At 59.8% G+C, this 57,671-nt stretch carries 50 protein-coding genes (1 of these 50 running past the window's edge); 20 read left to right on the plus strand and 30 right to left on the minus strand.

Annotated features, from left to right (window positions below; genetic code table 11):
* Nucleotides 1-145 precede the first annotated feature (145 nt).
* Nucleotides 146-1,003 (plus strand): EF-hand domain-containing protein, encoded by an 858-nt coding sequence (locus P3G59_RS21300; protein ID WP_277758852.1) that lies wholly within the window; start codon nucleotides 146-148, stop codon nucleotides 1,001-1,003.
* A 911-nt stretch (nucleotides 1,004-1,914) separates the two neighbouring features.
* On the opposite strand, the gene P3G59_RS21305 is transcribed toward P3G59_RS21300, so the two are convergent.
* From P3G59_RS21305 to P3G59_RS21350, 10 genes are all read right to left on the minus strand, one after another.
* On the minus strand, nucleotides 1,915-3,093 hold the full coding sequence (locus tag P3G59_RS21305; RefSeq protein ID WP_277758418.1) for an IS481 family transposase: 1,179 nt from the start codon (nucleotides 3,091-3,093) through the stop codon (nucleotides 1,915-1,917).
* A 209-nt stretch (nucleotides 3,094-3,302) separates the two neighbouring features.
* Nucleotides 3,303-4,355, minus strand: a complete 1,053-nt coding sequence (locus P3G59_RS21310) for an AI-2E family transporter (RefSeq protein ID WP_277758853.1) — start codon at nucleotides 4,353-4,355, stop codon at nucleotides 3,303-3,305.
* A 69-nt stretch (nucleotides 4,356-4,424) separates the two neighbouring features.
* Entirely contained in the window at nucleotides 4,425-5,231 is an 807-nt protein-coding gene (locus tag P3G59_RS21315) for a DUF4892 domain-containing protein (RefSeq protein ID WP_277758854.1), read from the minus strand.
* Nucleotides 5,232-5,346: 115 nt separating this feature from the next.
* The gene (locus P3G59_RS21320; RefSeq protein ID WP_277758855.1) at nucleotides 5,347-6,201 is read right to left on the minus strand and encodes an alpha/beta hydrolase; all 855 of its coding nucleotides are present in this window, start codon (nucleotides 6,199-6,201) and stop codon (nucleotides 5,347-5,349) included.
* The gene (locus P3G59_RS21325; RefSeq protein WP_277758856.1) at nucleotides 6,198-7,004 is read right to left on the minus strand and encodes an alpha/beta hydrolase; all 807 of its coding nucleotides are present in this window, start codon (nucleotides 7,002-7,004) and stop codon (nucleotides 6,198-6,200) included. Before P3G59_RS21325 ends, P3G59_RS21320 begins: the two co-directional genes overlap by 4 nt.
* A 277-nt stretch (nucleotides 7,005-7,281) precedes the next feature.
* Nucleotides 7,282-7,725: a hotdog fold thioesterase gene (locus P3G59_RS21330; RefSeq protein ID WP_277758857.1), complete on the minus strand. Its 444-nt coding sequence runs from the start codon at nucleotides 7,723-7,725 to the stop codon at nucleotides 7,282-7,284.
* A gap of 31 nt (nucleotides 7,726-7,756) precedes the next feature.
* Nucleotides 7,757-9,412, minus strand: coding sequence for an AMP-binding protein (locus P3G59_RS21335; protein WP_277758858.1), 1,656 nt, complete (start codon nucleotides 9,410-9,412; stop codon nucleotides 7,757-7,759).
* Between the two features lie 204 nt (nucleotides 9,413-9,616).
* Nucleotides 9,617-10,069, minus strand: coding sequence for a phosphohistidine phosphatase SixA (gene sixA, locus P3G59_RS21340; protein WP_007917466.1), 453 nt, complete (start codon nucleotides 10,067-10,069; stop codon nucleotides 9,617-9,619).
* Nucleotides 10,066-10,413 (minus strand): DUF4389 domain-containing protein, encoded by a 348-nt coding sequence (locus P3G59_RS21345; RefSeq protein WP_008087808.1) that lies wholly within the window; start codon nucleotides 10,411-10,413, stop codon nucleotides 10,066-10,068. The genes sixA and P3G59_RS21345 overlap by 4 nt, the downstream gene beginning before the upstream one ends.
* A 17-nt stretch (nucleotides 10,414-10,430) precedes the next feature.
* Nucleotides 10,431-11,456 (minus strand): NAD(P)H-dependent glycerol-3-phosphate dehydrogenase, encoded by a 1,026-nt coding sequence (locus tag P3G59_RS21350; protein ID WP_077574109.1) that lies wholly within the window; start codon nucleotides 11,454-11,456, stop codon nucleotides 10,431-10,433.
* 196 nt (nucleotides 11,457-11,652) lie between these two features.
* On the opposite strand from P3G59_RS21350, the gene P3G59_RS21355 reads away from it, so the two are divergent.
* The 6 genes from P3G59_RS21355 (at nucleotide 11,653) to P3G59_RS21380 (ending at nucleotide 19,186) form a co-directional block, all read left to right on the plus strand.
* Nucleotides 11,653-13,776: a TonB-dependent receptor gene (locus P3G59_RS21355; protein ID WP_277758859.1), complete on the plus strand. Its 2,124-nt coding sequence runs from the start codon at nucleotides 11,653-11,655 to the stop codon at nucleotides 13,774-13,776.
* A 1-nt stretch (nucleotide 13,777) separates the two neighbouring features.
* Nucleotides 13,778-14,710, plus strand: coding sequence for an ABC transporter substrate-binding protein (locus tag P3G59_RS21360; RefSeq protein ID WP_277758860.1), 933 nt, complete (start codon nucleotides 13,778-13,780; stop codon nucleotides 14,708-14,710).
* Nucleotides 14,707-16,611 carry an ATP-binding protein gene (locus tag P3G59_RS21365; protein WP_277758861.1) on the plus strand — a complete coding sequence of 635 codons (1,905 nt, stop codon included), beginning with the start codon at nucleotides 14,707-14,709 and terminating at the stop codon, nucleotides 16,609-16,611. The genes P3G59_RS21360 and P3G59_RS21365 overlap by 4 nt, the downstream gene beginning before the upstream one ends.
* Before the next feature lie 247 nt (nucleotides 16,612-16,858).
* A complete protein-coding gene (gene fabA, locus P3G59_RS21370) occupies nucleotides 16,859-17,374 on the plus strand; it encodes a 3-hydroxyacyl-[acyl-carrier-protein] dehydratase FabA (RefSeq protein WP_003227150.1) in 516 nt (171 codons plus the stop codon).
* Between the two features lie 11 nt (nucleotides 17,375-17,385).
* A complete protein-coding gene (gene fabB, locus P3G59_RS21375; protein ID WP_008087472.1) occupies nucleotides 17,386-18,606 on the plus strand; it encodes a beta-ketoacyl-ACP synthase I in 1,221 nt (406 codons plus the stop codon).
* Between the two features lie 391 nt (nucleotides 18,607-18,997).
* Entirely contained in the window at nucleotides 18,998-19,186 is a 189-nt protein-coding gene (locus P3G59_RS21380; RefSeq protein WP_129395072.1) for a hypothetical protein, read from the plus strand.
* Between the two features lie 70 nt (nucleotides 19,187-19,256).
* Here the strand turns inward: P3G59_RS21380 and P3G59_RS21385 are convergent, their stop codons facing one another.
* From P3G59_RS21385 to P3G59_RS21420, 8 genes are all read right to left on the minus strand, one after another.
* Nucleotides 19,257-19,799 (minus strand): DUF2058 domain-containing protein, encoded by a 543-nt coding sequence (locus P3G59_RS21385; protein WP_016987455.1) that lies wholly within the window; start codon nucleotides 19,797-19,799, stop codon nucleotides 19,257-19,259.
* Between the two features lie 25 nt (nucleotides 19,800-19,824).
* Nucleotides 19,825-20,658, minus strand: coding sequence for a nucleoside triphosphate pyrophosphohydrolase (gene mazG, locus P3G59_RS21390; RefSeq protein WP_277762186.1), 834 nt, complete (start codon nucleotides 20,656-20,658; stop codon nucleotides 19,825-19,827).
* 132 nt (nucleotides 20,659-20,790) lie between these two features.
* The gene (relA, locus tag P3G59_RS21395) at nucleotides 20,791-23,034 is read right to left on the minus strand and encodes a GTP diphosphokinase (protein ID WP_007917476.1); all 2,244 of its coding nucleotides are present in this window, start codon (nucleotides 23,032-23,034) and stop codon (nucleotides 20,791-20,793) included.
* Nucleotides 23,035-23,135: 101 nt separating this feature from the next.
* Entirely contained in the window at nucleotides 23,136-24,512 is a 1,377-nt protein-coding gene (gene rlmD / locus P3G59_RS21400) for a 23S rRNA (uracil(1939)-C(5))-methyltransferase RlmD (RefSeq protein WP_277758862.1), read from the minus strand.
* Complete coding sequence (gene cysM, locus P3G59_RS21405) at nucleotides 24,512-25,414, minus strand: cysteine synthase CysM (protein ID WP_026000780.1); 903 nt, start codon at nucleotides 25,412-25,414, stop codon at nucleotides 24,512-24,514. Before cysM ends, rlmD begins: the two co-directional genes overlap by 1 nt.
* A gap of 107 nt (nucleotides 25,415-25,521) precedes the next feature.
* Nucleotides 25,522-26,547 carry a PDDEXK nuclease domain-containing protein gene (locus tag P3G59_RS21410; protein ID WP_277758863.1) on the minus strand — a complete coding sequence of 342 codons (1,026 nt, stop codon included), beginning with the start codon at nucleotides 26,545-26,547 and terminating at the stop codon, nucleotides 25,522-25,524.
* Between the two features lie 184 nt (nucleotides 26,548-26,731).
* Nucleotides 26,732-28,156, minus strand: coding sequence for a sensor histidine kinase (locus P3G59_RS21415; protein WP_277758864.1), 1,425 nt, complete (start codon nucleotides 28,154-28,156; stop codon nucleotides 26,732-26,734).
* Entirely contained in the window at nucleotides 28,143-28,862 is a 720-nt protein-coding gene (locus tag P3G59_RS21420) for a response regulator transcription factor (protein ID WP_277758865.1), read from the minus strand. The genes P3G59_RS21415 and P3G59_RS21420 overlap by 14 nt, the downstream gene beginning before the upstream one ends.
* Before the next feature lie 219 nt (nucleotides 28,863-29,081).
* Here P3G59_RS21420 and P3G59_RS21425 point away from each other — a divergent pair, with 219 nt between their 5' ends.
* A complete protein-coding gene (locus P3G59_RS21425; RefSeq protein WP_277762187.1) occupies nucleotides 29,082-31,826 on the plus strand; it encodes a response regulator in 2,745 nt (914 codons plus the stop codon).
* 82 nt (nucleotides 31,827-31,908) lie between these two features.
* Complete coding sequence (locus P3G59_RS21430) at nucleotides 31,909-32,898, plus strand: 2-hydroxyacid dehydrogenase (protein WP_277758866.1); 990 nt, start codon at nucleotides 31,909-31,911, stop codon at nucleotides 32,896-32,898.
* Nucleotides 32,899-32,910: 12 nt separating this feature from the next.
* Here the strand turns inward: P3G59_RS21430 and P3G59_RS21435 are convergent, their stop codons facing one another.
* Complete coding sequence (locus P3G59_RS21435; protein WP_277758867.1) at nucleotides 32,911-33,360, minus strand: hypothetical protein; 450 nt, start codon at nucleotides 33,358-33,360, stop codon at nucleotides 32,911-32,913.
* Between the two features lie 133 nt (nucleotides 33,361-33,493).
* Between P3G59_RS21435 and P3G59_RS21440 the strand changes: the two genes are divergently transcribed.
* Both P3G59_RS21440 and P3G59_RS21445 read left to right on the plus strand, forming a co-directional pair.
* Nucleotides 33,494-33,928, plus strand: coding sequence for a hypothetical protein (locus P3G59_RS21440; RefSeq protein WP_007917492.1), 435 nt, complete (start codon nucleotides 33,494-33,496; stop codon nucleotides 33,926-33,928).
* Complete coding sequence (locus tag P3G59_RS21445; RefSeq protein ID WP_277762188.1) at nucleotides 33,928-34,332, plus strand: META domain-containing protein; 405 nt, start codon at nucleotides 33,928-33,930, stop codon at nucleotides 34,330-34,332. Before P3G59_RS21440 ends, P3G59_RS21445 begins: the two co-directional genes overlap by 1 nt.
* 203 nt (nucleotides 34,333-34,535) lie before the next feature.
* Here the strand turns inward: P3G59_RS21445 and P3G59_RS21450 are convergent, their stop codons facing one another.
* Nucleotides 34,536-35,003, minus strand: coding sequence for a TlpA disulfide reductase family protein (locus P3G59_RS21450; protein WP_007917494.1), 468 nt, complete (start codon nucleotides 35,001-35,003; stop codon nucleotides 34,536-34,538).
* A 113-nt stretch (nucleotides 35,004-35,116) separates the two neighbouring features.
* Here P3G59_RS21450 and arsC point away from each other — a divergent pair, with 113 nt between their 5' ends.
* From arsC to P3G59_RS21465, 3 genes are read left to right on the plus strand one after another with little or no spacing between them, the layout of a single operon-like run.
* Nucleotides 35,117-35,470, plus strand: coding sequence for an arsenate reductase (glutaredoxin) (arsC, locus tag P3G59_RS21455; protein ID WP_007968707.1), 354 nt, complete (start codon nucleotides 35,117-35,119; stop codon nucleotides 35,468-35,470).
* The gene (wrbA, locus tag P3G59_RS21460; RefSeq protein ID WP_277758868.1) at nucleotides 35,467-36,063 is read left to right on the plus strand and encodes an NAD(P)H:quinone oxidoreductase; all 597 of its coding nucleotides are present in this window, start codon (nucleotides 35,467-35,469) and stop codon (nucleotides 36,061-36,063) included. The genes arsC and wrbA overlap by 4 nt, the downstream gene beginning before the upstream one ends.
* 1 nt (nucleotide 36,064) lies before the next feature.
* The gene (locus P3G59_RS21465) at nucleotides 36,065-36,490 is read left to right on the plus strand and encodes a DUF2069 domain-containing protein (RefSeq protein WP_277758869.1); all 426 of its coding nucleotides are present in this window, start codon (nucleotides 36,065-36,067) and stop codon (nucleotides 36,488-36,490) included.
* Nucleotides 36,491-36,639: 149 nt separating this feature from the next.
* On the opposite strand, the gene P3G59_RS21470 is transcribed toward P3G59_RS21465, so the two are convergent.
* Nucleotides 36,640-37,314 carry a DNA-3-methyladenine glycosylase I gene (locus P3G59_RS21470; RefSeq protein ID WP_277758870.1) on the minus strand — a complete coding sequence of 225 codons (675 nt, stop codon included), beginning with the start codon at nucleotides 37,312-37,314 and terminating at the stop codon, nucleotides 36,640-36,642.
* Between the two features lie 135 nt (nucleotides 37,315-37,449).
* The gene (gene ttcA / locus P3G59_RS21475; protein ID WP_123453360.1) at nucleotides 37,450-38,274 is read right to left on the minus strand and encodes a tRNA 2-thiocytidine(32) synthetase TtcA; all 825 of its coding nucleotides are present in this window, start codon (nucleotides 38,272-38,274) and stop codon (nucleotides 37,450-37,452) included.
* A 276-nt stretch (nucleotides 38,275-38,550) separates the two neighbouring features.
* Here ttcA and P3G59_RS21480 point away from each other — a divergent pair, with 276 nt between their 5' ends.
* Both P3G59_RS21480 and P3G59_RS21485 read left to right on the plus strand, forming a co-directional pair.
* Nucleotides 38,551-39,153, plus strand: coding sequence for a Yip1 family protein (locus P3G59_RS21480; RefSeq protein WP_007917515.1), 603 nt, complete (start codon nucleotides 38,551-38,553; stop codon nucleotides 39,151-39,153).
* A 127-nt stretch (nucleotides 39,154-39,280) separates the two neighbouring features.
* Complete coding sequence (locus P3G59_RS21485; RefSeq protein ID WP_277758871.1) at nucleotides 39,281-39,775, plus strand: SprT family zinc-dependent metalloprotease; 495 nt, start codon at nucleotides 39,281-39,283, stop codon at nucleotides 39,773-39,775.
* A 224-nt stretch (nucleotides 39,776-39,999) separates the two neighbouring features.
* On the opposite strand, the gene P3G59_RS21490 is transcribed toward P3G59_RS21485, so the two are convergent.
* Entirely contained in the window at nucleotides 40,000-41,181 is a 1,182-nt protein-coding gene (locus P3G59_RS21490; protein WP_277758872.1) for a CaiB/BaiF CoA-transferase family protein, read from the minus strand.
* Nucleotides 41,182-41,326: 145 nt separating this feature from the next.
* Entirely contained in the window at nucleotides 41,327-42,661 is a 1,335-nt protein-coding gene (locus P3G59_RS21495; RefSeq protein WP_277758873.1) for a dicarboxylate/amino acid:cation symporter, read from the minus strand.
* 351 nt (nucleotides 42,662-43,012) lie between these two features.
* Between P3G59_RS21495 and P3G59_RS21500 the strand changes: the two genes are divergently transcribed.
* Entirely contained in the window at nucleotides 43,013-44,011 is a 999-nt protein-coding gene (locus P3G59_RS21500) for an AraC family transcriptional regulator (protein WP_277758874.1), read from the plus strand.
* 218 nt (nucleotides 44,012-44,229) lie between these two features.
* Here P3G59_RS21500 and P3G59_RS21505 read toward each other — a convergent pair whose 3' ends face one another.
* From P3G59_RS21505 to P3G59_RS21515, 3 genes are all read right to left on the minus strand, one after another.
* Complete coding sequence (locus P3G59_RS21505) at nucleotides 44,230-45,576, minus strand: ATP-binding protein (protein WP_095123046.1); 1,347 nt, start codon at nucleotides 45,574-45,576, stop codon at nucleotides 44,230-44,232.
* Nucleotides 45,573-46,250, minus strand: coding sequence for a response regulator transcription factor (locus P3G59_RS21510; RefSeq protein ID WP_093442145.1), 678 nt, complete (start codon nucleotides 46,248-46,250; stop codon nucleotides 45,573-45,575). Before P3G59_RS21510 ends, P3G59_RS21505 begins: the two co-directional genes overlap by 4 nt.
* 149 nt (nucleotides 46,251-46,399) lie before the next feature.
* Nucleotides 46,400-47,005 (minus strand): hypothetical protein, encoded by a 606-nt coding sequence (locus tag P3G59_RS21515; RefSeq protein WP_123453372.1) that lies wholly within the window; start codon nucleotides 47,003-47,005, stop codon nucleotides 46,400-46,402.
* A gap of 144 nt (nucleotides 47,006-47,149) precedes the next feature.
* Here P3G59_RS21515 and P3G59_RS21520 point away from each other — a divergent pair, with 144 nt between their 5' ends.
* Together P3G59_RS21520 and P3G59_RS21525 are read left to right on the plus strand one after the other, a co-directional pair.
* Nucleotides 47,150-47,941: a dienelactone hydrolase family protein gene (locus P3G59_RS21520; RefSeq protein WP_277758875.1), complete on the plus strand. Its 792-nt coding sequence runs from the start codon at nucleotides 47,150-47,152 to the stop codon at nucleotides 47,939-47,941.
* 145 nt (nucleotides 47,942-48,086) lie between these two features.
* A complete protein-coding gene (locus P3G59_RS21525; protein ID WP_277758876.1) occupies nucleotides 48,087-48,812 on the plus strand; it encodes a 4'-phosphopantetheinyl transferase superfamily protein in 726 nt (241 codons plus the stop codon).
* 113 nt (nucleotides 48,813-48,925) lie between these two features.
* Here P3G59_RS21525 and P3G59_RS21530 read toward each other — a convergent pair whose 3' ends face one another.
* The gene (locus P3G59_RS21530) at nucleotides 48,926-50,536 is read right to left on the minus strand and encodes an ATP-binding protein (protein WP_277758877.1); all 1,611 of its coding nucleotides are present in this window, start codon (nucleotides 50,534-50,536) and stop codon (nucleotides 48,926-48,928) included.
* Entirely contained in the window at nucleotides 50,533-51,255 is a 723-nt protein-coding gene (locus tag P3G59_RS21535; protein ID WP_277758878.1) for a response regulator, read from the minus strand. The genes P3G59_RS21530 and P3G59_RS21535 overlap by 4 nt, the downstream gene beginning before the upstream one ends.
* 875 nt (nucleotides 51,256-52,130) lie before the next feature.
* Between P3G59_RS21535 and P3G59_RS21540 the strand changes: the two genes are divergently transcribed.
* Nucleotides 52,131-55,025, plus strand: coding sequence for a ribonucleoside-diphosphate reductase subunit alpha (locus tag P3G59_RS21540; RefSeq protein WP_277758879.1), 2,895 nt, complete (start codon nucleotides 52,131-52,133; stop codon nucleotides 55,023-55,025).
* A 173-nt stretch (nucleotides 55,026-55,198) separates the two neighbouring features.
* Here P3G59_RS21540 and P3G59_RS21545 read toward each other — a convergent pair whose 3' ends face one another.
* A protein-coding gene (locus P3G59_RS21545) for a hypothetical protein (protein ID WP_277758880.1) crosses the window boundary here: on the minus strand, nucleotides 55,199-57,671 show its final stretch. Its footprint extends 3,284 nt past the window's final position; 2,473 of the gene's 5,757 nt are visible here — the last part of the coding sequence; the start codon falls outside the window, past its right edge; the stop codon is at nucleotides 55,199-55,201.

Here is a 57,671-nt window from a genome sequence, read left to right on the forward strand (position 1 = left end):
GAGCAGGCTCACTCCTACAGGGGTTTGTGGTGTGTTTTGGTCTGTGTACCCACCGGTACAAATCCCACATACCCCCGACAACTTGCGCCCTGAGGCTGCATAAGCCGGTACACCCACCGGTTTTCCATTCCAGGGAGTGAGTCCGATGATCGGTAGCGTCAGCAACTACACGAGCTATACCAGCACCAGCAGCACCTCCACGCAAAACGCGCGCAGCCAGCAACTGCAAAAAGAATTGTTTGCCAAACTCGACAGCAACGGCGACGGCGCAGTGGATCAGGACGAGCTGAAAAGCGCCCTGTCGCAGAAGTCCGACGACGGCCTGCTGGTCAACCTGAGCAAACAGTTCGGCGACCTGGACAGCGACGACAGCGGCAGCCTCAGCGCCGAAGAAATGACCGCCATGGCGCCTCCCCCGCCACCGCCCCATGATCAAGCACCGGACACCGACCTCGCCGACGCCCTGATCAGCGCCCTCGACACCGATAGCGACGGGGCCATCAGCAGTGACGAACTGAGCAGCGGCCTGACCAGCGCCGGCAGCAGCGCCGACAGCAACGAAATCTTCTCCGCCCTCGACAAGAACAAGGACGGCACCGTCAGCCAGGACGAACTCACCGCCAGCCTGCCCCCTCCGCCCCCGCCACCAGCGCAAATCAACAGCGACGAACTGTTCAGCCAACTCGACGCCGATGGCGACGGCAGCGTGACCGCGACAGAACTCGGCAGCGCACTGCAAGCCAGCGACAGCAGCGCTGCAACGACCAGCACCGACACTAGTGCCGCACTGCTCAAGGTGCTCGATAGCGACAGCAGTGGCGGTGTCAGCAGCGATGAACTGAAAGCAGCTTTGCAGGCGGGGCGTGAACGGCCGGATGAAGAGCAGACCGCTTCAACGCAGAACACGACTGAAGCGCTGAATCGCATGATCGCCAATTTGAGCAAGCAGTATTCGCTGGAGAAAACGGCGTCGGTGGGCAAATACCTCAACGTCGCCACGTAAATTGCCCTTCTGTAGGAGCTGCCGAAGGCTGCGATCTTTTGTCGTTGATTTTTTTCAATCAAAAGACCGCAGTCTTCGGCAGCTCCTGCGTGGTGAGTTGGGGTTTGGGGGGCTGGGGATTTGGGGGCATATCCGTTGCTGCGGGTGTTGCCGCTGGCGGTTTCGCTCTTACAGCGACTCACTTTTCCAAACGCCGAAAAGTAAGCAAAAGGCTTTGCCCCTGGCGTACGGCACTTCGCTGAGGCTCAGTGTTCCCTCGCTACGGTGTCCATCCGGGGGCATCGCCTACGGTTTGCTTCGCTGCACCTCCTCTCGATGTATGCGGCTGCGCCGCACGGCGCTGCGCGCCTACCCCCGGATGAACACCTCCGCTCGGCCTGCCGATGGGGCAAAAAGTCAAAAGCCAAAGCCAAAGCAAGATCACAAGCCAGATCAAGAGCCCCTCACCCTAGCCCTCTCCCGGAGGGAGAGGGGACTTGACCGAGGTGTTTGGGGAAGGTACGCCGACGTGCAATACCGCGTTGAACTCAGATCTTGAAAAGCCCGCAAATCGGCTCCCTCTCCCTCGGGAGAGGGCTGGGGTGAGGGGCGAATCCACCACAAAACCAAAGCCGAACACCCGCTCTTCACCACTCAACAGGATGAGCGTTAGCTCGGCTGCAGCTTTTGATCTGTAAGGCGACATCGGAAGGCTGAGTGGAGGGATTGATCCGGGGGGTGGGAGCGCAGCGACCGTTTGGCGAAGCCAAACCCAGCGAGAGGAGGTGCAGCGAAGCAAACCGTAGGCGCTGCGCCCGGATCGATCCCGGAGCGAAGGGACCCCGAGCCTCAGCGAGCGGGCCGCACGTAGGAGCATGAACGGGACAACCACATAGGTAACAGTTAAGTTCAGGCACATGGGTAACACCTGATCACTTATTTTTGATTACTTTGAGCGTCAGATAACCATCCTTAGCGTCTCGTTCATCAACACGTCCCAGTAGAACAGGCCCAAAGATGATGTCCCAAACACCCTCGCTGATGCTCTCCAATCCGACTATCTGATGTTTCAGGACATAGCCCACATAGATTCTGAGCCTTCCTTTGTTCACTACGCCGTTGGAGTCCGTTCGGTATGCCTCAACATGGCTGGGGTATTTCATCTCCGGCAACTTTCTCGGAAATACCCGTGAAGAGCTGATGTAGCAAGAGGCCGGGGTTTTCTGCCCCAATGCCTCATGAAAACGCTCATGATTATAGTGCTGCATGAACAGATCAAAATGCTTCTGCTGAGCTCCCCACTCAATTTCCGGCGGTCTTGGCAATGTACTTTTAAGCGTGCGGTGCATGCGTTCATGCCGTCCGTTTTGCTCAGGTCGCCCAGGTTGAGTCCGCTCATGAATGATGCCTAGACGAGCCCACCAAATGGATAATTGTGATAACCCCGCACGCCCGCCGCTGGCAAAAGGGACACCGTTATCAGTGCGGATCCGCTCAGGCATCCCATACGTCTTAAATAACCGTTCGAAGGTGGCTTTGGCGTCCTTGAAAGTCGTGCTCGGCATACTTTCACAAGCCAGTAAAAATCGACTGGCGTGATCCATTACCGTCAACGGGTAACACCAGACACCGTCTCCTGTCAGGTATTGGCCTTTGTAATCAGCGCTCCAGAGCTGATTAGGAAGGTCGGCTTTCTGGAGTGGTTTTGGATAGACAGCGACACGCTGACGCAACCGTCGAGACACCACTAGCCCCGCTTTTTTAAGCACGTTGTAGATCGTGGTTTTGGAGGGCGGCGGCTGATCTGGAAACCGCTCTTGCAGGGCTGTCTGGATCTTTTTCGGGCCCGGCGTGGTTTGACCTTGGCGCCGCAGCTCAAGAATGGCTTCTTTGACCGCAAACGGCACAGCCTGTGCTTGAGAATGACGCTTGCGACTGCACTCCGCCAAGCCATTGATGCTGTCCGCGTTGTAGCGGGCCACCCACTTGTAGCCAGTCTTGCGACTGATGCTGTGAGCCGCACAGAGTTGACTGAAGTTGAGCCGACCGGACAGATAGTCGGCGATGAACATCACTTTAAGGTCCATAGGTTTCAGCTCTCGCCACGGCATGGTCAGATCCTCGGAATCGACCAGTGCCAGTTAAAAACTGTTACCTATGTGCTTGAACTGTTTTGTTACCTATGTGGGTGAGTCATACCAGCAAGCGTTTTTGGTTACTTTTGAGGCGTTTGTCAAAAGTGACCCGCCGTAAGGGCGGAACCCTAATCAGCAACACCCGAAGCAACGGATATACACCCAAAACCAAAAACCCAAAACCGCTACCGCCGCTCCTCAACCCGCGACTGACTCTTGCTCCAATCCGTCAACAAACTATAAGCCACCGCCAACAACGTAGGCCCGATAAACAACCCGATAAACCCAAACGCAATCAACCCGCCGAACACCCCAAGCAACACAATCACCAACGGCAAATTCCCCCCGCGACTGATCAGATACGGCTTGAGCACGTTGTCCACGCCACTGATGATGAACGTCCCCCAGATCCCGAGAAACACCGCCATCCCGTACTCACCCTTCCACGCCAGCCAGGCCGTCGCCGGCACCCACACCAACGGCGGCCCCATCGGAATCAGACTCAGCAGGAAGGTGACAATCCCCAGCACCAGCGCCCCCGGCACCCCGGCAATCAAAAACCCGATCAGCGCCAGAAGCGCCTGCGCCGCCGCCGTCCCGATCACCCCGTTGACCACCCGCTGCACCGTACCGGCCACCAACTCGATGTAATACCCGGCACGATCCCCGATCAATCGCTCCAGCAGACTGTGCACAAATGCCGCCAGTCGCGGCCCGTCACGGTAGAAAAAGAACACAAAGACAATGCTCAGCGTCAGCTCGAGAATCCCGCCGCCGATCTGCGCACTGCGCGCCAGCAGCCAGTTACCGACCTGCCCCAGATAAGGTTTGATCGACACCATCAATGCGGCGCCCTGCTGATCGATGCTGTTCCACAGCCCGACCAGGCGCTCGCCCACAAACGGCAAAGTCCCCAGCCACACCGGTGCCTCTGGCAGGCCGTCGACCTGCACATCCTTGATGAACGCAGTGGCATCACGCACATGATCGCCGACGTTGAACCCCAGCCAGACCAGCGGCGCGGCCACGAGCAACATCCAGCCCAGCGTCAGAATCGCTGCAGCCAGCGATTCACGGCCATTGAGCCAACGGGTCAACAGACGCATCAGCGGCCAACTGGCAAACGCCAGCACCGCGCCCCAGAACAGCGCCGACCAGAATGGCGCCATCACCCAGAGGCTGGCACCGAACAACACCAGCAGCAGGATCTGCACCAGCAGGCGATCGTTATTGAGCATGTAAGGTCTCGAAAAAGTCAGTCAGGCAAAGAGTAGGCGAACACGCGGTTCGTGCTCGCCCGAAACAGCTTATCGCAACAGATCGATGCGCAGGCCAGAGCCTTCGACACTGCCGGTTTCCATGCGTGCCGCACGCACGCCCTGATTGATCAGCGCCTGGCGCCAGGCTTCGGCCTTGGGCCCTGACACCGTTACGCGCAAGGTCGTGTCGAGATTAAGGCCACGGGAAATCAGGCGTAGCCAGGTGTCATCCGGGTCATTCACTCGATCAGGGAAATCCAGCTCACCGGTGCTTTTGAGCTGGCGCAACAGCGTCGCCGAGGTCGGCAGCAACTCACCCAGCGGTGCAACCGCCTCGAACTGTTCGACATGCAGATAAGCTTTGCGATTGCCACGGGTGATGCTGTAAAGCGCCACCAGCGTGTTGTCTCGCGGCGCGGCCAGCCTCAGCAGCAGATAAGCCTGTTGCTCGTCGGCACCATACAGTTTGGAATTACCGAAGACCTCGTTGGCCCACAGGCTGCTTTCCCCGCAATCACGCGCCTGACACCAGAACAGCAATTCGGCGTCCTGCTTTTGCAGGGCCTCGCGGGCGGCGGTGAAGGCTTCGGTGGCCGAATGTTCGGGGGGTAACTCGTAGGTTACCGACGTGGTCTGGCCGCGAGCGGTGACCTGGCCGTCGAAACGCAGTTGCCCGCTGATCTTGCGGATCGAACCCAACGGATAGATCCGTTCAAGTTCTGCGGGCGGGCGATAGTCGACGATCTGCGCATCGGCCAGACGCGGCACGATCTGCAGATCCTGGCTGCCCGGCACATCGGCGGCGAACGAAACGGTACTGAAACAGCACAGTGCCAACAGACTGAGTGACCGCATAGTCAGGCTCATCGGATCGGCATGACTGGGTAATTCGAGGTCGCAGCGGTGTAGAAATCCATCGTGGTTGTCTCCCATTTCAACCCGACCAGCCTCGACAGTTGCCCGCAGCAAGTCAAGGAATGGCGAAGAACCGATTGAAACAGTCTGCGACAAGGTCGGCCCCGGCCTCATCGTTCAGGTGCAAATGGTGCCCGCCCGCCAACTGTTCCCGGCTAAAGGGTAGACGCTCCAGCAACTCGGGATGTTTGGCCAGCATGCCGTCAGCCGCGACCACCAAATGCGCCGGGCAACTGACCCGAAGCGCGAAGGCCATCGCCTGTTCCTCGGTCAGACGCAGTGGCGATGGCAGGGTCAGGCGATTGTCGGTGCGCCAGGTGTAGCCTCCCGGCACCGGCATCAAGCCGCGCTGGGCCAACAGTTCAGCCGCCTCGCGACTGACCGCGACCAGCCCCTTCATCCGCGCTTCGATAGCACGGTCGAGGGTCTTGTAGACCGGTTTGCGTTTGTCGCGCAGATCCAGTTGCGCTTGCAGGGCCATGCCCATGCGTTCGGCAGCGTTTTCGCCTTTGTCTGTAGGAGGAATCACGCCGTCAATCAGCGCCAGATGAGTGATGCGTTCCGGTAACGAACCCGCCAGCACCATCGAGACAATGGCGCCCATCGAATGCCCGAGCAGGCCGAAACGTTTCCAGCCAAGTTGCTCGGCGACTTGCAGCACGTCATGGGCGTAATCCCACAGCGCATAGCCGGCGCCGTTGGGTCGATGCCCGGAATGCCCGTGCCCGGCCATGTCCAGCGCGATGATGCGCAAGCCTTTGAGCCTGGGCGCCAAACGGGCAAAGCTGTTGGCGTTGTCGAGCCAGCCATGCAGCGCGATCACCGGCACACCGTCCTCGGGCCCGAACAAATGCGCAGCCAGTTCAATATGCGGCAAGCTCAGGCGCACTTCTTCGAAGGTCGGGCTCATGCGCAATCCTTGTCCTGACGGTTTTCCCAACGGATAAACAGGTTTTTCAACAACCGTGCGGTGTCCTGCGGGCGCTCAAGCGGGAACATGTGCCCGCCGGGCATGCTCAACGCCTCGCCCTGGGCCAGACGCGAAACGAAACGGGTGTGATGACGCATGACCACTCGACTCTTGTGCCCGCGCACCACCGCCAGCGGCACTTGCAATTGACGGGTACGGCCGGGGCTGGTGTGCGGCACGCCGCGATAGATACTGATCTCGGTGGCCGGGTCGAAACGCAGACGCAGTTTGTCGCCGACCTGATGCAAACCGTGTTGCAGGTAGGCGTCGAAACACTCCGGATCGAAACCACGAAACAAGGTCTTGCCGGCGAAATAGTTGCGCGCACTGTCGAGGTCGGCAAACTCTTCACGGCGCCCCAACGTGCGCCCGGCCGGGGTCAGTCTGTCGATGAATCCAAAGCGCTTGGCCGCACGGATCACCCACTGATCGGTGCGGGTCAGCACGGGCGAATCCAACATCACCACGCCGCGATACAGCTCCGGGCAACGCAGCGCTGCGTGCAGATGCAACACGCCACCGAAAGAATGGCCGACACCCCAAACGGGCTGATCCTGCTGCTGCAAATGGTGGATCAACTCGTCGACAAGGTTGTACCAGTTGTCGTCCGCCGGGAAACGCGGGTCATGGGCGTGCTGCTCCAGATGCGCAACCCGGTACTCAGGCGCCAGCGCCGCGAACAACTTGCCATAGGTGCCCGAGGGGAACCCGTTGGCGTGGGCGAAAAAGATCGGTTGCGACATACCGGAAAATCCATGAGCGGGAAACGTGGCGTTGATTGTCCGTAAGACCGCGCCCTACAGCAATGACCGTAACTGCCAGGAATGATGACAGTCCGGTCAAGGCTATGGTGAGTCAGTCGGATCGCTACCCCCTCAGCCCAACCCTCTCCCCCAGGAGGGCGAGGGGGGAAAGGGAGCAGATCTCCATGCTTTTGCGAATCTGTATTCGACTCGGTATCTCAGGTCGATGTACTTCGAATAAACCACTCGGTCAGTCCCCTCTCCCTCTGGGGGAGGGTTAGAGTGAGGGCGGCTGCTCGCCCAACGGCACCACTGCCATGGTCAGCCGCGACACACAACTGGCCTTGCCTTCGTCGCTGGTCAAACGGATATCCCACACATGAGTGGTGCGGCCAAGGTGAATCGGCGTGGCCACCGCCGTCACCCGGCCACTGCGCAAGCCGCGCAGATGGTTGGCGTTGATTTCAAGGCCGACGCAATAAAACTTGCTGGCATCGATGCACAAATAACTGGCCATCGAACCAACGGTTTCCGCCAGCACCACCGATGCGCCGCCGTGCAATAAGCCGTAGGGCTGATGAGTGCGATGGTCGATGACCATGCTCGCGGTCAGCGACGCCTCGTCGAACGCTTCGAAGCGGATGTCCAGCACTTCGCCAATGGTGTTTTTCTGGATCGCGTTCAACTGCTCGATGTTTGGAGTGGTACGCCACAAGCTCATCGCAGACTTCCTTTGTTGTTGTAGTGGTCGCTCAATCCTGCCACAGCACCGCCTCGCTGCGCGCGCTCCATTCTTCAAAACGGGCGCCATAGGTGTCTTCGATGACATTGCGCTTGATCTTCAGCGTCGGCGTGAGGAAACCGTTTTCCACCGCCCAACTGTCCTTGACCACCACCAGTCGACGCAGGCGTTCGTGTTTGTCGAGCACGGCGTTGACCTCTTCCAGCAGTTTTTCCAGACTCGAATGCAGGCTCGCGCGCCCCTCTTCCTGATTGACGCTCGACAGCACACACAAACCCAATGGCGCGCTTAAACCATCACCCACCACGCACACCTGTTCAATGCGTGAATGCACCGCCAGGCGATTTTCGATCGGCGCCGGGGCAACGTATTTGCCCTTGCTGGTCTTGAAGATTTCCTTGAGTCGCCCGGTCAGGCGCAGGCGCCCTTCGGCATCCTGTTCGCCCTTGTCGCCGGTGCGCAAGAACCCATCCTCCGTCAGCGTTTCAGCGGTTTTCTGTGGTTCCTTGAAGTAGCCGAGCATGTTCGCCTGACTGCGCACCTGCACCTCGCCCGACTCGTCGATACGCACCTCGACATCCGGGCATGGCTTGCCGATCCAGCCCTGTTTGTATTGCCCGGGCAGGCAGATGTGCGAGTAGCCGCAGCTCTCGGTCATGCCGTAGACCTCGAGCACGTCGAGGCCGAGTTTCCGGTACCAGGCGAGCAAGGTCTGCGGCACTGGCGCCGCGCCGGACAGCGCCACGCGCAAAGCATCCAGCCCCAGCCCCGCCAGCACTTTGTGCCCGACCCGTTTGCCAATGAACGGCAACCCAAGGAGGAAGTCCAGACGCTTCGCCGCAATCTTGCTGTACACGCCCATCTGGAATTTGGTCCAGATGCGCGGCACGCCGAACATCGCAGTCGGCCGCGCACGCTGCAGGTCAGTGATGAAGGTGTCGAGGCTCTCGGCAAAGAACACCGTCTGCCCGGTGTAGATCGAGGCCAGTTCGACGAACATGCGTTCGGCAACGTGACACAGCGGCAGGTACGACAGCAGCCGGTCGTTCTCGTTGAGCCCGAACAGTTGCGTGCCACGGGTCGTGGCGAAACCGAGATTGGCAAAACTGTGCATCACCCCTTTGGGCAGGCCGGTGGTGCCGGAGGTGTAGATGATGGTCGCCAGTTGCTCGGCGGCCGGGCGCGGATCGTCCTGAATCGGTGAGCTGCGCTGCAAGTCTGCCCAACTGAAATCGAACTCACCGGGCGGATGCAACGGCAGGCTGATGGTCGGCAGATCCGCCGGCACGCCTCTGGACATGCCCGGCCAGTCGTCGAGCTTGCCGATGAACGCCAGGAGGCTTTCCGAGTGATTGAGCACTTGCGCAACGGAGTCGGCGGTGAGGTTGGGATACAGCGGCACCGAGACGTGCCCGGCCATCCAGATCGCCAGGTCGGCGATGATCCAGTGCGCGCAGTTTTTCGAGATCAGGGCGATGTGGCTACCTTGCGGCAACTCACGGGCGCGCAACCAATGTGCGGCGCAGCGGGCCTGATGGCCAACGTCGGCCCAGCTCAGCGTCTCGACCTGCCCGCCGCCGATGGGCTGCACGAGGAAGCGCTGGCGCGGATGGCGGGCTTCACGTTCGTAGAACACGTCCAGCGGCAAACGGAAGGCGGCAGACATGCGACTCGCTCCTGTTTTTTGGGTCTGGAGCAAGCGTAGTCAACCAAGCAAGTGCTTGGTTGGAAAATTCAAACAAATAATTTCATGGCTTACGCAGAAACCAATGTGGGAGCGAGCCTGCTCGCGAATGCAGGCTGTCAGACACATAAATGATGAATGACACGCCGCTTTCGCGAGCAGGCTCGCTCCCACAAGGGATCAGCGTTACGGATGTTTGAGGCTGTTGAGGGTCATCGAGCCGATCAGCAACTCTGGGCTTTCCAGCTCGGCCAACCCGGCGGTGCTAACCTTCTCCGGCGGATACCCGGCGCCATGCTGCAAATAGCTGAGCAAATTGCCCACCAACGGGTTGTGGCTTACCAGCAGCACGTTGCTCACCGACACCAACTGATCGGTGACCTTGTCCGGATCAACCTCCGGCGTCAGCCACTCGACCGTACGAATCTCCGGCTCGAAACCCAGCGCCTCACGGACAATCTGCGCAGTCTGCTGCGCACGCAGATAAGGGCTGGCGTAGATTGCCGTCAGCGGCTGGCCGATCAATCGGGCGGCGCTGCTCAAGGCCTCTTTGCGACCGTGCTCGGTCAGTTCTCGTTCGGAGTCCGGGCACGAGCCATAAGGCACGGCTTCACCGTGACGCAATACCCAGAGTTTCATAGCTTGGGTTCCTCATCTCGAACCGGATGCGGCGCCGGTGCGACGGCGTGCGGCGCTTCACCTTCCGGAGTACGCGGCGTTGGCCAGTCGGCGAACGGCCAGGGTTTCTGGTCACTGTGGAAACTGCCGAAGCGGCCGATCTGCGCCAGGAACTGGCTCAGGCTGTCGCCGAAATTCATCAGGCTGGCGCTCGGCGCGCCATAGATCAAACGATAGATCAGCTGCACCAGCACCACCGCACCGAGGATGAACTGCGCCACTTGCCAGACCAGCACGTAGACGATCATCCACAACACCCGCAGGAGGATGGATTCGTACTTGGCTTCGGTTTTCGGATCGTTCATGGCTTGCTACTCCCGGCTCAGTTGAAACCGCTGGTGGAAATAAAATCGACGTCGGTTTTCGGCTCGGCCCGCATCAATAGACCGATCACCTGCTCCAGCGTGCGTCCCTCGAACAGGATCGCGTGCAGCCCGGCGACCAGCGGCATGTACACGCCGACTTCCTGGGATTTGGCCTTGAGCACTTTCAGCGTGTTGACGCCTTCAGCGACTTCACCGAGGCGCGACACTGCTTCGTCGAGGCTCAAACCCTGACCCAGCGCGAAACCGACTTGATAGTTGCGGCTCTTCGGCGACGAGCAAGTGACGATCAGATCGCCAACACCGGCCAGACCGAGGAAGGTCATCGGGTTCGCGCCCTGATTCACGGCAAAGCGGGTCATCTCGGCGAGGGCGCGAGTAATCAGCATGCTCTTGGTGTTCTCGCCCATCTCCAGCGCCACCGCCATGCCGGCGATGATCGCGTAGACGTTTTTCAACGCGCCGCCCAGCTCGACACCGAAACGGTCAGCGCTGGCGTAGACACGGAAAGTGCGACCGTGCAGCGCAGCTTGCACGGCTTTGCACAGCTCTTCGTCTTCGCTGGCGACCACCGTGGCAGTCAGTGCGTGCTCGGCAATTTCCCGCGCCAGGTTCGGCCCGGACAACACGCCGATACGCGCATTCGGGGCGATCTCTTCGAGGATCTGGCTCATCAGTTTGAAGGTCTGCGCTTCGATGCCTTTGGTCAGGCTGACCAGCATCTTGCCGCTCAACCGCTCGGCATGGGCGGCGAGTACCGTGCGCAGCGCGCTGGACGGCAGCGCGACAAAACACAAATCGCAGGCGTCGAGGGTTTCCTGCAGGTCGGTGACGGCGGTCACGCCCGGCAGAATCTTGATGCCTTTGAGGTAACGCGGGTTTTCGCGATTGACCCGGATGGCCTCGGCCTGCTCGGGGTCACGCATCCACTGCCGGACTTGATGGCCGTTCTCGGCCAAAAGATTGGCCACGGCGGTACCAAAACTTCCGCCTCCCAGGACCGCAATCGGGCGCTGTTCAGTCATATGCAATCCGTTAATCCATACCAGTGGCGATGCCGGCATTATACGGGGCGGCCCACGCGCGGCCAGCCCCTGCATCAATTACCGACACTTGTAGGAAGAAGACCAACAAAACCTAGGAAAATGCCTGCAACGTGACTGGAAAAGTCACTGTCCTCGGTTAACATGCGCGCCAATTCTTCGCTATCAAGGTTGTGTCGTGTCTTTTGGCTCTTCGCCCCCGCGTTCGTCCGTTTTACTGGCGCTGCTGTTCAGCCCGGTAGTGCTGGCGGACGACCTGTTCCTGGACAACGAAGCACTGCCGCAGGTGCTGACGGCCACGCGCCTGAAACAGACGCCGGCAGAAGTGCCGGGGAGCATGACCGTCATCGACAGCGAATTGATCAACGCCAGCGGCGCGCGCGACATCAGCGAACTGCTGCGGCTGGTGCCGGGGATGATGGTCGGCAACATCAGCGGCAATCAGGCGGCGGTCAATTACCACGGCACCAACGCCACCGAAGCACGGCGCATGCAGGTGCTGATCGACGGCCGCTCGGTCTATCGCGCCGGTTTGTCCACGGTAGACTGGAGCGATATTCCGGTGGCCATGGAAGACATCGAGCGCATCGAGGTTTTTCGCGGCCCGAACACCGTCAGCTACGGCGCCAATGCGCTGATGGCGGTGGTCAATATCATCACTCGGAACCCGGCGGACAGCCACGGCACGCGGTTGAAGTACACCCGTGGCCAACGTGGCATCAATGATTTTTATGCCAGCCAGGGCACTGGCTGGAATGGCGGTGATCTGCGCCTGTCGTTGTCCGGCCAGGAGGACGACGGCTTCGACAGCGATCGCACCGGCGCCGACTATCGTGACAGCCGCCGCTTGAACCGTTTCAGTCTTGCGGTCAGCCACACCCTCAGCGATAACCAGAGCCTCGACTGGCAGGTCAACGCAAAGGACGGCACCAACCAACGGCCATACACCTACCGTCCGGTGTTCTCCGGGATTACCGCCGCCGGGAACAATTCCGACGTGGTGGCCAAGGATTATGCCGGTTCGGTGCGCTGGAACCTCGACATCAATCCGGAGCACAGCCTTTATATACAAGGCTCGGCACAACACTGGGACCGACAGCAAACCTGGCGCGCCTGCGATGCCGAGGTGTCGTTCAGCCCTGAACTGACGCAGTTGTGGCAACTCAACCCGAATTACACCGAGCGTCTGGCGCGCAACATCACCCGTTTCACCGGCCCCGGCGCTGAACCCGGCACCCCGCAGGAAATGGCTCTGGCCAATCAGGTGCTGGATCAATGGCGCAACGGTGCCAGTCGAACCCTGTGCGGCGACATCGACCAGAGCGCCCGCGAATCGCGTTACGACCTCGAATTGCAAGACACCCTCAGCCTGTCCGACAGCCTACGCCTGGTCAGCGGCATGAACTATCGTTACGACCGCGCCGACTCCGAGACCTACTTCAATGGCACGCTGGACGACACCACGTGGCGCGCGTTCGGCCAACTGGAATGGCGCGCCACGGAACACTGGCTGTTGCAGGGCGGTGCGATGTTTGAAAACACGCAACTGATTGGCAGTTCGCTGACCCCGCGATTTGCCGTCAATTACCTGATCAACCCGCGTCACGGGTTGCGCGCGGTGTACTCGGAGGCGATCCGCTCGCCGGACATGTTCGAGAACAACGTCAACTGGAGCTATCAGGTCAGCAAACTGCGACCCTCGGCCTACGGCCAGTCGTCGGCGCGTTACTTCGTCAAGACCCGCGGCCCGGGCGATCTCGATCAGGAACACATGCGCTCACGCGAACTGGGCTACAACGGCTATTTCGCCGAGCTGGGCCTGGCCCTGGATGTGAAGCTGTTCTACGACGAGATCACCGAAATGATCAGTGAGCCGCTGCGCAACAACCAATACATCGCGAGCAACGCCAACAGCTCACGGTTTCGCGGTACTGAAACCCAGCTCGACTGGCGCGTAAGCCTGGCCGACCGCTTGCGTTTCACGTACGCCTTTGTCGATGCCGAGGCGAGTAACCCACTGGATCAGCAATTCACTTCGCGCAACAGCGGTTCGGCCGGTTGGCTGCGCGACTGGGGCCACGGCTGGAACAGCGCCCTCTTCTATTACGGCGACAACGCGCTCAACGGCTACCGTTTCGAACGCGTCGACACGCGCATCGCCAAACGCATTGCGCTGGGCAAAGCGCAACTGCAACTGGCCGGCGTGCTGCAACAGCGCCTCGATCATGAGCCAACCACCTTCGTCGACAACAATTACGACGAGCGCCGAGTGATGTACTTCAGTGCCGAGCTGGAGTTCTAGGATGCGCTACGGGCCGTCGCGGAAGATGCCAACCCTTGGCCACTGGCTGGCCGGGGTCTGCCTGTTTCTGACCGCATGGCTGCACGGCGTGGCGGTGCAGGCGGCCGATATTCTGTTGACCGGCGCCGAGGAGAGTCCTGGCGTGCAAGCGTTCGTGCAGGCACTCAGCGAATTGCGCCCGACCGACAACGTGCGTTTCCAGCCGCTGGCCAGTCTGCCGGCACCGGGCAAACTGCCCGCCAGTCTGCGCCTGATTCTGCTCGACCTGCCGAGTCTCGACTGGCGTCTGCAAGAACCGCAAGGGCCGGCAACCCTGGTGCTGCGCATCAGTCGCCTGCAAGCTCGCCAGCGCCTGGGCAGCGCGCAACCGGCGCACTTGAGTTTGCTCTGGAGTGACCCGCCGCTGGGCCGCCAGTTGCAATTGATCCGGCGTATTTTGCCCCAGGCCCGGCGGATCGGCGTGCTGTTCGATCAGCACAGCGAATTCCTTCTCAAGGAACTGAATCTCGCCGCCGCACAGCTGAACCTGCAAGTCGTCAGCCAGCGCTGGGACAACACCCACGACAGCCGTCCCCTGCAAGCTGTACTGAAAAACAGCGATGTTTTACTGGGGCTCGACGACCCCGATCTGTACAACCCGAAAACCGCGAAAAACCTGCTGCTCAGCAGTTACTCACGGCAGGTTGCGCTGGTCGGCCCCAATGTCGCCTTCGTTCGCGCCGGCAGCCTTGCCAGTACCTACAGCGATCAGAACGACTGGCTGGCGATGCTCGATCAATTGCTCGACCAACCGCCGGCCAGTTGGCCGCGAACCCTCTACCCCGCACGTTTCAAGGTCTCAAGTAATGCGCAGGTCGCTCGTTCACTCGGTATCGAACCGTTGAATGAAGCGTCTGTCGCCAGCGCGCTGGCTGAAGGAGAACACCGCCCATGAGTTTCCGTCGTCGTTGGGACATCAATACCCGCACCCAGCTGATCAGCCTGGGTCCGGCGTTATTGTTGACCCTGTTGTTGATCAGCTTTTTCACCTTCGTGCGCATTCAGGATTTGCGTCAGGAACTGAACCACACCGGCCAACTGATCGCCAACCAACTGGCACCCGCCACCGAATACGGCGTGATTTCCGGCAACAACGAAGTGCTGGAAAGCCTGCTCAAAGCCACCCTGGCCACGCCCAATGTGCGTTTTCTCGAAGTACAGGACAGCGCCAACCGGATTCTGGTGTACGTCGAGCAACCCGCCGCAGCGCACAGCCGACCGCATCAGGTCGAAGTATTCCAGGCACCGGTGCGCTTGCAGCGCATCGCCCTGCACAACGATTTCTTTCAGGACGGCAAGGTCAACAATGGCGGCGCCAGCGAAGATTATCTGGGCCGGGTGATCGTCGGTCTGTCCAATGACGCCTTCAGCCAGCGCCAGCAGGAAATCCTCTTCAAGGCCGCCATTCTCGCGCTGTTCGCCCTGCTCTTCACGTTTGTGTTGGCGCGGCGTCTGGCCGGCAGCTTGTCGCAGCCGATCCGCGATATCGGCGACGCGGTGAAGGCCATTCAGGACGGCGACTACAAAACGCCACTGCCCATTGTCGATGACACCGAACTGGGCGCCCTGTCACAACACATCAATAACCTCGCCCAGGCGCTGGAGCAGGCCAGCCGTGAGCAGCATCAAGCCATGGCGCAACTGATCCAGACCCGCGAAGAAGCGGAAAAGGCCAACAACGCCAAGTCCGATTTCCTGGCAATGATGAGCCATGAACTGCGCACGCCCATGAACGGCGTGCTGGGCATGCTGCAATTGCTGGAAACCACCGAGATGACCGAGGAGCAGGTCGAATACGCCGCCCTCGCCTCGGAGTCCACCGAACACCTGCTGAAAGTCATTAACGATATTCTCGACTTCTCGCGCATCGAACGTTCCGAGCTGGAACTGGAGCACATCCCGTTCAACCTCGCCGAACTGATCGGCGCCTGCGCGCAGTCGTTCCAGCACAGCGCGGTGCAACGCGGCCTGGCTTTGCATCTGCGCATCCCGGACGACATGCGCGGTTTGCAGGTACAGGGCGATCCGACGCGGATCCGGCAGATTCTGGTCAATCTGGTCGGCAATGCGCTGAAGTTCACCGAGCAAGGTCGGGTCAGCATCGAGGCGCAGTGGCAGTCGCTGGATCACGAACTGTTGTGGTTCACCTGCTCGGTGCGCGACAGCGGCATCGGTATTTCTTCGCAAAGCCTGGAATTGATGTTCAACGCCTTCCAACAGGCCGACAGTTCGATTTCTCGGCGTTATGGCGGTACCGGCCTCGGTTTGCCGATCGCCCGTACACTGGCCGAACGCATGGGCGGCACCTTGCGCGCGCAGAGCGAGGAAGGTCGCGGCTCGGTGTTCACCCTGGAAATTCCGCTGGCCCTGTATAAGCAGGCGCTGCCGCCACTGGCCGCGCCGCGTGCACTGAACGGCAAGGGCCAGGGCGAAGGACGCAATGTCTTGCTGGTCGAAGACAATCCGGTGAACCAGACGGTTATCGAAGCGATGCTGCGCAGTCTGGGCTTTACTGTCAGTGTCGCCACCGATGGCGCGCAGGCTGTGCGCAGCGCCGAGGGCAGCGACTTCGAGGTAATTCTGATGGATTGTCGTTTGCCGATCATCGATGGCTACGAAGCGACCCGGCAGATCCGTCTTCTGCCTGGCCGTAGCGAAGTGCCGATCATCGCCCTGACGGCCAATGCCTTGCAGGGCGACCGCGAAACCTGTCTGTCGGCGGGCATGAACGATTATTTGGCGAAGCCGTTCAAACGTAATGATCTGCAGCAGATTCTGCAGCGCTGGGTGTCGTAGTGTGGGCCTTTCGACCATTCGCGACTGGCGTGAAAAGCGAAAGTGCGGCAGTCTTAGGCACCCGAACGAGCCTCAAAAGGGGCTTGAATAAAAATTTCAGTGCACAAGTGTACATTCATGTCCTTGGTGCTGTGACTTTCACCACAACGCAATAGTCTATGAGTAGGCTGCCGGTTCGAGGCATGAACGCTTCGAACGGTCGGGAAGATTTGCCCCACCTGCCGCATGGGATTATTGAGGAGCTCGCATGACCAAACAAAACGCCTTTACTCGGGAAGATCTGCTGCGCTGCAGTCGCGGTGAGCTGTTCGGCCCAGGTAACGCGCAACTGCCCGCCCCGAACATGCTGATGGTCGATCGCATCACCCTGATCAGCGAAGAAGGTGGCAAGTACGGCAAAGGTGAATTGGTCGCCGAGCTGGATATCAACCCTGACCTGTGGTTCTTCGCCTGCCATTTCGAAGGCGATCCGGTGATGCCGGGCTGCCTGGGTCTGGACGCCATGTGGCAACTGGTCGGTTTCTTCCTGGGCTGGCAAGGCCTGCCGGGCCGTGGCCGTGCGCTGGGTTCGGGCGAAGTGAAATTCTTCGGTCAAGTACTGCCGACCGCCAAGAAAGTCACCTACAACATTCATATCAAACGCGTCCTCAAGGGCAAGCTGAACCTGGCCATCGCCGATGGTTCGGTGACTGTCGACGGTCGCGAAATCTACACCGCCGAAGGCCTTCGCGTCGGCGTGTTCACCTCCACTGACAACTTCTAAGGGTTATTCGCATGCGCCGCGTCGTTATCACTGGTCTGGGCATTGTTTCGTGCCTGGGCAATGACAAAGAGACCGTCTCCGCTAACCTGCGTGCAAGCCGCCCTGGCATCCGGTTCAACCCGGAATATGCCGAAATGGGTCTGCGTAGCCAGGTTTCCGGCTCCATCGACCTCAACCTTGAAGAGCTGATTGATCGCAAGATCTATCGCTTCGTCGGCCACGCAGCGGCTTACGCCTACCTGGCCATGAAAGACGCTATCGCTGACTCCGGCCTGACCGAAGAGCAAGTGTCCAACCCGCGTACCGGCCTGGTGGCTGGCTCGGGCGGTGCTTCCACGCTGAACCAGATGGAAGCGCTGGACATCCTGCGCGAGAAAGGCGTGAAACGCGTTGGCCCATACCGTGTAACGCGGACCATGAGCAGCACCGTTTCCGCTTGCCTGGCCACGCCATTCAAGATCAAGGGCCTGAACTACTCCATCGCTTCTGCCTGCGCCACCAGTGCTCACTGCATCGGTACTGCCATGGAACAGATCCAGATGGGCAAGCAGGACATCGTCTTCGCCGGTGGTGGTGAAGAAGAGCACTGGAGCCAATCGTTCCTGTTCGACGCCATGGGCGCTCTGTCCAGCAAGCGTAACGACACCCCGGAACAAGCTTCCCGTGCCTACGACAAAGACCGTGACGGTTTCGTCATCGCTGGCGGTGGCGGCATGGTCGTGGTTGAAGAGCTGGAACACGCTCTGGCCCGTGGCGCGAAAATCTACGCGGAAATCGTTGGCTACGGCGCGACCTCCGACGGCTATGACATGGTTGCCCCAAGTGGCGAAGGCGCGATCCGCTGCATGCAGATGGCGATGTCCACCGTTGATACGCCGATCGACTACCTGAACACCCACGGCACCTCGACTCCGGTCGGCGACGTCGCGGAAATGAAAGGTGTGCGTGAAGTGTTCGGCGACAAGGCACCCGCGATCAGCTCGACCAAGAGCCTGTCCGGTCACTCCCTGGGCGCCGCCGGCGTTCACGAAGCGATCTACTGCATGCTGATGATGGAAGGCAACTTCATTGCCGGTTCCGCCAACATCGACGAGCTGGACCCTGAAGTGGCCGATCTGCCGGTGCTGACCAAGACCCGCGAGAACGCCACGATCAACACCGTGATGAGCAACAGCTTCGGCTTCGGCGGCACCAACGCCACGCTGGTACTGAAGCGCTGGGAAGGCAAATAATTCCCCCCGCTTGAGCCACACACAAAAACGCCCCGACTGGTTCGGGGCGTTTTTTTTCGTCTGCAAAAAATAGCAGTCACACCGAAAAAACCTGTGGGAGCGAGCCTGCTCGCGAATGCGATATTCCAGTCACCCTATCGTCGTCTGACTCACCGAATTCGCGAGCAGGCTCGCTCCCACAAGGGGTTTCAGTGCTTATGAAAATGAAACTTCTGTCATGAAACTTTGCCCCCTGCGACCGAATGTCGCGGATTACGCGGGCTGCAGGACTGTTGCAAAAAACGCAATGACACCTTGCACAAATCAGCCGTTTACTTAGCAAGCTAACAAATCATATAAAAGAGTCCTGCACACGCCTTGCTGCAGATAACTTGAGATTTGGAGCTAGCAGATGACTGTAAAAGTAACTGAACGCGACGATTCACACATGTCCCACGAAGGCGTAGCCGCCGGTATCCGCATCTGGGATGTGCATCAACAAGACTTGCTGGTCGGCATGTTCCACAACGAGATCGATGCCCACAACTACAAGGCCGAACTCGAAGTGCAAGAACAACAGCGCGACACCCGCTCCTCCTGATTCAACCCCAGCATTGAAAACGACAAACCCCGCCATGAGCGGGGTTTGTCGTTGTTACGGCTTTATCGATTTACCACATCAGATCATCAGGGATCTGATACGCCGCGTACGGATCGTCCTCGGTGCTGACTTCTTCGGTCTGCACGTTGAGCTGGACGATGCGCTGTGGATCACGCTCCTGGATCTTCAGGGCCGCCTCACGGGGAATGACTTCGTAACCGCCGGCATGGTGCACGATCGCCAGCGAACCGCTGCTGAGCTTGTTGCGCATCAGCGTATTGACCGAGATGCGCTTGACCTTCTTGTCGTCGACGAAGTTGTAGTAGTCCTCGGTGGTCAGCTTCGGCAGACGCGAGACTTCGATCAGTTGCTTGACCTGCGCCGCACGCGCCTTGGCCTCGGCTTTCTCTTTCTGCTGGCGGTTCAACTCCTGGTCGCGCTTGACCTTCTCGGCCATGGCTTCCTGAGCGGCGCGCTGCTGCGAGTCATCCAGTTCGATCTGGCCTTTGTGGGCCAGGCGCTGCTGCTTCTGCTTGTCTTTGCTGACCTGCTTGGCCTGCTTTTGATTGACCAGACCTGCTTTGAGCAACTGGTCGCGAAGGGAAATACTCATCGGGCTTACTCACTTGGGCAGTTGCTCAGCCGCAGCTAGGCAAATTCTTTTCCTGACGTTTGGCTTCACCCCACAGGGCGTCCAACTCTTCGAGGGTGCAATCTTCTATGGGACGGTGGGTGTCGCGCAATGCTTGTTCGATAAAACGGAAACGTCTTTCAAACTTGCCATTGGCGCCACGCAGTGCGGTTTCCGGGTCAACCTTCAGGTGCCGGGCCAGATTGACCACGGAAAACAACAGGTCGCCGATCTCGTCCGCCACCGCTTCGGGATCGTTTTCGGACATGGCTTCGAGCACTTCATCGAGCTCTTCGCGGACCTTGTCGAGCACGGGCAAGGCGTCCGGCCAGTCGAAACCGACCTGCCCGGCACGCTTTTGTAACTTGGCTGAGCGTGACAGTGCCGGCAGCGTGGCTGGCACGTCATCGAGCAGTGACAGTTGCTCGGGCGCGCTGGATTTCTCGGCGCGCTCTTCGGCCTTGATCTCTTCCCAGCGTTGCTTGACCTGTTCTTCGCTCAAGCGCGGCACATCCAGCGGCGCGTAGAGATCGCCAGTGGGGAACACATGAGGATGACGACGAATGAGTTTGCGGGTGATGCTGTCGATCACGCCGGCAAATTCGAAGCGCCCTTCTTCCTTGGCCAACTGGCTGTAATACACCACTTGAAACAACAGATCGCCCAACTCGCCCTGCAAATGATCGAAGTCGCCACGCTCAATGGCGTCAGCCACTTCGTAAGCTTCTTCGAGGGTGTGCGGGACGATGGTCGCGTAGGTTTGCTTGATGTCCCACGGGCAACCGAACTGCGGATCGCGCAGACGGTTCATCAAGTGCAGCAGGTCTTCAAGGCTGTACATCATTTATCTCTCACCACAAAACCCATGTGGGAGCGAGCCTGCTCGCGAAAGCGGTGTGTCTGCAACAATGATGTCGACTGACACACCCTCTTCGCGAGCAGGCTCGCTCCCACAGTTGATCGGCGTCGATGTTCAAGGGGTGCGGTTACGCCGCGTTTCGATGATGTTCGGCAACTGCGAAATCCGCCCCAGCAAGCGCCCCAGCGCATCCAGACCCGGGATCTCGATCGTCAGGGACATCAGCGCGGTGTTGTCTTCCTTGTTCGAGCGGGTGTTGACCGCCAGCACGTTGATCCGCTCATTGAGCAGCACCTGCGACACATCACGCAGCAGACCGGAACGATCGTAGGCGCGGATGACGATGTCCACCGGATAGGTGAGCACCGGCACCGGGCCCCAGCTGACCTGAATGATCCGCTCCGGCTCGCGCCCGCCCAGTTGCAGCACCGAGGCGCAGTCCTGACGGTGAATGCTCACGCCACGCCCCTGAGTGATGTAACCAACGATCGCATCGCCCGGCAGCGGCTGGCAGCAGCCGGCCATCTGCGTCATCAGGTTGCCGACGCCCTGGATCTGAATGTCGCCGCGTTTGCCCGGTTTGTAACCGGTGGCTTTACGCGGAATCAGCTCCAACTGCTCGTTGCCACGTTCCGGCTCGACCAGTTGCTGCGCCAGGTTGACCAGTTGCGCCAGACGCAGGTCGCCGGCACCGAGGGCGGCAAACATGTCTTCGGCGGTTTTCATGTTGGCCTTGTCGGCCAGCTTGTCGAAGTCCACCGCCGGCAGGCCGAGGCGCGTCAGTTCGCGTTCGATCAGGGTTTTACCGGCGGCAACGTTCTGGTCGCGCGCCTGCAATTTGAACCAGTGAACGATCTTCGCCCGCGCCCGCGAGGTGGTGACGTAACCGAGGTTCGAGTTCAGCCAGTCACGGCTCGGCGTGCCGTGCTTGCTGGTGATGATCTCGACCTGCTCACCGGTCTGCAGGCTGTAGTTGAGCGGCACGATGCGCCCGTTGATCTTCGCGCCACGGCAGTTGTGACCGATTTCGGTGTGCACGCGATAGGCAAAGTCCAGCGGCGTCGCGCCTTTGGGCAAGTCGATGGCATGGCCGTCGGGGGTGAAGATGTAGACCCGATCCGGCTCGATGTCGACGCGCAGCTGTTCAGCCAGACCACCGATATCGCCCAGCTCTTCATGCCACTCGAGCACCTGACGCAGCCAGGAGATTTTCTCTTCGTAGTGGTTCGAACCGGATTTGACGTCGGTGCCCTTGTAGCGCCAGTGCGCGCAGACGCCGAGTTCGGCTTCTTCGTGCATCGAGTGCGTACGGATCTGCACCTCAAGCACTTTACCCTCAGGGCCGATCACCGCGGTATGCAGCGAGCGGTAGCCGTTCTCTTTCGGGTTGGCGATGTAGTCGTCGAATTCTTTCGGAATGTGCCGCCACAAGGTGTGGACGATGCCCAACGCGGTGTAGCAGTCGCGCATTTCCGGGACCAGCACGCGCACCGCACGCACGTCGTAGATCTGGCTGAATTCCAGCCCCTTGCGCTGCATTTTGCGCCAGATCGAATAGATGTGTTTGGCCCGGCCGCTGATGTCGGCATCGACGCCGGTGGCCTGCAATTCGTCCTTGAGCTGGGTCATCACGTCGGCGATGAAACGCTCGCGATCCAGCCGTCGCTCGTGGAGCAACTTGGCGATCTGTTTGTATTGATCAGGCTCGAGATAACGGAAGGACAGGTCCTCCAGTTCCCATTTGATATGACCGATGCCGAGCCGGTGCGCGAGCGGCGCATAGATGTCGAAAACTTCGCGGGCGACCCGGTTACGTTTTTCGTCGTCAGCGGTTTTCACCGCACGGATCGCGCAGGTACGTTCGGCCAGTTTGATCAGCGCGACGCGGACGTCATCGACCATCGCCACGAGCATCTTGCGCAGGTTTTCCACCTGCCCTTGCGTACCCATGACCATCGACTGACGCGGGCTGAGACTGGCACTGATGGCCGCCATGCGCTGCACGCCGTCGATCAGCTTGGCCACCACCGGGCCGAAGCGCTGGCCGACGGCCGCGAGTTCGATCTGGCCTTCGCGCACGCCGCGATACAGAACCGCCGCGACCAGCGAATCCTGATCGAGCTTGAGGTCGGCGAGAATCTCGGCGATTTCCAGACCCGTACTGAAACTGCCAGAGCCTTCGGCCCACAGATTCTTCTTGGCGTTGGACTGTTGTTCGGCCTCGCGAGCGAACTCGCAGGCTTCCTTCAAGGCTTCGCGATCCAGTGCCAGATCGACACTGACCGCGTGATCGAGCCAAGCCTCGAGATTGATACTGCCGTCAGTGTTGATCGGCTGGTGTGCTCTCACCTGTACCATGTTGCTTTACCTTCCCTACGACGCAGATTCAATGCGTCAAATCGCTGACCTTCAGTGCCCATTCGCGCTCGCGGGGCTAAAGCGAGCGCTGCGCGGACAGGTCAGACGGATTCAGACGAGCCATCCTGGCTCGCTTCAAATAACGCCATGGCCTCGACATGTGCCGTCTGAGGAAACATATCGAGAATCCCGGCACGTTTTAACCGGTAGCCCTGCTTGATCAATTCGACCGTGTCGCGCGCCAGAGTTGCAGGGTTGCACGACACATACACCAACCGTTTGGCACCCAGGGTCGCCAGCTTGCGAACCACCTCGAAAGCACCGTCACGTGGTGGGTCCAAGAGTACCGCAGAAAAGCCGTTTCCGATCCACTGGGCATCGGTCAAAGGCTGGGATAAATCGGCTTGAAAAAACTTTGTGTTATGCAAATTGTTACTAGCGGCGTTGGCTTCGGCGCGATCGACCATGGTCTGCACGCCTTCGACTGCCACCACTTCGCGCACGGCTTTGGCCAGCGGCAAAGCGAAGTTGCCCAAGCCGCAGAACAGATCCAGCACGCGTTCATCGCTACCCGGTTTCAGCCAGTCCAGCGCTTGCGCCACCATCGCTTCGTTGACGCCGGCGTTGACCTGGATAAAGTCGCCCGGCCGGTAGGCCAAATTCAGATCCCACTGCTCCAGACGATAGCCCAGCGACTGAGTCGGATCGACCGGTCGCGGCTCGCCTTCGCCATGCAGCCACAGTTGCGCTTCATGGAATTGGCAGAAGTCCTTGAGGAGGGTCATATCCGCTTCGGACAACGGCGCCATGTGCCGCAGCAACACCGCCAGTGACGAGCCACTGAACAACTCGACGTGACCCAGCGCCTGCGGTTTGCTCAAACGACGGAGCATCTCCGGCAGACGGGTCATGATCGGTTGCAAGGGCTGTACCAGCACCGGGCATTCGCTGATCGCGACAATGTCCTGGCTGCCAGCGGCGCGGAAACCGACTTCGAGTTTCTTCGCCTTCATGTCCCAGCGCACCGCGATACGGGCGCGACGGCGATAGCCGAATTCAGGTCCGGTCAGCGGTGCTGCCCACTCTTCAGGTTCGACACCGGCAACACGCGACAATTGCTCGGCGAGCATGCGCTGTTTCAGGGCAAGCTGCTCGCTGTGGGGCAAATGCTGGACGCTGCACCCGCCGCAACGGCCGGCGTGCTGACAAGGTGGCGGGCGACGCAATTCGCTGGCCTGGAACACGCGTTCGGTGCGCGCCTCGACCACCTTGCCGTGGGCGCCGAGCACCCGCGCTTCGACCTCTTCACCGGCGAGGGCGCCGAGGACGAACCAGGTTTTACCTTCGAAAAACGCAATACCGCGACCGTCATTGGCCAGGCGCTCGATACTCAAGCGCTGTTTTTTACCGGTCGGGATTTGCGCGGCCTTGCTGCCACCGGTGGGCTGGAAGCGCAGGCCTCTCTCGTGCTTGGCCATCAGTTGGGCGCGTCGAAAATGCCGGTCGACAGGTAACGGTCGCCACGGTCGCAGATGATCGCGACAATCACCGCGTTTTCAACTTCTTTGGACAGGCGCAGCATCGCTGCCACCGCACCGCCCGAGGACACGCCACAAAAGATGCCTTCTTCGCGGGCCAGACGCCGGGTGACGTCCTCGGCTTCGCTTTGCGCCATGTCGACGATACGGTCAACGCGGTCGGCCTGATAGATCTTCGGCAGGTATTCCTGCGGCCAGCGGCGGATGCCCGGAATCGCCGAGCCTTCCATCGGTTGCAGGCCTACGATCTGCACGCTGTCGCTCTGTTCTTTCAGGTAGCGTGAGACGCCCATGATGGTGCCGGTAGTGCCCATCGAGCTGACGAAATGGGTGATGGTGCCCTGGGTCTGACGCCAGATTTCCGGGCCGGTGGTGGTGTAGTGCGCTTCAGGGTTATCGCCATTGGCGAACTGATCGAGCACTTTGCCACGGCCTTCGGCTTCCATACGCTGCGCCAGATCGCGGGCGCCTTCCATGCCTTCTTCCTGGCTGACCAGAATCAGCTCGGCACCGTACGCGGTCATTGCCGCTTTACGCTCGGCGCTGGAGTTGTCCGGCATGATCAGGATCATTTTGTAACCCTTGATCGCGGCAGCCATGGCCAAGGCGATCCCGGTGTTACCCGAGGTTGCTTCGATCAGCGTATCGCCGGCATGAATCTGCCCACGCAACTCGGCGCGAGTGATCATCGACAGCGCCGGACGGTCCTTGACCGAACCCGCCGGGTTATTCCCTTCGAGCTTGAGCAATAGGGTGTTGCTGGTAGCACCGGGCAGGCGCTGCAAACGCACCAGCGGCGTGTTGCCGACGCAATCGGCGATGGTTGGGTACTGCAAGGTCATGGCGTATTCGCAATCCAGACGTGCGGGGGCGCCTATCATACCGGCAAACCCGCGCAGGCCATATCACGCAAAGTGCGGTGCTTATGGTTTATGGGAATAAGCAGTCGTTAGTCGCTATTTTCTGAGTGCGCCGTATCCATTGCATAAAACTCATGCAACTTGGCCTGCAGCAATTGCTTATCCGGCAGACAGGTTTGATATTCCGCTATCAATGCGGGCGATAGACTGCGATTGAGTGCGTACTCGACGACCTCATCTTCCTTGCTTGCACACAGCAGGACACCGATGGCCGGGCTTTCGTGAGGCTTGCGGACATTGCGATCCAGCGCCTCCAGATAGAAATCCAGCTTGCCGAGGTATTCCGGCTCAAAACGCCCTACCTTGAGTTCAATGGCTACCAGGCAATTGAGGCCTCGGTGGAAGAACAGAAGATCGAGAGAGAAATCCCGACCGCCGACCTGCAATGGATATTCGGAACCGACAAAGCAGAAGTCGCGACCAAGTTCGATCAGGAATTCCTTGAGGCGGGATAGCAGGCCCTGGTGCAGATCGGTTTCAGAATGAGCGCCGGGCAGATCGAGAAATTCGACCATGTAGGAATCGCGGAATATCTCGAGAGCTTCGGGGTGGGTTTGCTTGAGTGCAACTGAGGCTTTTGCTGGATCAGTGATGCTTCGCTCGAACAAAGCAGATTTGAATTGGCGTTCCAGTTCGCGCTTCGACCACTTTTCCTGAACGGCCATTCGCAGGTAAAACCCACGCTCCACCGGGTGTTTGCTTTGGCTCAAAATGATCATGTTATGAGTCCACGGCAATTGTCTCACCAGTGGTGAGACAATTGGATCATCCCGATACGCTTCATAAAACTGGCGCATGCGGAACAGATTTGGCCGGGTGAATCCACGCAACCCCGGTTGGGTTTTTGCCAGATGTGTGGCCAGTTGAGCAATGATCGAATCCCCCCACTCCGCCCGCTCAATCTTACGACTGATATGCGCCCCCACCTGCCAATAAAGCTCGATCAGCTGTGTATTGACCGCTTGCATGGCCTTATGTCTAGAACTGTGAATCAGCGCGAGCACTTCGTTGAAACGTTCGCCATCCGGGTTGCCAGTAAGGCTGGATACAGTCATGCGCAATTCCTTGGAGATCAGGTGAAGCACGAGCCTAACCCCTTCAGGAAGCTTGAAATGACCGCCGATGCAGCTTGGGAAATGTCGCACAAAAAAAGGCGAGCGCTCCCGCAAAACCGGAGGATTGGCGGCCCGAGCGGACTACTTCGCGAGCAGGCTTATTCCTACAGAAGATCTGCGTTGATCACACAATCTGCGGCGAACCGAGTTCCAATGTGGGAGCGAGCCTGCTCGCGAGGGCGTCAGTCGGCGCAACGCTGTCATCAGCCACCAAACGCAAATTCAGCCGTAACCCCGTCCCGCTGTTCTCCGCCCAAATACTCCCACCCTGGCGCTGCACGGCATTGCGCGCGATGCTCAGCCCCAAGCCAAATCCACCGTCCCCGGGCCGCGAGCCATCCAGCCGGGTGAACGGTGAGAAGATCCGCTCCAGATCCTCTTCCGCTACGCCGCCGCCCTGATCTTCTAGCCACAGATGCCAGAAATCGCCATCGCGCCGGCCATCAAGACGCACAATTGCGCCCGGTGGCGAATGCCGAATGGCATTGCGCAAAATGTTCTCCAGCGCCTGCGCCAGGGTATTCAGGTTGCCACGCACCCAGCACGACGCTTCGACCGAACACTGCAATTGCAGACTCGGCCAGCCGCTTTCATAACAGGCGTTATCGGTGAGCATTTCCCACAAGGCCTGAATCTGAATCGCTTCGTCGGGCAATGGCGAGCGGTCCGTATCGAGCCAAGCCAGTTGCAGGGTGTCTTCGACCAGTCTTTGCATACCGTCGACTTCGCGACCGATACGTTCGCGTAGCTGCACCAGATCTTGCTCGCTTTCGCTGGCGACGCGCAGCCGGCTCAGCGGCGTGCGCAATTCGTGGGACAGATCACGGAGCAATTGCTGTTGCAGGGCAACGGTGGATTGCAGGCGCTCGGACATCGAGTCGAATGCCCGCGCCAGCTCACCGAGTTCATCCGGGCGCTGGGTGATGCCGCTCGACAGCCGCACATTCAATTGATCGGCGCGCCAGGCATTGGCCTGTTCGCGCAGGTTGTTCAGCGGCACCACCAGCAGGCGATAGAGACCGACGCACAGCAATAACGTGAACAGACCGGGAATCACGCCGTTAGTGATAACGCGCCAGAACACGCGATATTTGCCCGGCAGGAATCGCTCGGGCAATTCGATCACCAGACTGCCGGCAGACGGCTCTTTGGGGAAAGGTATGCGCAGCCACGGCCGGTTCTGTTTGTGGATCGGCCAGTCGAGACCGCGCAAGAACGTCAGGTGCTGGATTTCCTGTTGATTCAGCGGATCACTGCTCAGCGACTGCAAGTTGCCACCGATCACACCGACCCAACTGGCTTCGCGCAACTCCATACTCTGTAACCAGTCATCGACCCCGCTGCGCCCGCCCCGCTGCCACGCCTGTTCCGCTTGCGCGGCGTAACGGGTCAGGGTGCCGCGCGCTTCGTCGGAGAGGAACTGGTTGCGCTCCTCCATATAACGTCCCCACGACCAGCTCAGCCAGATCATCAGCAGACAGAACGCTACCAGCAGAAACGCCAGTTTCCAGAACAGTGAATGCCGCCCCGGCAGTTCAGAGCGTTTCATCGGCGGCGCTCAGAACGTAACCCTTGCCCCAGACAGTCCGCACTTCCCGCTCGGAGTAACCGATGGCTTTGAGTTTGCGACGGATCTGGCTGATGTGCATGTCGAGACTGCGGTCGTGAGCCGCGTAGCCACGCTGCAAGACGTGTTGATAAAGAAAGGCTTTGCTCAGCACTTCCTCATCATTGCGATTGAGGGTTTCCAGCAAACGGAATTCGCTGCGGGTCAGCCCAGCGGGTTGCTCGCGGAAAAACACATCGCACTGGTCGTCATCGAACCGCAGCGTACCGGCCGCCACGGGCACCGCGGGAGCGGCCGGGCGCCGATCCAGGGCAACCCGGCGCAGAATCGCTTCGATGCGCACATGCAACTCGGCCATGCTGAACGGTTTGGGCAAGTAGTCGTCGGCCCCCAGACGAAAACCACTGATACGATCCGCCTCGGCGCCAAGGGCCGACATCAGCAGCACCGGTGTCGAATGGCTCTGGCGCAATTGCGTCAACACATTCAAACCGTCCAGGCCTGGCAACAGGATGTCCATCAGCACCACATCGAACGGCTGGCGCCTGGCGATGCTCAGGCCTTCCTGACCGTTCTGGCACCAGGTCACCTGAAAACCGCTGCGGCCCAGATGTTCGTGAACATAGGCGCCGAGCACCGGATCGTCTTCGATGGAAAGAATGCGCGGCTGGCCGGAAACAGGAGTCATGAGTATCTGCAAGTAATTCTCAGTTGAGAGTGATTATTCAAGATTGCCGGGGTTCGGGCAACTCAAGGTTGGCCTAACCGACAAATGAACACCGAGCCCCTGCCCCACCACGCGTGCATTTTTCCGGAGATTGCCTGCGAGCAAATCGCTACACTGCGCCCATGCCGCGTGCCGGATGCACGCATGAGTCAACAGATCAGCGGGATGCAGGAGATAGGCGTGCTCAAGAAACTGGGAATCAAAGGTCGCGTATTGTTGCTGACCTTGTTGCCGACCAGCCTGATGGCGCTGGTGCTGGGCGGTTATTTCACCTGGACGCAGCAGTCCGACTTGCAGAGCCAATTGATGCAGCGCGGCGAAATGATCGCCGAGCAACTGGCGCCGCTGGTGGCACCCGCCATGGGTCATGGCAACAGCGACTTGCTTGAGCGCATCGCCACTGCGTCCCTCGAACAACCGGATGTGCGCGCGGTAACCTTCCTCGCGCCCGACCGCTCGCCGCTGGCCCACGCCGGGCCGACCATGCTCAATCAGGCGCCCAGCGGCGACAGCGCGCAATTGCAACGGCGCAGCGGCAATGACGCGACGCGTTATCTGATGCCGGTGTTCGGCAAGCATCGCAACCTCGCCGGCGAACTGATCCCGGAAGAATCCGACCGCTTGCTCGGCTGGGTCGAACTCGAACTGTCCCACAACGGCATGCTGCTGCGCGGTTATCGCAGCCTGTTCGCCAGCCTGTTGCTGATTGCCGCCGGCCTGGCGGGCGCGGCATTGCTGGCGTTACGCATGGGCCGCACCATCAACCGGCCGCTGAGCCAGATCAAACAAGCCGTCGCGCAACTCAAGGATGGCCACCTGGAAACGCGTTTGCCGCCGCTTGGCAGTCAGGAGCTGGATGAACTGGCCTCCGGCATCAACCGCATGGCCGGCACCCTGCAAAATGCCCGCGAAGAACTGCAGCACAGTGTCGATCAGGCCACCGAAGATGTGCGCCAGAATCTGGAAACCATCGAGATCCAGAACATCGAACTCGACCTGGCGCGCAAAGAGGCGCTGGAAGCCAGCCGGATCAAATCCGAATTCCTCGCCAACATGAGCCACGAGATCCGCACACCGCTCAATGGCATTCTCGGTTTCACCCATCTGTTGCAGAAAAGCGAACTGACCCCGCGCCAGCTCGATTATCTGGGCACCATCGAAAAATCCGCCGACAGCCTGCTGGGGATCATCAACGAGATCCTCGACTTCTCGAAAATCGAGGCCGGCAAACTGGTGCTTGACCACATTCCGTTCAACCTGCGCGACCTGTTGCAGGACACCCTGACCATCCTTGCCCCGGCCGCGCACGCCAAGCAGTTGGAGCTGGTCAGTCTGGTCTATCGCGACACGCCGCTGTCGCTGGTCGGTGACCCGCTGCGTCTGAAGCAGATCCTCACCAACCTGGTGAGCAACGCGATCAAGTTCACCCGCGAAGGCACTATCGTCGCCCGCGCGATGCTGGAAGAGGAACACGAAGACAGCGTGCAACTGCGCATCAGCATTCAGGACACCGGCATCGGCCTGTCGAATCAGGATGTACGTGCCTTGTTCCAGGCGTTCAGTCAGGCCGACAACTCGCTGTCGCGGCAACCGGGTGGCACCGGTCTGGGGCTGGTGATTTCCAAACGCCTGATCGAACAGATGGGCGGCGAAATCGGCGTCGACAGCACGCCGGGCGAAGGCTCGGAATTCTGGATCAGCCTGAGCCTGCCGAAAACCCGTGACGACGCCGAAGACATGCCGGCCGCGCCGTTGCTCGGGCGCCGTGTGGCAGTGCTGGAAAATCACGAACTGGCACGTCAGGCCTTGCAGCACCAACTGGAAGACTGTGGCCTCGATGTCACGCCGTTCAACACCCTCGAAACCCTGACCAACGGCGTCACCGGCGCCCATCAGACCGATCAGGCGATTGATCTGGCAGTCATCGGCATCACCAGCAACGACATGCTCCCCGAGCGTTTGAATCAGCACATCTGGGACCTCGAACACCTCGGCTGCAAAGTGCTGGTGCTGTGCCCGACCACCGAACAGACGCTGTTCCATCTGTCGGTGCCCAACCCGCACAGTCAACTGCAAGCCAAACCGGCCTGCACGCGCAAATTGCGCCGGGCCTTGTCCGACCTGGTCAACCCGCGCCAGCCACGCAATGAGCCGGGTGAACCGCTGTCGAGCCGGGCACCGAAAGTGCTTTGCGTCGACGACAATCCGGCCAATCTGCTGCTGGTGCAAACCCTGCTCGAAGACATGGGCGCCAAGGTGCTCGCCGTGGAAAGCGGCTACGCGGCGGTCAAAGCCGTGCAGAGCGAATCCTTCGATCTGGTGCTGATGGACGTGCAAATGCCGGGCATGGATGGCCGCCAGAGCACCGAAACCATTCGCCAGTGGGAAAGCGAACGGCACTGCACGCCACTGCCGATCGTCGCCCTCACCGCCCACGCCATGGCCAACGAAAAACGCGCGCTGCTGCAAAGCGGCATGGATGACTACCTGACCAAGCCGATCAGCGAGCGGCAACTGGCGCAGGTGGTGCTGAAATGGACCGGCCTGGCTTTGCGCAATCAAGCGCCGGAGCGCATCAGCGACAGTGCGGCGGGCAATAATGAACTGCCGGTGCTCGATCACGAGGAAGGCTTGCGCCTGGCCGCCGGCAAGGCTGACCTGGCGGCGGACATGTTACTCGCCTCACTGGAAGCCGACCGCGAAGCCATCCGCACGGCTTGCGAAAACCGCGACCAGAATGCATTGATCGAACGCGTCCATCGCTTGCACGGTGCCACTCGTTATTGCGGCGTACCGCAATTGCGTGCGGCCTGTCAGCGCAGCGAAACCCTGCTCAAGCAAGATGACCCCAAGGCAGTGGCAGCGCTGGAAGAACTGGAGCGAGCGATCAACCGGCTCGCGGCGCAAGCGAAGATCAGCGCCTGATCCACGGCAATGCCGATCAACGCCAGCATCGCTAAAGTGAGCTCGGGTGATTCAAATCGGATCGATGCTCCAGGAGGATTTCATGCGCACGCTCGTTTTCAGCAGCCAGACCTACGACCGCGACAGCTTCCTCGCCGCCGCTTGCCCGGCGGGTGTCGAGCTGCACTTTCAACCGGCCCGGCTCAGCCTCGATACGGCAGCGCTGGCCGCCGCCCATGAAGTGGTCTGTGCGTTTATCAATGATGACCTCAGCGCCCCGGTACTTGAGCGGTTGGCAGCGGGCGGCACGCGTCTGATTGCCCTGCGCTCGGCGGGTTACAACCACGTCGACCTGCCGGCCGCGAAACGACTGGGTCTGGCCGTGGTGCGCGTACCGGCCTACTCGCCGCATGCGGTGGCCGAACATGCCGTGGCGCTGATCCTGGCCCTCAACCGTCGTTTGCACCGTGCCTATAACCGCACCCGTGAAGGCGATTTCAGCCTGCACGGCCTGACCGGTTTCGATCTGGTCGGCAAAACGGTGGGGATTATCGGCACTGGCCAGATCGGTGCGACCTTCGCCAAAATCATGCACGGTTTCGGCTGCGAGCTGCTGGCTTACGACCCCTACCCGAACCAGGATGTGCTGGCATTGGGCGCGCGCTATCTGAGCCTGCCGGAACTGCTCGCGCAGTCGCGGATCATCAGCCTGCACTGCCCGCTCAACGAGCAGAGCAAACACTTGATCAATCGCGATTCACTGGCGCACATGCAAACCGGCGCCATGCTGATCAATACCGGTCGCGGTGGTCTGGTCGACACCCCGGCATTGATTGACGCCTTGAAGGACGGCCAACTCGGTTATCTGGGCCTGGATGTCTATGAAGAAGAAGCGCAACTGTTTTTCGAGGACCGCTCCGACTTGCCCTTGCAGGACGATGTACTGGCGCGATTGCTGACTTTTCCCAACGTGATCATTACCGCGCATCAGGCCTTTCTGACGCGTGAAGCACTGGGTGCAATTGCCGCGACGACCTTGCACAACATCGCGACCTGGGCGGCGGGAATGCCGCAGAACCAGGTCGAGGGCTGAGATCTTCTCAGCTTATTTCGGTGAAAGCGAAGACGCCAGAATCAGCAACGCCAGCCAGCCGAAACCAAAAAAGCGCTGTTTCATCGAGTGGCCGTAGCGCAGCAGGAACCAGACGAAAAACATTGGCAGCAGGAAGATCATGATCTTCAGCCAGCCTTCCACCGGACGACTGCCGTCGGCATTGGCCTGCTCGGTAGCCGGTTGCTCGGTTGGCGGCTGGCGCCGGCGGCGTGCGGCGGCCGGCATGACTTTGGGCAAAGGTTGCGGTGCGGGAGGAACAAACGCCTCCGGCACTGCCTTGTTGCGCGGCAAGCTGCCGAACGAGATGGTTGAAGCCTGAACAGGCGCGGCTACGGTCTGCGCGTGTACTGCTTGCTCCGCCATCGGAGCCCCACAATGAATGCACGCGTTGGCTTCGGAGCTGATGCTCTTCTTGCATTCATAACATTCGATCAGCGCCATGTTCCGTTCCTTCAGAGTCGAGGCCGGCAGTGTGCCATGAGCCTCCGTCGATTTGAACCTGATCGAAGGTCGCACGCGCGCATCATTCTGCAATCAAGCCCGTGCTAGCATGTCGCGCATATTTGGAGGACCCATGGTCGAACACGATTTCCGCTACACTCTGATGAACCCGCAACACACCCTCACCGAATGCCGCGCCCTCGTTCCAGGCCGCTATCAGGTCACCGGCAATGGTGGATCGATTCGCATCGGTGATGCGCTGTTGGTCACCCTCAAAGGCAGCAAGGACTTGTCCATGCGCCTGACCGTTGAAACCGTCCGCCACCTGATCAATCCGCCGGGCCAATGGACCGCGATGACCACGGGGCCGGTGTTCGGTGAACTGGCGATCCACACCTGGCAGGTCAACTGCGACAGCTGCGCCAAAGAGCTGAGCTTCGAATTCGCGGTAGACGCCAAACTCGGTAAAACCGCAGAAAAACCGGCAGCCACCGCGCGCATCGCCGAACTGGGCTGGAAAGCCGTCGGCGACAAGCACTTGTGCCCGAAATGCCAGGTGTCGGCATGATCAAACGCCTTGCCCTGATCGCGCTGGTCGGTGTTGGCCTCGCGGGCTGTGCCGCAGAGCCTGTGCAACTGCAACAGAATCGCAGCTACATTCTGGAGTGGATCGGTGAACGGCCACTGATGGATTACAGCCATCTGACCGTGACCCTGGGCGATGATGGTCGCGCCTACGGCAACGGTGGCTGCAACCATTGGTTCGCCCCGTACACGCTGGACGGTGACAAGCTGACCTTCGGCAAAATCGGCAAGACCCGCAAGCTCTGCGCACCGGCACTGATGGAGCAGGAGCAACGTTTCCTGCAGGCGCTGGAGCATGTCGAGCGCTGGGACATCTCGCCGATCGAGCAACTGCGTTTCTGGCCGGCTGAAGGCAAACCGTTGCGCTGGTGGCTGGAAGAAGGTTGATTGGCTAGTCCGCCGATGCCCTCACCCTAGCCCTCTCCCAGGGGGAGAGGGGACTGATTGGGGGATCTTCCAGAGATACACCGACTTGATGTGGCTTTGGTGAATCCATAATCGACTGGTTTTTTCAGGTCGATGTACTTCGCCAGACACCCCGGTCGGCCCCCTCTCCCTCCGGGAGAGGGCTGGGGTGAGGGCTTTTGACGTTACTTTGTCGCTTGTAGCGCCTCAAGCTTGGCCATCACCCCCGCCGCCGTCTGCTCGCCCATCAACTGTTCACGCACCTTGCCCTTGTTGTCGATGATGTACGTCACCGGCAATGCCTCACTGCGTGGCAGCTCGAACAGCTCCGCCGGGTCCTGCGCCAGCACGGTGAACTTGATGCCCAGTTTTTCGCTGGCGTCTTTCAGTTCCACGCCCTGCACGTTGTCGAAGTTGACCCCGAACACGCCGACGTTCTTGCTCTTCAGTTCATCAGCCAAATGGTTGAGTTCCGGGATCTCGGTCCGGCACGGGCCACACCATTCGGCCCAGTAGTTCAGCACCACCCATTGTTTATCCAGACGCTCGGACGCGACCTTCTGGCCGTTCTGGTCAATACCATAATCATTGCCGCAGCCCCCCAGCATCAACGCCCCGATTATCGTCAATGCCGCTGCCAATCGCCGTGTCATGTCGTGTTCCTTGTGAAAATTTGAAGGCGCCTGCGACCCATTGCCTCCGAAGGTTCTGGATTGCGCGCTGCACAGTTAGAATAGCCGCCACTTTACGCCAGAAGCGACCCGCCATGACCGATCTGACGCTTTATCACAATCCGCGCTGCTCGAAATCCCGCGGCGCACTGGAGCTTCTTGAAGCCCGCGGCCTGACCCCGAACGTCGTGCGTTACCTCGAAACCCCGCTGAATGCGGCGCAAATCAAAGCCCTGCTCGGCAAGCTCGGGATCAGCGCGCGCCAGTTGCTGCGCACCGGGGAAGATGAATACAAAATGCTTCAGCTGGCTGACGAAAGCCTCAGCGAAGCGCAATTGATCGACGCCATCGCCCAGCATCCAAAATTGATGGAACGGCCCATTCTTGAAGTCGGCGACAAAGCCGTGATCGGTCGTCCACCGGAAAATGTGCTGGAGTTGTTGCCGTGAGCGCGCCCTACATTCTGGTGCTGTATTACAGCCGCAACGGCTCGACCAACGAGATGGCCCGGCAAATTGCGCGCGGTGTCGAACAGGCGGGTTTCGAAGCGCGCTTGCGTACGGTGCCAGCCATTTCCACCGAGTGCGAAGCGGTGTCGCCGGACATCCCGGACGAAGGCGCGTTGTATGCCACGCTCGATGACCTGAAGAACTGCGCGGGTTTGGCCCTCGGCAGCCCAACGCGCTTTGGCAACATGGCCGCGCCGCTGAAGTACTTCCTCGATGGCACCAGCAACCTCTGGCTGACCGGCGCCCTCGTCGGCAAACCGGCTGGCGTGTTCACGTCTACTGCCAGCCTGCACGGCGGCCAGGAAACCACCCTGCTGTCGATGATGTTGCCACTGCTGCACCACGGCATGCTCATCACCGGCCTGCCGTACAGCGAATCGGCGTTGCTGGAAACCCAGGGCGGCGGCACGCCTTACGGTGCCAGTCATCACGCCGGGGCTGACGGTAAAAAAGGCCTCGATCAGCACGAAGTGGCGCTGTGTCGTGCATTGGGTCTGCGGCTGGCCAAAACCGCTCAGAAACTGGTGGGCTGAGATGGCGAAGAAGCCGAAGATTCTGCCGAGTGTCGAGTGGCTTGAGCCGAGGGTGAAGGCGATGCGGGTGCTCAGTCTGCTGAGCTTTTTTGCCCTCGCCGGTTTGCTCGCTGCCTACTACCTGGTCTTCGCCGATCTGCACGGCGCGCGGCCGTGGGTGATTCTGCTGGTCGAGTTGATCCCGTGGATTGTCCTCGCACCGGCAATGATCATGGGCAGCGCCCGCGGGCATTCGTGGATGTGTTTTGTGGTGAATCTGTATTTCATCAAGGGCGCACTGGCGGCGTATGACCCGAACCGGCAGTGGTTTGGCGTGCTGGAGATGGCCGCGAGCCTGGCGGTGTTCTGCTCGGCGCTGTTGTATGTGCGGTGGCGGTATCAGTTGAATCGCAAACTGGCTGGCGAAGGCGAGATTTCCGTCGCCTGATAGAAAAAAGATCGCAGCCTTCGGCAGCTCCTACATTCGATCGTTCCCACGCTCTGCGTGGGAATACATCCAGAGACGCTCTGCGTCTCAGGGACGCGGAGCGTCCCGGGCGGCATTCCCACGCGGAGCATGGGAACGATCGGATTGGCTCAATGGTTGACGGTGTACGCGAGCATCATCGAAATCTGGCTCATCGCCCGTCCGCCGCTCTGCTCATGCCACTGGTTGAACGCATCCTGCACAATCGCCAGATCGCGCAGACTGGTCGGCACCTTGTCGACGATCTTCTGTGCGTTCAGCGCGGCGACCACGTCGTAACTCGGCACAAACGTATCCTTGCCGACCATGCGCAAAAACCGTGGCGCCGACAGCCCGCCCAGTTGATGTCCGTGCTTTTTCAGGTAGGTCCACAAACCGACAATATCGGTCACCGGCCAGTCGGCGATCAGCGCACCGAAACTGCCCTTGTCTTTGTCGACATCCAGAATGAACTGCGCATTGCGCGGCACGCTCTTGAGCTTGCCCAGGTGACGGATGATCCGCGCGTCCTGCATTAAACGCTCAAGGTGTTCGGCGCTCATCAGCACGACTTTTTCCGGGTCGAACTTGAAGAACACTTCTTCGAAGGCCGGCCACTTGGCGTCGACCAGACTGTGCTTGAGGCCGGCGCGGAACACGCGCAGGGCCATGGTCGAGAGGTAGCGGTCGTCGCTGATCTTGCGCAATTGCGCCGGGGTCTTGGGAACGGGCAGATGGGCTTCCAGTTCAGCCGCCGAACCGAAACGGTTCAGACAGTATTCGTGCAGCCACTTGTAATCGCGCATGCCCTCTCCTATTGAATGAAGCGAAGAAACCAATGTGGGAGCGAGCCTGCTCGCGAAGTGGGAGGATCAGTCAACAAATCAGTTGAATGACGCACCGCTTTCGCGAGCAGGCTCGCTCCCACATTTGAAATGTGTTTACAGGTTGACGACGTTGACGAAGCGCGAAGCCGCGGTCTCGTCGATTTTCAGGCTGGTGAAGTCGAACAGGTTGCGGTCGGCCAGTTGCGACGGGATCACGTTCTGCAGACTGCGGAAAATGCTTTCGGTTCGGCCCGGGGTCTTGCGTTCCCAATCCTGAAGCATTTCCTTGACCACCTGACGCTGCAGGTTTTCCTGCGAACCGCAGAGGTTGCACGGGATGATCGGGAATGCCTTGAAGTCCGAATACGCCTGAATGTCTTTCTCGTTGCAGTACGCCAGCGGACGAATCACCACGTTGCGACCGTCATCGGCGCGCAGCTTCGGCGGCATCGCCTTGAGGCTGCCGTTGAAGAACATGTTGAGGAAGAACGTCTCGACGATGTCGTCACGGTGATGACCGAGGGCCATTTTGGTCGCACCGATTTCATCAGCAAAGGTGTACAGCGTGCCGCGACGCAGGCGCGAGCACAGCGAGCAGGTGGTCTTGCCTTCCGGAATCAGTTCCTTGACCACCGAGTAGGTGTCTTTCTCGACGATGTGGTACTCGACGCCCAGCTCTTTCAAATAGGCCGGCAGCACGTGCTCGGGGAAGCCCGGCTGCTTCTGGTCCATGTTCACCGCAACGATCTCGAACTTGATCGGGGCAACCTTCTGCAGGTGCAGGAGCACATCGAGCATGGTGTAGCTGTCCTTGCCCCCGGACAGGCAGACCATGACCTTGTCGCCGTCTTCAATCATGTTGAAATCGGCGACCGCTTCGCCGGCCAGGCGGCGCAGGCGCTTTTGCAGTTTGTTCTGGTTGACCGTAAGAGTGCCCATGACGCGAAATCCGTGAGGTGTGACGAAAGGCCGGCATTTTACGCAAAAACCTGCCACCGGCGAAGCATCCTGACGGCAGCTCCTACAGATGCAACTGCGATTACCCCACCTGTTTACAGCGCGATTTGCTCTAAGGCCCTAATACCTGTGCGGGTAAGTCCTTTCTATACTGCGACATAAGGTCGCACACAATCTGAAGACCTGTATTTGCTCGGCCACCTTGGCCCGTAGGCGCTCCGTTGGGGGGCGATGGCAATAACAAGAGGAGTGACTGGCATGATCCATCACGTAGTGGGACTTTTTACCCACCCCGATCAGGAATGGAAGGAAATCCGTGGCGACCAAGAGGAAAGCATCAGCCACATGTACCTCACCCACACGCTGATTCTGGCGGCGATCCCCGCTGTCTCGGCGTTTATCGGCACGACTCAAGTCGGCTGGGTGATCGGCAATCGTGCGCCGGTGATGCTCACCGTCGAAAGCGCTATCTGGATGACGGTCATGTCATACCTGGCCATGCTGGGTGGCGTCGCGGTCATGGGCGCCTTCGTGCACTGGATGGCTCGCACGTATGACGCCAACCCGAGTCTGGCCCGTTGCGTCGCGTTTGCCACCTACACCGCGACACCATTGTTCGTCGGCGGGCTGGCGGCGCTGTATCCGCATATGTGGCTGGGGATGATCGTCGGCACGGCAGCCATCTGCTACACGGTGTATCTGTTGTACGTGGGGCTGCCGACGTTCATGAATATTCCGTCGGATGAAGGCTTCCTGTTTTCCAGCTCGGTGTTGGCAGTGGGTCTGGTGGTGCTGGTGGCCATCATGGCGTTCACCGTGATTGTCTGGGGGCTGGGCGTTGGTCCCGTCTATACCAACTGACTCGACAGGCCAAACAGAGGCCGCCGCAAGGCGGCCTTGTTGTTTGCCGGATGACCATTCGGCAGCTCGGCGATTCGCAAGTCCGGGGCGTTGCGGCATACTCGACGTCTCTGGAGATCCATCAAGCATGCCCGAGCAACTCAATACCCGCGTCGAAGACTGTTACCAACTCGCAGAATCCTTTTTCAAACGTTCCTTCCCACGCCCTGTCGTCAGCCTCAAGCTGCGCGGGCAAAAAGCCGGTGTCGCGCATCTGCACGAGAACCTGCTGCGCTTCAACCCGCAGTTATACCGGGAAAACACCGAACACTTCCTCAAGCAGACCGTGGCCCATGAAGTGGCGCACCTGATTGCCCATCAGCTGTTCGGCGACCGTATTCAGCCGCATGGTGAAGAGTGGCAACTGATCATGCGCGGGGTTTACGAACTGCCGCCGGATCGCTGCCACACCTATGAGATCAGGCGGCGCAGCGTGACCCGCTATATCTATAAATGCCCGTGTGCCGACAGTGATTTTCCGTTCTCGGCGCAGCGCCATAGCCTGGTGCGCCAGGGGCGGCGGTATCTGTGTCGGCGCTGCCGGAACACCTTGGTGTTCAGTGGTGAGATGCGCGTCGAATGACTCCCTGATCGTTCCCATGCTCCGCGTGGGAACGCCGCCATGGACGCTCCGCGTCCACTGAGACGCAGAGCGTCACGGGATGCATTCCCACGCAGAGCGTGGGAACGAGCTAATAGTCAGTTCTTTATTGCCTGTTCTGGCCTCTTCGCGAGCAAGCTCGCTCCCACCCTGGAATGCATTCTACTGTGGGAGCGAGCTTGCTCGCGAAAGGGTCGGTACAGGCACTAAAGAACTGCCTTGGCGCGCCGCAATTCAGCAATTCGCTCAGCACTGAACCCCAACTCGCCCAACACTTCATCCGTATGCTGCCCCAACGCCGCGCCGACATGCCGCGGCGCCGGCAATGCCTCGGAAAACTTCAACGGACAGGCCATCTGCGTCTGCGTCGTGCCATCCCCGCGCGGCACCTGCGTCACCAGTTCCCGCGCCTGCAATTGCGGATGGCGCACCGCCTCACCCAGGCTCAACACCGGCTCGACACACGCATCGATCCCGGCAAACATTTCGCACAGCTGCGCAAAGTCATGCTTTTCAAACTCGACCGTCAGCGCGTATTTCAACGCCCGCTGCTGTTCGGGATTTGGGGATAAACCCTGCGCCGCCAACTCCGGCCGGCCCAACGCCGTACACAGCTGCTGCATGAACCCCGGTTCCAGACTGCCCACCGACATCCAGCGGCCATCGCGGGAACGGTAGTAATCGTAAAAACTGCCGCCGTTGAGCATCTGGTCTTCCCACGCGGGCTCTTCGCCGCAAGCGAGATACCCGGCGCCGGCCATGGCATTCAGGCTGAACGCGCAGTCAGTCATGCTGACATCCAGATGCGTGCCCTGCCCGGTCTGCTGACGGGCAATCACTGCCGCCAACAGCCCGATCACCCCGTGTAATGAACCTCCGGCTACATCCGCCACCTGCATGCCCAGCGGCAATGGCCCGCTGTCGGCGCGGCCGGTGTAACTGGAAAGCCCGGCCAGTGCCAGATAGTTGATGTCATGCCCGGCGCGATCCTTGTACGGCCCGGTCTGGCCGTAACCGGTGATCGACACGTAGATCAGTTTCGGGTTGATCGCCTTCAGCGCTTCATAGCCCAGGCCCAGGCGCGCCATCACACCGGGACGAAACTGCTCGAGGACGATGTCGTACTCGGCCAGCAGTTGCTTGACCACCTCCAGGGCTGCAGGCTGTTTCAGATCCAGCGCCAGGCTGCGTTTGTTGCGGTTCAGGTAGGCGTGACTGGCCGATACTCCGCCATCATGCGGCGGCAATACCCGCAGCAGATCCCGGCGCGTCGGTGACTCGATGCGCAACACCTCGGCGCCCATGTCCGCCAGCAACAGCGAGGCGAACGGCCCCGGCAGCAACGTCGAGAAATCGAGGATCTTCAGTGAGGCCAGCGGTGCGGACATGGGCGAACTCCTTGGGCGATGCACTCAGCCTAGGCAGCGATGCGGCGCAGGGCAATCACCGCAACTGTCAGCAGGTGTGACCGTTACGCTCAAACAGCAGGCAAGAAAAAACCCGCCGAAGCGGGTTCTTTCATTCAAACGCGTGTTACTTGACGCTGGTAGGCGTTGGGCCTTCAGCTACACCCAGGTCGTCTTCAGGACGGGTATCAGCAATACCACGACCACCCGAAGCCAGCTCGGCGTGCAGGGTATCGGTGTCCAGCTCTTTCACCCACTTGGCAACCACGATGGTCGCTACAGCGTTACCCACCAGGTTGGTCAGTGCGCGGGCTTCGGACATGAAGCGGTCGATACCGAGGATCAGTGCCAGACCAGCTACAGGCAGGTGACCTACCGCCGACAGCGTGGCGGCCAGTACGATGAAGCCCGAACCGGTCACACCGGCTGCGCCTTTGGAGGACAGCAGCAACACCACCAGCAGGGTGATCTGGTGAGTGATGTCCATGTGCGTGTCAGTGGCCTGAGCGATGAACACGGCGGCCATGGTCAGGTAGATCGCGGTGCCGTCGAGGTTGAACGAGTAACCGGTCGGGATCACCAGACCCACTACCGATTTCTTCGCGCCCAGACGCTCCATCTTGATCAGCATGCGTGGCAGTACCGATTCCGACGAGGAAGTACCCAGTACGATCAGCAGCTCTTCACGGATGTAACGAATCATCTTCAGCACGCTGAAACCGTGCATGCGGGCGATACCGCCAAGGACGATGAGGATGAACGCCAGGCAAGTGATGTAGAAGCAGATCATCAGTTGACCCAACTGCACCAGCGAGCCGACACCGTAGGCACCAATGGTGAAGGCCATCGCACCGAAGGCACCGATTGGCGCGAGCTTCATGATCATGTTGATGATGTTGAACATCACGTGGGCGAAGCGATCGATGAAGTCGAGGATCGGCTTGCCGTAGGCGCCCAGGCGATGCAGGGCGAAACCGAAGATCACCGAGAACATCAGCACTTGCAGGATGTCACCGGTGGCGAACGCGCCGACGATGGTGGTCGGGATCACGTTGAGCAGGAAGCCGACAACGCTTTGGTCAGCGCCAGCCGCTACATAAGAGGCGACTTTCGAAGCGTCGAGAGTGGCGACATCGATGTGCATGCCGTTGCCCGGTTGCACGACGTTGACCACGACCAGACCGACCAGCAGCGCAATGGTCGAAACGATTTCGAAGTACAGGAGTGCATAACCGCCGGTCTTGCCGACCGATTTCATGTTCTGCATGCCAGCGATACCGCTGACCACGGTGCAGAAGATGATCGGGGCGATGATCATTTTGATCAGTTTGATGAACCCGTCACCCAGTGGCTTTACCGCGACACCGAACTGCGGGTAGTAATGACCGAGCGCAATACCGATGATGATTGCGATGATCACCTGGAAATACAGGGATTTGTACAGTGGCTGACGAGTCGTCATTGCAGGTTTCCTCAAGAGCCTCGCGGGACAACATCCATCTGTTGGCCGCGAAACCTGAATTGCGAACCCTCCTGCACTGGAGGGATTTGTTGTTGGAACGGCGCTTTCCGGTCGGGATAAACGCACGCTTCTGTCGCTCTTATCGCAAACGCCGTGCCACTTTGGTGCGATTGGCTGCAAGCCTTTTGATATCAGGGATTACAGGTGAATGGATGTCACCATCCGGTTACTCAAGTGTGGCGGATTTCCGCCAACTCGCCGCTTCTCGTCCTACAATTTGGCGGAAATCCGCCTTGTAGGCGTGTCCAGCCGCCGGCTACCATCCGGCGCCTGAGAAAGGATCTGCCGCTTATGCGCGAACGCACCATCGCCAGTCATTTCGCCCGTGCCGCCCTCGGAGGCGCACGCCGCGTGGGTTTCGATTATTCGCGCCTGCTACTGCAATTGGGCATCAGCCCGCAATTGCTCGACGAACCGCGTGCGCGCATCGCCCCTGAGCAGTTCACTCAACTGATTCAGAGCCTGTGGCTGGCACTGGACGACGAATACCTCGGTTTCGGCAACGCCCCAAGCAAGCCCGGCAGTTTCGCGATGATGTGCCACGCCTCGATTCACTGCCGCAATCTGGAGAAAGCACTGCAACGCGGTTTATTGTTTTATAGCCTATTCCCACAAGCCCCGCGCCTGAGCCTGACGCGCGAAGACGAATGGGTGCGGTTGAGCCTTGACGACTCACAATTGTGGGACCCGGATCACTTTCTCAGCGAGAGTTTGCTGGTGATCTGGCATCGCTTGGGGAGTTGGCTGATCGGCCAGCGAATTCGCCTCGAACAGGCGACTTTCAGCTATCCCAGGCCTGTACACGGCGCTGAATATGACTTGTTGTTCCCCTGCCCGCTGACCTTCGGCACCGACCAGAGCAGCCTGCTGTTCCACAGTCGCTACTTGAACATGCCGCTGTTGCAGGACGAACGCACCCTCAAACACTTCCTCGAACGCTCCCCCGCCGACCTGCTCTCACGCCCGGACGACGGCGACAGCCTGAGCAGTCGCCTGCGCCGCTTGCTCAGTCGCGACGCGGCACACTGGCCGGATCTGGAAGCGGTGGCGGCGCACTTGCACATCAGCCCGCAAACCCTGCGCCGGCATTTGCGTGAGGAAGGCAGCAGCTTTCAGGAATTGAAGGATCAGTTGCGGCGGGATATCGCCATTTATCACTTGGGGCGGGCGGATCTGTCGTTGCAACAGATTGCCGAACAGCTCGGGTTTTCCGAGCCGTCGGCGTTTCACCGGGCATTCAAGAAGTGGACGGGGCTGACGCCGGGGGCTTATCGGGCGCAGGAGCAGTGAGGCGCCAAATCAAAAGCCCCTCACCCTAACCCTCTCCCGGGGGGAGAGGGGACTGATTGGGGGATGCTTGAGAAATACGCCGACCTGCAAGCTCTCTATTGAATCCATATTCGCTGCAAATCGCTCAGGTCGATCATTTTCGCAAGACACTTCGGTCGGTCCCCTCTACCTCTGGGCGGTCCGACGTTTCGGGAGGGTTAGGGTGAGGGCACTCCCGATCACACCGCAGGAAAGTGAATCCTGAACGCCGCCCCGCCCATCGGCGAATCGCCCAGCGCGAGTTTGGCGTTGTAGCTTTCGATGATGTCCTTGACCACCGCCAACCCGATGCCCTGCCCCGGATGCTGGGCATCCAGGCGTTCGCCACGTTCGAGAATCCGTGCACGCTGATCCGGTGGTACGCCCGGGCCGTCGTCCTCGACGCACAACTCCACCCCGGCCAGGGTCTCGCGCACGCTGATGCGCACTTCGCCCAGACACAGGCGATAGGCGTTCTCCAGCAAGTTGCCCATCATCTCCAGCAACGCGCCCTGCTCGATCGGCACGTAGCAATGCTCGGGCAGATCGAATGCCACGCGCACATGCTTGTCGCGGTAAACCTTGTCCAGCGTGTCACAAAGGCTTTTGAGCACCGGTTGCAAGCGCACCTGATGTCGCACCAGGCCGCTTTTGCGCAAACTGGCCCGCTGCAGTTGATAGCTGATCTGCTGGCTCATGCGTTCGATCTGGCTCTGCAACACCCAGGCCTGATCGCGTTCTTCGGGACGTTGAGCCATGTCCTCACTGACGCCTTGCAATACCGCCAACGGGGTTTTCAGGCTGTGCGCAAGGTCATCGAGGGAATCGCGATAACGGCTGCGCTGCTGGCGCTCGCTGTGCAGCAAACGGTTGAGCGAGCCGGTCAGGCGCAACAGTTCACGCGGATGTTGTTCGGTGAGGCTTTCACGGGTGCCGCCTTCGATTTCGTCGAGTTCCTGACTGAGCCGGCGCAGCGCTTTGAGGCCCCAGGTCAGGCCTATCCACAACAGCGCCAGCAGCACGAGTAACGCAGCGCCGAAGCCCAGATAGAGATTTTCACGCAGGCCTTCAAGGGTGGTTTCGTACTCGCGCACCGGTTGCAGGGCGACGATGCTGAACGCCGCGCTTTTGCCGCCGAGCAGTTTGACTTCAACGTCGTAGACGAAGAATTCTTGCCCGTTGGTTTCGCGGATCCGCGCGAACTCGTTACCGAGGCCGTCATAACGCGGTTTGTAGTTGATCTGCTCTTCCTGGGTGGCTTTCGAACGCCAGACCAGGTGCCCTTCGCGGTCGTAGATGTAGCCGAGCAAACGGAAGTCGGTGAGGTTGAAACGCTCATCCGGCAACTGATTGGGCATCACCAGCCGACCGTTCTCAATCCGCGCGGCGGAGATCAGCGTGGTGACGTCCGAGGCCAGCCGCTGCTCGATCGAGTCCTGCAACGCCAGGCTGAACGCGCCCTGCATCGCCGGCAGCAAGGCAAGCATGAACAACACCGCCAACGTGGTGGCGGCAAGCATCAAGCGAACGCGAAGGGAACGAATCAAGTGCAGCGCTCATTGAACAGATAGCCGAGGCCACGCACGGTATCGATCGGCTTGAACCCGGCCGGGCCTTCGAGTTTGCGCCGCAGACGGCCGACCAGCACTTCGATGACATTCGGATCGCGCTCGTCGTCGTCCGGGTAGAGCTGTTCCATCAAGCGATCCTTGGGCACCACTTGCTGGTGATGGCGCATCAGGTATTCGAGGATGCGGTACTCGTAGGCGGTCAGCGCCAGCGGTTGCTCGTCGAGGCTCGCCTGTTTGCGATTGAGGTCGAGCAGCAGCGGGCCGGCGACGATGGTCGACTGGGTGAATCCGCTGGAGCGGCGCAGCAAGGCGTTCAGGCGCGCGTCGAGTTCTTCGAACTGGAACGGTTTGACCACATAATCGTCAGCGCCGGCGGCGAGGCCTTCGACCTTGTCCTGCCAGTTGCCGCGCGCGGTGAGGATCAGGATCGGGAAGGTCTTGCCGGCCGCGCGCAACTGGCGAATCAGGTCGAGACCGCCCATGCCCGGCAGGCCGAGATCGATCACCGCCAGGTCAAAGTTGAACTGTCCGGTCTGGTACAGCGCCTCCTCGGCATTGGCCACGGACTCGACCACGTGACCGCTTTCCGTCAGGCGGGTTTGCAGGTGATGGCGCAACAGCGCTTCATCTTCGACGACCAACAGTTTCATAACACTCTCCCGGGTAAATCAGAATCTCCAGTAACACACCTGTGGGAGCGAGCCTGCTCGCGAAGGCGATGGCGCAGTCGACCTCTCATCGACTGAACGGGCGCTTTCGCGAGCAGGCTCGCTCCCACATTGAACCTGGTGGCAACTCCTTAGAAATTGTAGTTGGCCGACAGGTAAGTCTGGGCGCTGCTGTTAAGGTCCAACGAGCCCTGCTTGCTGCCACCGCTCTCTTTCATTTCGGTGCTGGCGTTGCTCATCAGATAACGGTAACCGAGTTCGACCGAGGTGTTTTGCGAAACTTGCTGCAACACCCCGAACTGGCCGCCGACGGCGTACCCGATATCGCTGTCGCGGCTGTAGCCTGGCGAATCCTGAGTCAGCTTGGTCAAACCCGCCGTCGCACCACCGAACAGCTTGGTGCTGCCGCCCACCGGGTAGAACAGATCGTAGCTGCCCAACAGGTTTTCCTGACGCAGTTTAATGCCATTGTGCGAACCCGACACGTTGTCGTAGGTGGCGTAGTAGCGACCCTGGCTGTTTTGCTGACCGAGGCGTACGCCGTAGGTGTTGTTGCCGTCGATGGCGCCGGTGGCGTTCGGATGGTCGAGGTTGTTGTTCAGTGCGTGGGACTTGTCGATCTTGTCGCTGGTCTGGCCGAACGTCAGGCCGGCAAAGTTGCTGGTGTCGTCGGCGTTGGCCGCGATGCTGGAGCCTAACAGGGTAAATGCCAGCAGCAGTTTGTTAAAACGAGTCATGGGTATTTCCTCTTTCACAGTTGCTGTTTGGGTATGACGCAAGGTTACTGGCCTCCCCCTGTACCGCCCCTGAACCGTCTCTGAACCCGACCTGAACCAAATGAACTAGGCTGATTTGACCGTTTATTCTCAGGAGATCCGACCATGCGCCTGTTCCTTCCCCTCATCTTGCTGGCCGTCAGCAGCCTCACGCAGGCGGCGATCAAGACCGAGGAAATCCCCTATCAAAGCGCCGATGGCACCAAGCTGATCGGCTACTACGCCTATGACGACGCCATCAAAGGCAAACGCCCGGGTGTCGTCGTGGTGCACGAATGGTGGGGCCTGAACGATTACGCCAAACGCCGCGCACGCGATCTCGCCGCACTCGGCTACAGCGCGTTGGCGATCGATATGTACGGCGAAGGCAAGAACACCGAGCACCCGAAAGACGCGATGGCGTTCATGCAGGCCGCGACTCAGGATGCGGCGGCGTCCAGCAAGCGCTTTGAGGCCGGACTGAATTTGCTCAAGCAGCAGCCGCAGACCGACGTCAACAGAATCGCCGCCATTGGTTACTGCTTCGGCGGCGGCGTGGTGCTCAACGCCGCGCGACAAGGTGAGCCGCTGGCGGGCGTGGTGAGTTTCCACGGTGCGCTGGCGACCAAGACCCCGGCGACTCCCGGCAGTGTGAAAGCGAAGATTCTGGTCGAGCACGGTGCACTGGACAGCATGGTCACGCCGGACAACGTCACGGCGTTCAAGGCAGAAATGGACAAGGCCGGCGCTGACTACAAGTTTGTCAGTCTGGATGGCGCCAAACATGGCTTCACCAATCCCGATGCCGATCGCCTGAGCCATGGCGAGCACGGTGGCCCGGACATTGGCTACAACAAAGCGGCGGATGAAAAGTCCTGGACGGACATGAAAGCGTTCTTCCAGAAAATCTTCAGCTAACCGCGATCCCCTGTAGGAGCTGCCGAAGGCTGCGATCTTTTGATCTTGATGTTTATAAGAGCAAGGTCAAAAGATCGCAGCCTTCGGCAGCTCCTACACGGGCGGGCACTGGTCAGTGTTGGCGCTAACCGGCAAAATGCCCGCCATGAATCTCACCCCCGCCCTCCCCGCCTGCTGCACCGCGCTCGACAGCCACTGGCCGTTGCCGACGGTGTTGCCCGACAGCGTGCTGCTCAGTACCCATTTCGACCCGGCCCGGCTGCTTGGCGATGATTTTCAGCGCAGCGCCGTCGTTGCACCGCCAAGCATTCAGCGCTCGGTGGCCAAGCGTCAGGCAGAATTCCTCGCCGGGCGGATTTGCGCCCGCGCGGCGTTGCAGCAATTGGAAGGCAGCAGCGTTGTGCCAGCAATTGGTGAAGACCGCGCGCCGATATGGCCGGCACATATCTGCGGCTCGATCACCCACAGCACCGGTCGTGCGGCGGCAATTGTCGCCAACAAACAGCACTGGCGCGGGCTGGGTATGGATCTGGAAAACCTGCTGAGCCCCGAACGCGCCGAGCGGCTGGCCGGGGAGATTCTCACCCCAGCGGAAATGCAACGCATGGCTGCCGGGCCACGGGATCAGTTGGCATTGCTGGTGACACTGACGTTTTCGGTGAAGGAGAGTTTGTTCAAGGCGCTGTATCCGATTGTGCACAAGCGCTTTTATTTCGAGCACGCTGAAGTGCTGGAGTGGACTGAGGCGGGTCAGGTACGCTTGCGGCTGTTGACGGACTTGTCTGCCGAATGGCGCAACGGCACTGAACTGGAGGCGCAGTTCGGGGTGCAGGATGGGCAGTTGTTGAGTCTGGTCAGCATCAGGGCCTGACATCTTTCAGCGTCTGTCAGGGACTCTTCGCGAGCAAGCTCGCACACATTTGGAATGCGTGTCCCTATGGGAGCGAGCTTGCTCGCGAAGGCGGCACCACCGCCACTACAAACTCAACGGCGTTCCTGATTCCTCGGCCAACTCAGGCTGAAACACGCCCCACCCAGACTCTTGCTCTTGCCAATGATCGCCCGGCCGTCATGCCAGTGAATGATCCGTCGCACAATCGACAAGCCCAGACCGTGCCCGCCCGACGCCCGGGTACGGCTGTCATCCAGACGCAGAAACGGCGTAAAAATCCGCTCCCACGCCACTTCCGGTACTCCCGGCCCGTCATCTTCGACATCCACGCGACAGCGCAATTGCCCGACCTGATAACTCACCGTCACGTTCGAACGGGCATGGCGCATCGCGTTGCTCACCAGATTCTGCAGCGCCCGGTGCAGATAGCGCGGCTCGGCTTCGACCCAGGCATCATCGTTATCCGCAGCAGACAGGCACAAACCACGCTGCACCGTGACCTCGGCACGTAACGGCGCCAGCTCCTCGATCACCTGATTGACCAATGCGTCCAGATCGATGCGCTGAAAGGTCAGCGCCGGTGAACCTTGTTCCAGCCGCGCATAGGTGAGCATTTCATCGACCAGCTTATCGAGGTCTTCGATATCGTGATCCATGCCTTCACGGTACTTCTCCAGCGCTTGCGGCGTGGTCGCCGAGCCGATCATCTCCAGGCCGAAACGCAGACGCGCCACCGGTGTGCGTAATTCATGAGACACCGCGCGCACCAATTCACGCTGAATCGCCAGCAACTGCTGCAAGTGCTCAGCCATGCCGTTAAACGCCGACGCCAGACGCCCGACCGAGTCAGCACCGCGCGCCGGCACACGGGTTTCCAGACTGCCCTTGGCAATGCGTGTGGCCGCTGCTTCGAGGCCACGCAAACGGCGTTCGAGCTGACGCACCAACAAATAAACGATAAGGCCGATCAGGGTCAGGCCAAGTGCAGCAATCAGCACCAGCCATTCCGGCGGGTACGGGTTCATCTGATACAAGGGGCCGATCTCCAGCACCCACGGCGTGCCGACCATGCCGGCAAAGACGCGGATCGAATCGCCGCCCTTGCCCAGGGCCATGACGGTGTCGCCTTCGGCCACGCGGCGGCTCTGGTCTTCGTCCATGTCGGCATCATTTACCGTGACCAGGCGCAGATCGAAACCGAAACCCTTTTCTTCCTTTATCTGCGCGAGGCGCTTGGGCTGCTCGCCGACCGGTACGCGCACCAGCTCATCGGCCAACAGGTAAATGGTCGCGCGGGCCAGTTGTTCGCTGATCTGTTGTACTTCCCCCACCAGCACAAGCTGCTCTTTATCGCTGACCATTCGATAGACTTTCGCCGCATGCGGCCCGGTCTGCTCGACCAGCGCCTGACCACGCTGCACGCGGGTGCGCTGGGTCAGATCGAGATCGGTCTCGGCAAATGTCTTCAGCGCAAGCGGAATCCCCAGCAAACGCTCCCACACCAGCAACGCGCGATGACGCTCGGTTTCGTTCATCGGTTGCAGGTTGCCGGCCATCAGCGAGAACGTGCCGTGGGCCAACCGCTCGCGGTATTGCTCGCTACGCACCTGATTGAGCAGGTTCAGCGCCAGCACGCCGAGTACCGCCACCAGAATGATCGCTGCGCACATGCCGCCGTAAATGCGCAGGAAGATCGAATTCACAGCGGCAGGTCTGCGCAGGCTTCAGGAACGAACAGATAACCTTTGCTGCGGATGGTCTTGATCAGGCGCGGATGGTCGGGGTCATCGCCGATTTTCGGGCGGATCCGCGAAATGCGCACATCAATCGACCGGTCCTGACCGTCATAGCCGATGCCACGCAGTGCGGTGAAAATTTCTTCGCGGGACAGAATTCGCCCGGCGTTGGACACCAACAGCCAGAGCAGATCGAATTCGGCGCTGGTCAGTTCGATGCCATTGTCACTCAGCCACGCCTCGCGCAAGGCGTCGTCGACCACCAACGGACCAAACTGCAGACGACGGGATTTCTCTGCGACCGGTTCAGGTGTGTCGCTGCGTCGCAGCAACGCCTGGATGCGCGCCAGCAACAGCCGCGGCCGCACCGGCTTGCACACGTAATCGTCGGCACCAAGGTCGAGCCCCTGGATCTGATCGGCATCGTCGGTGCGCGCGGTGAGCATCAGAATCGGCCCGTCATACTGATTGCGCACCTTGCGGCAGATGCTCAGGCCATCTTCGCCCGGCAGCATCAGGTCAAGGATCACCAGATCCGGTTGCTCCTTGATGATCCGCGCCGCCGCCAACGCACCGTTGCCTTCGATATCCACGCGCAGTCCATTGGCTTGCAGGTAGTCGCGCGTCAGTTCGGCCAGTCGCTGGTCATCCTCGACGATCAATACCTGAAAGGCTTGTTGCTCCACCGGTGACCTCTGCTTGCTGTTTTTATTAATAGAAGGAAGGCGCTTGCCCGAATACACACGATCCCCTGTAGGAGCTGTCGAGTGAAACGAGGCTGCGATCTTTTGATCTTGCTGTTTAAAAGATCAAAAGATCGCAGCCTTCGGCAGCTCCTACACGAATAGGCGATTTTTCGCGTGATCCTCCCGCCCTTTTGTCATGTTCGAGGAGGATAAGAACGCCTGCGCACCGGCCGATTGTATAAACGGCGTACAGCCAGAACACAAGTCGGTAAATGCGTTCGGACAAGGCGGTTTTTTGTGATAGGGTTCGCGCCCTTAAAAATCCGCTGAAGCGTTTTTCCCGGTGAAAAAACAGTGACAGACGGTCTAGCGCAGCAGGTTCGCGGCCTACACGGGAATTCCGGATTTCTTACACAATTTACGCACAGGTTTATCCACAGCTAGTACGTTGCAAGCACCCTTGAAACGCATTATCTTGTAGCAAGGCGCAGGGAGAGACCCTACATATAGGGTTTTCCGCTTAAACGCCCAACCACATTTCAGGCCTGAAACTCAAGCGATTTATTGCCGGTTTCCGGTTGAACCAAGCAAGTTTTTCAAAGCCCAAACCGCACTTGCGGATGGCATCGTTTTTCAGGTTGGAAACGACCGGAACGGTACGGGTGTTGCAGTCATTACTGTCACCCGGGAAGGAATCCGGCTCGAGCCCTGGCTCGCAGCCAAAAACTTCGGCAAGGATGCGGCTTCATCAGCCTTTTTTCCTACTGTCCCGAAGTTGTTATACCCGACGCCCGTCGGCTGTAGTGCTTCTGGACAGAACGGTGGGCACCATGATGGTGCCCAAACAAACATAGAGAATGTGGAGACCACCCCCCATGCAAACCGACACAACTCGCGAGAACCCGCAGGGCACCTTGCCGCAGGCCGCCGATTCGAATTCGGATCTGGCAGCCACCGCGCCTGGTCAACTGCGCGTGATCAAGCGCAATGGCACTGTCGTTCCTTACACCGATGACAAGATCACCGTCGCTATCACCAAAGCGTTCCTCGCAGTTGAAGGCGGCACCGCTGCCGCTTCGTCGCGAATCCATGACACCGTTGCCCGTCTGACCGAGCAGGTCACCGCGACCTTCAAGCGTCGCATGCCATCGGGTGGCACCATCCACATCGAAGAAATCCAGGACCAGGTCGAACTGGCCCTGATGCGTGCCGGCGAGCAGAAAGTCGCCCGCGACTACGTGATCTACCGTGACGGCCGTTCGAAAGAACGCGCTGCCCACGCCCCGGCCGAAGAAGCGGTCAACGCTCACCCGTCGATCCGCATCACCCGTGCCGACGGTAGCCTGGCGCCGCTTGACATGGGCCGTCTGAACACCATCGTCACCGAAGCGTGCGAAGGCCTGGAAGAAGTCGACGGCGACCTGATCCAGCGCGAAACCCTGAAAAACCTGTACGACGGCGTGGCCCTGACCGACGTCAACACCGCCCTGGTAATGACCGCCCGTACGCTGGTCGAGCGTGAGCCGAACTACTCGTTCGTGACCGCCCGCCTGCTGATGGACACCCTGCGTGCCGAAGGCCTGGGCTTCCTCGGTGTGGCCGAAAGCGCCACTCACCACGAAATGGCCGACCTGTACGCCAAGGCCCTGCCGGCCTACATCGCCAAAGGTATCGAGTTCGAGCTGCTGAACCCTGTGCTGGCCTCCTTCGACCTGGAAAAACTGGGCAAGGCGATCAACCACGAGCGTGATCAGCAATTCACCTACCTGGGCCTGCAAACCCTGTACGACCGTTACTTCATCCACAAGGATGGCGTGCGTTTCGAACTGCCGCAGATCTTCTTCATGCGCGTGGCCATGGGCCTGGCGATCGAAGAGAAGCAGAAAGAAGACCGTGCGATCGAGTTCTACAACCTGCTGTCGTCCTTCGACTACATGTCGTCGACTCCGACTCTGTTCAACGCCGGCACCCTGCGTCCACAGCTGTCGAGCTGCTACCTGACCACCGTGCCGGATGACCTGTCGGGCATCTACCACGCGATCCACGACAACGCCATGTTGTCGAAATTCGCTGGCGGTCTGGGCAACGACTGGACGCCGGTTCGCGCTCTGGGTTCGTACATCAAGGGCACCAACGGCAAATCCCAAGGCGTTGTACCGTTCCTGAAAGTAGTGAACGACACCGCCGTAGCCGTTAACCAGGGTGGCAAGCGCAAAGGCGCTGTCTGTGCCTACCTGGAAACCTGGCACATGGACATCGAAGAGTTCATCGAACTGCGCAAGAACACCGGTGATGATCGTCGTCGTACCCACGACATGAACACTGCCAACTGGATCCCTGACCTGTTCATGAAGCGTGTCTTCGATGACGGCAAGTGGACCCTGTTCTCGCCATCCGAAGTGCCGGACCTGCACGACCTGACCGGTAAAGCCTTCGAAGAGCGCTACGAGTACTACGAAGCCCTGACCGAATACCCAGGCAAGGTCAAACTGTTCAAGACCATCCAGGCCAAAGACCTGTGGCGCAAAATGCTCTCCATGCTGTTTGAAACCGGCCACCCATGGCTGACCTTCAAAGACCCGTGCAACCTGCGTAGCCCGCAGCAGCACGTCGGCGTGGTTCACAGCTCGAACCTGTGCACCGAGATCACCTTGAACACCAACAAGGATGAGATCGCCGTTTGCAACCTGGGCTCGATCAACCTGCCGAACCACATCGTCAACGGCAAGCTGGACACCGCCAAGCTGGAACGCACCGTGAACACCGCCGTGCGCATGCTCGATAACGTGATCGACATCAACTACTACTCGGTGCCACAAGCGAAGAACTCCAACTTCAAGCACCGTCCGGTCGGTCTGGGCATCATGGGCTTCCAGGACGCTTTGTACCTGCAGCACATCCCTTACGGTTCCGACGCTGCCGTCGAGTTCGCCGACAAGTCGATGGAAGCGGTCAGCTACTACGCGATCCAGGCGTCCTGCGACCTGGCTGACGAGCGTGGCGCTTACGAGACGTTCCAGGGTTCGCTGTGGTCCAAAGGCATCCTGCCACTGGACTCGCAACAGATCCTGATCGAACAACGCGGCCAGAAGTACATCGATGTCGACCTGAACGAAACCCTGGACTGGGCACCGGTTCGCGCCCGTGTACAGAAAGGCATTCGTAACTCGAACATCATGGCCATCGCACCGACCGCGACCATCGCCAACATCACTGGCGTATCGCAGTCGATCGAACCGACCTACCAGAACCTGTATGTGAAATCGAACCTGTCGGGCGAATTCACCGTGATCAACCCGTACCTGGTTCGCGACCTCAAGGCTCGCGGTCTGTGGGACTCGGTCATGATCAACGACCTGAAGTACTACGACGGTTCGGTTCAGCAGATCGAGCGCATCCCGCAAGAACTCAAAGAGCTCTACGCGACCGCGTTCGAAGTGGACACCAAGTGGATCGTTGACGCGGCCAGCCGACGTCAGAAGTGGATCGACCAGGCCCAGTCGCTGAACCTGTACATCGCCGGCGCATCGGGCAAGAAGCTCGACGTGACCTACCGCATGGCCTGGTACCGTGGCCTGAAAACCACTTACTACCTCCGTGCCTTGGCCGCGACCAGCACCGAGAAGTCGACCATCAACACCGGTAAGCTGAACGCTGTTTCCAGCGGCGGCAACCACGGCGACGATTCGGTTCTGGCAGCGCCAGCCGGTCCTGCTCCAGTGCCAAAGGCTTGCGCGATCGACGAGCCGGATTGCGAAGCTTGCCAATAAGCTGAGCTGAATCAGGCGTTGCGAGACGCCTGATACTCTCCGGGCAAAAGAAACCCCCGACAGACTTCTGGTTTGTCGGGGGTTTTCTTTTGTCTGGACTAAATATTGAAGCAAAAAAAACGGCGAAACCTGAATACAGGCTTCGCCGTTTTTCTGTTGTCGCTAGTTAATCATCACACCGTGAATGCTTCAGACATTGCCTGTCCAACCACCGGAATGGTGAAGGATTCACCATTGTTGGTGTAGAACTTCTCGATAGTGTTGGCACCCGCATTCCAGTCCTTGAGGAACACACCGGAATTCAGGTTGCCGCTCTGGAAGTCGGCTTTATTGAAGATATAGACACCCAAGTCATTGGACTTGAGTACAACATCACCGAACGTCTGAATATTCCTCAGGGTAACAGTGTCGTTGCCCGAGATGCCGTCATCAAAAATCGCCACCATGGTCTTCGAGGCCACGAAGTACTGATCGCTTCCCTCACCACCATAGCCGTCACCCGACGCGCTCAGGTACAGCTTGTCATTGCCCGCTCCGCCTCTTAGTTCATAGCCATTACCAATGGCTATCAACTCGTCATCGCCATCGCCCCCGTCTGCGATAGCTGAGACGACGGTAATCCTGTCATTGCCCGCATCGCCATAGTAAATAGAACCGACGTCATGCACGTAACCTGTGATGTAGTCGTCACCGTTACCGCCATGGATGATATCTGCCTGGTTATCCGTCGAGGACACACCGGTCAGGGCACCGGTATCGCTGAAGTTGTTGCCGTACAGGATGTCGTTGCCGTCCCCACCGTCGATGATGTCGTTACCGTCACCGCCCTCGATCATATTGGCCAGCGCATTGCCCGTCAGCGTGTCGTTGAATGCGGAACCGACGAGGTTATCAATGTTACTCAACACATCACCTTCGGCATCGCCTCCGGTGCCTGTACCGGTCAACAGATTGATCTGCACCGCTGCAGCGCTGTTGATGTACCACGCCGCATCGCCGCGCCCCACGCCGGTCAGCACATCCGCACCGCCACCGCCGACAAAGCTTTCGCGCGCGCCGGCACTGCCGGTGAAGTTGTCCGCATAATTGGACCCCAGGAATGCTTCGATGGAGGTGTACACGTCGCCTGCCCCTACGCCGGCCACCAATGGTGCGCCGAGGTTGAAGGTGACGCCTTCGGTTTCATAAGCAAAGCTGAGGTAATCGACACCGGTGCCGCCATCGAAACGATCCGCTCCCACACCACCAATGAAGATGTCACCCGTGTTGGATCCGTTGATCTGCTCGATACCGCTGTAGGTATCTCCTGCAGCCGCGCCGCCGCCGGCTACACCGGCCTTGGTACTGATTATCGTCATGCCGCTGTCGGCATAACTGGCGATGTCAAAACCTGCACCGCCAATCAGTTGATCCGCACCTGCGCCACCGAACAGAACGTCATTGCCCGCACCGCCGGTGATGATGTTGTCACCAGCATTACCCCGCCCGGTAAAGCTGCCCGTGCCGGTATAGGTCAGACGTTCCACTTCCGCGCTCAGGGTGTAGCTGGCCTGATTGGTGCGCACTTCGTCATCACCGCCGCCTGCCAGTTCATCCACCAGGACTGCACCGCTGCCGTTGGCGATATAGATGTCGTTACCCTGGCCACCGCTGAAGGTCATGGTTCCGGCCGTGACCGTGAACTGATCGTCGAAGGCTGTCCCGACAATGTTTTCGAATTTGCTGAACACATCGCCTTGCGCATCGCCACCCACGCCGGTGCCGGCATTATTGGTCACCGTCATGACGATGGCTTGGGCGGAACCGGAGTAGTCCAGCTTGTCTGTGCCGTCGGCGCCGTCGAAGATGTCGGCCTGGCCGCTTGCAACAAAGGTATCGCCATAGGACGAGCCACGAAACGCCTCGATGCCGGTAAAGGTGTCCCCGGCTGCGTTTCCGGTGTGCACACCGGTCTTGAAGTTCAGCGTCACGCCGGCACCACTGTAATCATCTTCGTAGCTGGCAGTGTCAGTGCCGGCTCCACCGATCAGTTGGTCCGCGCCGGCGCCGCCCATGAGCACGTCATTGCCACTGCCGCCGGTAATGATGTTGTCGCTCGCGTTGCCACGGCCGGTGAAGTTACCAATCCCGACACCGGTATAGGTCAGACGCTCGACGCCAGCACTCAGCACGCCAGTGGCCTGGCTGGTGCGCACTTCATCATCGCCACCGTCAGCGCCCTCGATGACGGTCAAGGTCCCGCTACCGTTGACGATGTAGACATCATTGCCCGCACCACCACTGAACGTCATCGAACCTGCGGTGAGAGTGAACTGATCGTCCTGAGCCGTGCCGACAATGCTTTCGAAGTTACTGAATACATCGCCTTGTGCGTCGCCACCCCCACCGACACCGCCGCCATTAGCGACCGACATGATGATGGCCTGCGCAGAAGTCGAGTAATCCAGCGTGTCGATGCCGCCATTGCCATCGATCGTATCGACGGCGGTGCTGGCGACAAACGTGTCCGCATAGACCGAACCACGGAACGCCTCTATACCACTGAAGGTGTCGCCGCGCGCCAGACCTGTATGTTCACCCGTCTTCAGGTTGAGGGTCACTCCCACCCCGGTGGCGACATCGTCGTAGCTGGCAGTGTCGATACCG

This window comes from Pseudomonas sp. A34-9 (genome assembly GCF_029543085.1).
Classification (GTDB): Bacteria; Pseudomonadota; Gammaproteobacteria; order Pseudomonadales; family Pseudomonadaceae; genus Aquipseudomonas.

Bases quoted from the DNA above. Each gene is read 5' to 3' on its own strand.
- P3G59_RS21415 (WP_277758864.1), bottom strand. From the start codon at position 28,156: ATGAAACGCTCTGAACTGCCGGGGCGGCATTCACTGTTCTGGAAACTG.
- P3G59_RS21430 (WP_277758866.1), top strand. From the start codon at position 31,909: ATGCGCACGCTCGTTTTCAGCAGCCAGACCTACGACCGCGACAGCTTC.
- rlmD (WP_277758862.1), bottom strand. From the start codon at position 24,512: ATGGCCAAGCACGAGAGAGGCCTGCGCTTCCAGCCCACCGGTGGCAGC.
- cysM (WP_026000780.1), bottom strand. From the start codon at position 25,414: ATGACCTTGCAGTACCCAACCATCGCCGATTGCGTCGGCAACACGCCG.
- P3G59_RS21305 (WP_277758418.1), bottom strand. From the start codon at position 3,093: ATGCCGTGGCGAGAGCTGAAACCTATGGACCTTAAAGTGATGTTCATC.
- P3G59_RS21520 (WP_277758875.1), top strand. From the start codon at position 47,150: ATGCGCCTGTTCCTTCCCCTCATCTTGCTGGCCGTCAGCAGCCTCACG.
- P3G59_RS21385 (WP_016987455.1), bottom strand. From the start codon at position 19,799: ATGAGTATTTCCCTTCGCGACCAGTTGCTCAAAGCAGGTCTGGTCAAT.
- P3G59_RS21465 (WP_277758869.1), top strand. From the start codon at position 36,065: ATGGCGAAGAAGCCGAAGATTCTGCCGAGTGTCGAGTGGCTTGAGCCG.
- P3G59_RS21440 (WP_007917492.1), top strand. From the start codon at position 33,494: ATGGTCGAACACGATTTCCGCTACACTCTGATGAACCCGCAACACACC.
- P3G59_RS21330 (WP_277758857.1), bottom strand. From the start codon at position 7,725: ATGAGCTTGTGGCGTACCACTCCAAACATCGAGCAGTTGAACGCGATC.
- sixA (WP_007917466.1), bottom strand. From the start codon at position 10,069: ATGAAACTCTGGGTATTGCGTCACGGTGAAGCCGTGCCTTATGGCTCG.
- P3G59_RS21500 (WP_277758874.1), top strand. From the start codon at position 43,013: ATGCGCGAACGCACCATCGCCAGTCATTTCGCCCGTGCCGCCCTCGGA.
- P3G59_RS21310 (WP_277758853.1), bottom strand. From the start codon at position 4,355: ATGCTCAATAACGATCGCCTGCTGGTGCAGATCCTGCTGCTGGTGTTG.
- P3G59_RS21540 (WP_277758879.1), top strand. From the start codon at position 52,131: ATGCAAACCGACACAACTCGCGAGAACCCGCAGGGCACCTTGCCGCAG.
- P3G59_RS21315 (WP_277758854.1), bottom strand. From the start codon at position 5,231: ATGCGGTCACTCAGTCTGTTGGCACTGTGCTGTTTCAGTACCGTTTCG.
- fabA (WP_003227150.1), top strand. From the start codon at position 16,859: ATGACCAAACAAAACGCCTTTACTCGGGAAGATCTGCTGCGCTGCAGT.
- P3G59_RS21515 (WP_123453372.1), bottom strand. From the start codon at position 47,005: ATGACTCGTTTTAACAAACTGCTGCTGGCATTTACCCTGTTAGGCTCC.
- P3G59_RS21365 (WP_277758861.1), top strand. From the start codon at position 14,707: ATGAGTTTCCGTCGTCGTTGGGACATCAATACCCGCACCCAGCTGATC.
- mazG (WP_277762186.1), bottom strand. From the start codon at position 20,658: ATGTACAGCCTTGAAGACCTGCTGCACTTGATGAACCGTCTGCGCGAT.
- P3G59_RS21435 (WP_277758867.1), bottom strand. From the start codon at position 33,360: ATGGCGCTGATCGAATGTTATGAATGCAAGAAGAGCATCAGCTCCGAA.
- arsC (WP_007968707.1), top strand. From the start codon at position 35,117: ATGACCGATCTGACGCTTTATCACAATCCGCGCTGCTCGAAATCCCGC.
- P3G59_RS21300 (WP_277758852.1), top strand. From the start codon at position 146: ATGATCGGTAGCGTCAGCAACTACACGAGCTATACCAGCACCAGCAGC.
- P3G59_RS21495 (WP_277758873.1), bottom strand. From the start codon at position 42,661: ATGACGACTCGTCAGCCACTGTACAAATCCCTGTATTTCCAGGTGATC.
- P3G59_RS21410 (WP_277758863.1), bottom strand. From the start codon at position 26,547: ATGACTGTATCCAGCCTTACTGGCAACCCGGATGGCGAACGTTTCAAC.
- P3G59_RS21510 (WP_093442145.1), bottom strand. From the start codon at position 46,250: ATGAAACTGTTGGTCGTCGAAGATGAAGCGCTGTTGCGCCATCACCTG.
- P3G59_RS21480 (WP_007917515.1), top strand. From the start codon at position 38,551: ATGATCCATCACGTAGTGGGACTTTTTACCCACCCCGATCAGGAATGG.
- P3G59_RS21525 (WP_277758876.1), top strand. From the start codon at position 48,087: ATGAATCTCACCCCCGCCCTCCCCGCCTGCTGCACCGCGCTCGACAGC.
- P3G59_RS21450 (WP_007917494.1), bottom strand. From the start codon at position 35,003: ATGACACGGCGATTGGCAGCGGCATTGACGATAATCGGGGCGTTGATG.
- P3G59_RS21380 (WP_129395072.1), top strand. From the start codon at position 18,998: ATGACTGTAAAAGTAACTGAACGCGACGATTCACACATGTCCCACGAA.
- P3G59_RS21345 (WP_008087808.1), bottom strand. From the start codon at position 10,413: ATGAACGATCCGAAAACCGAAGCCAAGTACGAATCCATCCTCCTGCGG.
- P3G59_RS21420 (WP_277758865.1), bottom strand. From the start codon at position 28,862: ATGACTCCTGTTTCCGGCCAGCCGCGCATTCTTTCCATCGAAGACGAT.
- P3G59_RS21485 (WP_277758871.1), top strand. From the start codon at position 39,281: ATGCCCGAGCAACTCAATACCCGCGTCGAAGACTGTTACCAACTCGCA.
- P3G59_RS21490 (WP_277758872.1), bottom strand. From the start codon at position 41,181: ATGTCCGCACCGCTGGCCTCACTGAAGATCCTCGATTTCTCGACGTTG.
- fabB (WP_008087472.1), top strand. From the start codon at position 17,386: ATGCGCCGCGTCGTTATCACTGGTCTGGGCATTGTTTCGTGCCTGGGC.
- P3G59_RS21325 (WP_277758856.1), bottom strand. From the start codon at position 7,004: ATGTCGCAACCGATCTTTTTCGCCCACGCCAACGGGTTCCCCTCGGGC.
- P3G59_RS21360 (WP_277758860.1), top strand. From the start codon at position 13,778: ATGCGCTACGGGCCGTCGCGGAAGATGCCAACCCTTGGCCACTGGCTG.
- ttcA (WP_123453360.1), bottom strand. From the start codon at position 38,274: ATGGGCACTCTTACGGTCAACCAGAACAAACTGCAAAAGCGCCTGCGC.
- P3G59_RS21320 (WP_277758855.1), bottom strand. From the start codon at position 6,201: ATGAGCCCGACCTTCGAAGAAGTGCGCCTGAGCTTGCCGCATATTGAA.
- P3G59_RS21350 (WP_077574109.1), bottom strand. From the start codon at position 11,456: ATGACTGAACAGCGCCCGATTGCGGTCCTGGGAGGCGGAAGTTTTGGT.
- relA (WP_007917476.1), bottom strand. From the start codon at position 23,034: ATGGTACAGGTGAGAGCACACCAGCCGATCAACACTGACGGCAGTATC.
- P3G59_RS21335 (WP_277758858.1), bottom strand. From the start codon at position 9,412: ATGTCTGCCGCCTTCCGTTTGCCGCTGGACGTGTTCTACGAACGTGAA.
- P3G59_RS21470 (WP_277758870.1), bottom strand. From the start codon at position 37,314: ATGCGCGATTACAAGTGGCTGCACGAATACTGTCTGAACCGTTTCGGT.